This window comes from Pseudoduganella sp. GW821-FHT12E03 (assembly GCF_058807115.1).
The window spans coordinates 122,359-180,029 of record NZ_JBXAQJ010000013.1; the positions used below are offsets into that span (position 1 = coordinate 122,359).

The following is a 57,671-nucleotide window of genomic DNA, read 5'->3' on the forward strand; positions in this document are numbered from 1 at the left end:
GGCGGAATTGGTAGACGCGCATGGTTCAGGTCCATGTGCCGCGAGGTGTGGGGGTTCGAGTCCCTCCGTGGGCACCACAGAATTCCGCAAAGAACGCCGCAAACTTGTGAAAGTTTGCGGCGTTTTGCATTTGACGATTGTCGCTTCCCCCGCCCTCCTCATTTGCAAGTGTGTTGTTACCGCACAGCACCTTGTACTACACTGGGCTAACTCACCGTTCCCCGGATTCCCCCTCAATGGCGTTGACCCAGCCGCAAACCATCTTGATCGTTTCAGGCGCCGCCTACGATATCGCGGCGCTGGAGGCAGCGCTGGCCGAATACGGTTTCCGCGTCCAGGTCGTCAACCGGGGGGATTCCGCCCTGGCCGCCGTGCGCGAGGGCGGCATTTCCCTGGTACTGGTGGAAGCGGCATTGGCCGGCAGCGCCAGCTTTGAACTGGTGCAACGCCTGCTGGCCGGCGCCGACCAAGGCAAGCTCCCGGTATTGATGATGTCGCCGTCACTGTCCGACGATGAACACAAGCGCGCGCTCGAAGCGGGCGCCAGCGGCTATCTGCAATTGCCGCAATCGGTCGACGAAGTGGTGGAACAAGTGCTGGTGGAATTGACGGTGCGCCACGCCTGGCCGACCCGTCCCGGTTCCTCCAAGCTCGATGCCGAAGCGCTGGAAGTCAATTATTTCTCGATGATGCTGTCCACGCCGGACAGCGTCATGCTATTCGACGCGGAACACGGCCACCCGGTCGCCATCAACGCCAGCGCCGAACGCATGCTGGGCCGCACCAGCACGGAATTGCGCGCACTGCGGCTGGAAGACCTGTGCCCCTTACTACAGCCGGACGGCACGCCATCCGACCAGGCCGTCCAGGATTTGATCCGCCGCGTGCTGGCCGGTGAAGTCCGGGTGTTCCAGGTCACGTTCCAGCACAGCAGCGGGCGCCGCATCGATTGCGACCTGCGCCTGGTGATGCTGAACAAGGATGGCCGGCGCCTGTACCATATGCGCATGGTCGATGTGACGGGCCACAAGCTGGCCGAGGCGCTGCGCTTTGGCCAGAATAAATTGCTGGAAATGATCGCGCGCGGCGCGCCCCTGCAGCAAACGCTGGACAGCCTGATGCTCTTGATCGAATCGCAATCGCCCGGCGTGATGTGCTCGACCCTGCTGCTCGATCCCGATGGCCAGACCATGCACATCGGTTCCGCACCCAGCCTGCCGCCGGAATACATGGCGGCAATCGAAGGCGTCAAGATCGGCCCGGGCGTCGGGTCCTGCGGCACCGCGATGTTCCGCAAGGAAGGCGTGATCGTCAGCGACATCGCCACCGATCCGCTGTGGCAGCCCTACGCCGCGCTGGCGCAGCAGTTCGGCCTGCGGGCCTGCTGGTCGATGCCGATCCTGCTGGACCAGGACACGGTACTGGGCACGTTCGCCATGTATTACCGTGAACCGCGCAGCCCCGGTCCGGACGATTTGCGCCTGACGGGTGTCGCGACCCACCTGGCCGGCATTGCGATTGCCCGCACCCGCCATGAAAATGAATTGCTGCGGCACCGGGGCCACCTGGAAGAACTGGTGGAAGCCCGCACGGCGGACATGCGGCGCGCGATGGATGCGGCGGAACAGGCCAACCAGGAATTGCAAAAGGCACTGGAAAACCTGCGCATGACGCAGGATGAACTGGTGCGGCGCGACAAGCTGGCCGCGCTGGGCGCCCTGGTGTCCGGCGTGGCCCATGAATTGAACACGCCGATCGGCAATAGCCTGATGGTGGCCAGCACCATGGTCGAGCGCACCCGCGCCCTGCGCACCAGCACGGAAACCGGCACGCTGCGGCGCTCCGCGCTGGACGCGTACCTGCTGCAAGCGCAGGAAGCCGACGACATCGTGGTGCGCAACCTGCGCCGCGCCGCCAACCTGGTGCAGAGTTTCAAGCAAATCGCGGTCGATACCGACAGTGCGCAGCGCCGCCGCTTTTTCCTCGATAACTTCATTTCCGAGCTGGTGCTGCCGCTGCATGCCATGGTCAAGCACACGCAAGTCCAGGTGCAACAGGACATCCCGTACCATTTCGACATGGACAGCTATCCCGGCCAGCTGGGCCAAGTGATCCAGGTGCTGTTTGAAAACAGTATCACGCACGGATTTGCCGGCCGCAGCGGCGGGCACATCAAAATTGCCGCGCACCGGCTGGAAGACAACACCGCGCAACTGACGTTTGAAGACGATGGCGGCGGCATCCTGCAAGAACATGTGAGCCGCATTTTCGACCCGTTCTTCACCACGCGCCTGGGCGCCGGCGGTTCCGGCCTGGGCTTGCACGTGGCGCACAATATCGTCACCGGCGTGTTGGGTGGACGCATCGACGTGCACAGCACGCCGGGCGTGGGCACCCGCTTTACCCTGTTGCTGCCGTCGTCCGCCCCGCTATAATCATTCCATGAAAATCCTGCTTGCCCTCCTCCTGTCCGGCGCCTGTGCGCTGCTGGCGGCCGAACCGGCCCCGTGGTACTGGTGGGTCAGCAAGCTCGATGGCGCCCGGGTCTGTTCGCAAACGCCGCTGGGTCCCGGCTGGGACCGGATACCCCGTCCTTATAAAGATAGCCGTTGCGAAAAATTAGCAATTGCCAAATAATGGGTTCACCACAAGACTTTGCAGCAAGTTCCAACCCTGATATGTGGATGCCCGGCCTGAAGGCCTGGCACCCATAGTCTACATAACATGAGGAGAGCCAATGTTTACGAGTCCTGAGCAATTCGCCGCCACCACCAAGGCCCTGTTTGAATTCCAGCTGGAGACCTTCAATACACTGGCCAGCAAAACCGTGCAGGGCGTCGAGCAAGTGGTGGCATTGAACATGGCCACCGCGAAATCCAGCCTGGAAGACCAGCTGGCCGCCGGCAAAGACTTGAGCCTGGCGCGCGATCCCAAAGCGGTGCTGGCCGTGGCCGCCTCGAAAGTCCAGCCCGGCATGACCAATGCCCGCGAATACCACGAGCAACTGGGCGGCATCATTACTGACATCCGCGATGAATTCAACCGCGCGGCCGACGCCCACATGACGGAAGCCAAAACCACCCTGTCCGCGCTGATCCATGACGTGACAAAAAACGTCCGCCCCGGCTCGGATAACGCCGTGCAAATCGTGAAAACCGCGATTGATCACGCATTTGCCGGCTATGAACAGGTGACCACGGCGGCCCGCCAGGCCGTCACCACCGTGGAAGCACAAATCGCCAAAGCGTCCGCGCAAGTCACCGATCCTCAATAATTTCCCCGGGGGCGGCCCGCGCCGCCCCTCTCCCCGCTGTTCAACCAGTCCCATCCGCGCTACACTACTGTATAAAAATACAGCTGGCGGCGCGCATCGATGGTCAAGGTACTGGAAAACCCGTTTTATTATCTGGATAACTTCCAGCAAGTCTTGCAGTGGATTGCCACCCGCTATGACGACTTGCTCGATGTGGCCGAGCGTTCCTTCCTGGCGCAATTTGCCACCCTGCCCCAGCCATCGCGCGCACTGTTTGTCCGGATGGCCATGCGCAAGGGCGTGCTGTTCCGCGCGTCCAAACTGGACTACCCGGAAATCGGCGACACCGCCACGGCGTGCGCGCCACTGGCGGCGCTGGGCTGGATCGATACCGCACCGCTGCTGACGCTCGATGAGGTGTTTGCTGTCTTGCAAAAACCGGAACTGGCGCAACTGTTTGCCTTCAGAGGGGCGGACAAATCCGCGCGCAAGGCCGACCAGCTGGAAGCGCTGCGCGAGCGCTATCCCGATGCGCTGCCGCTGGCCGGCTGGGCTGCCCTGACCACGGGCGCGGCGCCAGCGGACGTGATTTACCACATGCTGATGCAACCGCTGTGCGACCGCCTGCGGCTGGTCTTCTTTGGCAACTTCCACCAGGACTGGTCGGAATTCGTCCTGTCCGACCTTGGCATTTACCAGTACGAACAAGTCGACTTCCCGCCCTCGGCCCGGGGTTTCCGCAGCCGCGCCGATATCGATGCGTATCTGGCCCTGCATGCGTGCCGCGAACGCTTTGCCAATGGCGAGCCGGCGCAGGGCGTGCTGCGCGACCTGCCGCCGGCCGGCGACAATGAATGGCTGGCCAGCCGCCGCCACCGGCTGCAATTCCACATGGCGCAGCATCTGGAAAAACAGCGGGACTGGCCGGGCGCGCTGGCGCTGTACCGCGATTGCCCGTATCCCGGCGCGCGCGCCCGCGCCATCCGCGTGCTGGAAAAAAGCGACGCGGCCGGGGAAGCGTTTGCGCTGCTGCGCCTGGCCATGGCGGCGCCGGAAAGCGACGCCGAACGCCAGCAATTGCTGCGCATGGCGCCACGGTTGCGGCGCAAGCTGGGCCATCCGAAGGAAGCCGCCGTTCCGGCCGCGCCGGTGGTGCGGCTGGACTTGGCGCTGCCCATGCCCGCCGAAGACTGGTGGGTCGAAGGCGTGGTGCGCGACCACCTGGCCGAAGACGTGTCGCCGGTGTATTACGTGGAAAACGCGCTGGCCAATTCGCTGTTCGGCCTGCTGTGCTGGGACGCGATCTTCACGCCGATTCCCGGCGCCTTCTTCCACCCGTTCCACCACGGCCCGGCGGATTTGCATGCCGCCGATTTCCATGCGCGCCGCGCCAGCCAGTTTGCCGCCTGCCTGGCGCAGCTCGACGATAGCGATGGCCGGTACCGCGACACCATTCGCCGCAATTTTGCCGCCAAGTTCAACATCCAGTCGCCGTTCGTGTATTGGAGCGCGCTCGACGCCACCTTGCTGGAACTGGCGCTGGCCTGCATCCCTGCCGCGCATTTGAAACTGTGGTGTGAACGCATCCTGGCCGATGTGCAGGCCAACCGCAGCGGTTTTCCGGACCTGATCCAGTTCTGGCCTGAAGAGCGCCGCTACCACATGATCGAAGTGAAAGGCCCCGGCGACCGGCTGCAGGATAACCAGTTGCGCTGGATCGCCTATTGCGCCGAGCACGCAATGCCAATCACGGTCTGTTACCTGCAATGGGCTGCATGACTTATCACGTTGCCGTACGGGCGCTGTGCGAATTCACCGCCAAGGCCGGCGACCTGGATTTGCGCTTCACGCCCGCGCCGACCGCGCAAGAAGGCATTGCCGGCCATGCGGTGGTTGCCTCGCGCCGTGATGATGGCTATGAAAAGGAAGTCAGTCTGGCGGGCGAATATGGTCCGCTGCGCGTGCGCGGCCGCGCCGACGGCTATGACCCGGCCGCCAACCGGCTGGAAGAAATCAAAACCTACCGGGGCGACCTGGCACGCATGCCGGACAACCACCGCGCACTGCACTGGGCACAACTGAAGGTCTATGGCCATTTGCTGTGCGCCGCGCGTGGCCTGGCTCGTGTGCGGCTGGCGCTGGTGTATTTCGATATCGGCAGCCAGAAGGAAACCCTGGTCACAGAAGACGCCGAGGCGCCGGCATTGCAGGCGTTTTATGAACAGCAGTGCCGCGCCTTCCTGGCCTGGGCCGAACAGGAAATCGCGCACCGCGCCGCGCGCGACGCGGCGCTGAAAACCATGCGCTTCCCCCATGCCGGCTTCCGCCCCGGCCAGCGCCAGCTGGCCGAAGCCATGTACAAGGCCAGCACGCGCGGCTGCGGCTTGCTGGCGCAGGCGCCAACCGGGATCGGCAAGACCGTGGGCAGCCTGTTTCCCTTGCTGAAAGCCACGGCGGAACATGGCCTCGACAAGATTTTCTTTTTGGCCGCGAAAACCTCGGGCCGCGCCATGGCGCTCGACGCGGCGGCCACCCTGACGGGCATCGGCCGCTCGGCCCCCGTGAAAACCATCCCGATCGTCCCGCTGCGCACGCTGGAACTGGTGGCGCGCGATAAAGCCTGCGAACACCCGGATAAAGCGTGCCATGGCGAATCGTGCCCGCTGGCGCAGGGGTTTTATGACCGCCTGCCGGCCGCCCGTGCGGCGGCGCTTCGGGCCCACGCCATGCCGCCCAATGATCCAGGCACGGATGCGGCAGGGATTGCCGTCGCCGCGGCCTCGGACGCCGCCCCCCGTTACGCCGCCATGCTGGACCGCGACGCCGTGCGGGCCGTCGCGCTGGATCACCAGGTCTGCCCGTATTACCTGGCCAGCGAACTGGCGCGCTGGGCCGACGTGATCGTCGGCGACTATAACTATTACTTTGACGTCAGCGCCATGCTGTACAGCCTGACCGTGCAAAACAACTGGAAAGTCAGCGTGCTGGCCGACGAGGCCCACAACATGGTGTCGCGCACGCGCAAGATGTATTCGGCGGAACTGGAACACGCGCAACTGCGCCTGTTGCGCAAGACCGCTCCGGAATCGCTGAAAAAGGCGCTGGACCGCGTACACCGGCAATGGAACGCGCTGGAAAAGGAACAGCTGGCAAGCGGCCAGCCCGACTACCAGGTCTATAAAGAATTACCGGAAAAACTCACGGGCGCGCTGCAAACGGCCATCACCGCCATCGGCGAGTTTTATGCCGAGCACCCGGCCCATGCGGACAACGATTTACAGCATTTTTATTTTTACGGGATGGCCTTCATGCGGCTGGCGGAAAGCCATGGCGACCATTCGCTGTTCGACATGACCGTGGACGGCGCCGGGACGCGCGCCAATTCCACCCTGTGCCTGCGCAATATCGTGCCGGCCCCGTTCCTGAAGGCCCGTTTCGATGCGGCCCATACCACGGCGCTGTTTTCCGCCACCCTGAGTCCGTGGAACTACTACTGCGACACGCTGGGCATGCCGCCCGGGACCGCGTGGGTCGACGTGGAGTCGCCCTTCATCGCCGACCAGCTGGCGGTGCGCGTGGCCAGCCGCATCTCCACCCGCTACCAGCACCGCGACCGTTCACTGGCGCCGATCGCGGACTTGATGGGCGAACACTATGCGCGCCAGCCAGGCAATTACCTGGCCTTCTTCAGCAGCTTCGATTACATGGACAAGGCGGCGCGCGCCTTCAGCGAGCGCTATCCGGCCATCCCCGTGTGGCTGCAGGAGCGGCGCATGGATGAAGCGGCGCGCGACGCGTTTATTGCGCGTTTTACGGAAGACGGTTGCGGCATCGGCTTTGCCGTGCTGGGCGGCGCCTTTGGCGAGGGGGTGGATTTGCCGGGCGCGCGGCTGATCGGCGCGTTTATCGCCACCCTGGGACTGCCGCAACTGAATCCCGTCAACGAGCAGATCCGGCAGCGCATGGACACCATCTTTGGTTCCGGCTACGACTATACGTATTTGTATCCGGGCATGCAAAAGGTGGTGCAGGCGGCCGGGCGAGTGATCCGCACCGAGACCGACAAGGGCACGGTGTACCTGATCGATGACCGCTTTGCGCGGCCGGAAGTGAAGGCGCTGCTACCGGCGTGGTGGCACGTCGATGTCACCTAACACTTCACGTTCCAGGCGGTTAATTCGCGTCCCCGCTTACGCACCGTGACCCGCGCCTCCGAAGCCCGCTCGCTGAGATAGGTCAGCAACAGCATGCCGTCCTTGTCCCGGTCCAGCCCCACCAGCTTGAACGGCAACGCCCGGATCGGCGCGCACTGCGTATTCCCGGCAAACAGCAGCCGCGCCCCCTGCAGTACGGCGGCCTGCCCTTCCAGCACGGTCACGATATCGCGGTCCGCCAGCTCGTGGGACAACAGCACCCGCTGCGGCGAGACACCGCAATCGCTGGCCCGGTCCAGCCATGCATAGCGCCGCGTGGCGCCGGTTGCCCGCCACGCCCTGCCGTCATAAGCGTGGCCATGGCGCTGCGCGAAGCACAGCGACCATGCCGCGCGCTGCGGCTTGTCTTCGGTCCATGCCTCGATGCTCCAGCCTTGCACCGCCCCGCCACGCCGCAATTCGAACGCGGGACGCGCCACGCTGCCGGCCGGCGCCTGGTAATACGCGGCAAACGATTGCAGCTCGCCCTCATTGGGGGCGCGGGTCTCCTGCCCGGTGGCCATAGTGGCCGTGGCTGCGCAGGCCAGCGCCAGCGCCAATAAGCACATCTTCTTCATTGGATTACGCTACGCACTTTCTGATATCCGCTGCGGCTGATCGGCAACTTGCCGCCATCCTTCAAAATCGCCACGTGACTGTCCTTGCCCGCCTGTTCGATGCGCGCCAGGCATTCCAGGTTCAACAGGTACGAACGGTGGATGCGCAAGAACTTGTCGGCATCGAGCTGGCTTTCCAGGTCGGACAGGCGCTGGTTTTTCAGGTAGGACTTGCCCTCCGTATGGATTTGCACGTAATCGTCCTGGGCTTCGATGTAATCGATTTTCTCGCTGGCGATCACGTGGACTTTGGCGCCATCGCGGATCACGACCCGGACCAGCGGCTTGCCGCGCGCGGTGGCCGCGCGCGCCGCGTCGCGTACCACGTCTTGCGTCGCATCCTGCTGCGCCTTCGACGCATCGGCCTGCCCCAGGCTGGCGCGCACGTGATCGATGGCTTGGTCAAAGCGCTCCTGGCTGAAAGGTTTCAGCAAATAATCCAGCGCGCGGTATTCAAACGCCTTGATCGCATATTGGTCAAAGGCCGTGGCAAACATGATGCGGCATTTGCCCGCCACCAGTTCCGCCACTTCGAATCCATCGAGCTTGGGCATCTGGATGTCGAGGATGGCGAGGTCCGGTCCCAGTTCGGTAATGGCTTTCACGGCTTCAAAGCCGTTGGCGCATTCCGCCACCACTTCCACATCCGGGTGCGACTCCAGGTATTCGCGGACCACGCCGCGCGCCAGCATTTCGTCGTCCACTATGATGATGCGCATGTCACTCGTTTTCTCCACTGCTGCCCGCCGTCTGTGCCGGCAAGATCATTTCCACCACGAATACGCCATCGCGTGCGCCCCAGTGCACCGATGCTTCCGAGCCATAACTGCCCGCCAGGCGCTGGCGCACATTGGCCAATCCGATGCCGCTGCCTTCGCGCGGCGCCGGCATCTCGTCATCCATCGCATTATCCACCACGATGCGCAATTGTGAACCAGTATGGCGCGCGGCGACACGGATTTTTCCGCCCTCCGGCAAGCCCGCAATGCCATGCTTGACCGCGTTTTCCACCAGCGGCTGGATGATCATGGGCGGCACCATGCAGCTTTCGGCTGCGGGTTCGATCGATTCTTCCAGCTGCAGGCGTTCGCCGAAACGTACTTTTTCCACCGCCAGGAAATGCCGTATCAGCTGCATTTCCTGCGCCAGCGGGATCGCGGTGTGCTCCGCCACGCCCAGGCTGAGGCGAAAAAAACCCGCCAGCTGCAAAGTCATTTCGCGCGCGCCTTTCGGGTTTTGCGACGTCAGTGCGCTGATGGAGTTGAGGCTGTTGAACAGGAAGTGCGGATCGATCTGGGTGCGCAGCATGCGCAGTTCCGCTTCCCTGGCGGCGAGCCGCGATTGCAGTTCGCGCTGCTGGGCGCTGGCGGCCCGTTCGGATTCCGTGGCCAGGTAATTGACCGCTGCCAGTAAACCGTACAGCAGCACGCCCAGGCCGAACAACACCGCCCGCATGGGCGGCGTGTACGCGATACCTGCCCATGGCGCATCAAGCCACAGGCACAGCGCATTCCAGCCGCCCAGCAGCGCGCTCCACAACAGCGCCGACACCACGGCGGAAGCGCCCAGCGCCGTCACCACACCGGCCAGGCTGCGCTGGGCCAGCGGGTAGGCCCGGCACAAATAGTACGCGGAAAAACCGGCGCCGACCCCGTACATCATGGTGGCGGGGACGGCGAAGATCATGGCGTTGAGCCACGGCGCCTCGAAGGCCGCCGCGATGGCGCCGCCGATCGCAATGCCCAGCAACAGCCAGGCCAGCAGGTACAGGGCGGCGCTGCGGCGGTTACCGGTGGGGGACAGCATCAGTACCGGACATCAGTTGCGCACATCGACGCCGCCCATCAGCGCCACGCCGCGGATGATCAGGCGCTTGCTGTTATCGCGCGGCGCGCCGGTCTTCTCGCTGAAACCGCCCAGCAGCGGCGTCCCTTCCAGGCTGACGGTCCAGTCATCCGGCACCTTGATTTCAATCCCGCCCCACATGGTAAATACGTTCAACACGGCTTCCCCCTGCATCGACGCCTGGCGCAAGTCCAACTGGCAGCCGCCCATGATGGCGGTAATTTCGCCGCCACGGAAGTCCGGCGTATACACGCGGCGCTCGATACCACCGAGCAGCGCGGTCAGGCGCACAAAGCTGTCCTGGCCGGCATCCTTGTCCGACAAGCCACCGGCGGTTTCCTTGCGTTCGCGGGTCGATTTGAAAACCACCAGCAAGCCTGCGGCGATCATCAGCAGGGGCGCCAGCACGCGCCAGCTGACATAGATAAAGCCCAGTCCTTTGAGCAGTAAAACCGCCCCCAGCGCGATAAAAATGCCGCCCGCCGCGCGGCCGCCGCTGGACGTGCTCTGCATGAATTTCAGCACACCGGCCAGGATGAAAATCACTGGCCACAACTGGAACGCATAATCGAATTCGACGATGCCCAGGTTATCGAGCAAGAACAGCATGCCGACGGCGATGACGCCGAGGCCGACCACCATTTGCCCCGTGGCGCTGCCGCCGCTTTTACCGCATTGATTGTTGTCCATATCGTTCTCCCTTATTCCTGATGACCCAGGCGTTTTTCCAGCACCGGCTTCAGCGCCACTTGGACACCCCACATGATGATCAGGATCGGCCAGCTGTTGTGGAAGCCCATGCCCCACAGGTGCTCGATCGACACATAAAACCAGGCGGCGAAGCCGATGCACGACAAGCCGCTCAACACCAGCTTCGGCGTGGTGGGCGGCACCAGGTTCGACAAGCCTGCAATCACCAGGAATACCGGCCAGTAGTGCCACAGGTGGCCGATGTCCAGCTGGCCGGTGCGGTCCAGCAGGAACACCACGCCGGTGGCGATGATCACGCCGCCCCAGACCATTTGATTGCGCCAGTTTTGCGTCGCTGCCTGTTTCATGTTGATCTCCTTGATGTGCGGGTTCGGTATGGACGTAACAATACCGGGCCGCCCCGGCCGGCGAAACAGGGAATCGGTGAATGGCGGAAGACGACCGGTGAATGGCGAAGTTTTCAGCGAACGGCGGAACGGCGCCAATGAATGCGGGGAAGAGGCCGCCGCCACAAACAGCGAGGGCCCGGGCTGGAACAGCGCGGGCCCTCGGGGGCGGGAGAGTTGTGCTTGGGACTGGCGCTCAGGAGCGGCCGCCGTTCATTTTTTGATCGAACGCCATCAAGCCCCAGCCCAACTGGCGGCGGATTTCTTCCGGTGTGGGTGGCGGTTTGACTTCCTGCGAGCGGCGTTCCAGGTACTCTCGTACGACATACTTCGATGGGTGGTTAGTCTGTGCCATGATAGCCTCCGTTTTTTTATTCGACCCTGGCTGGCTGGCGCTTTGCGCCTGGCCTGCCCCCAGCAGTGAGATTGGTGCCGGTCCTCGAGGCGGCCGGCAAGCCTGCGGATTGGAAGCTGCGCTGCGCTGACTGTTTATTGACCGCTGCGCTATTCATCAATCACGCAAGGCCAGTGTATTCCCGGGGTCATGACGGGACCGTACGGTGCCGCACACTGTACGTGGCGGTTGCTGCGAAAACGTAAAAAATGGTGTAGGAATAGATCCTGTCGTATTGCGTGACCTTTCTTACAGCAGCAATGACAGCGGCAATTACAGCTTCTGCTGCAGGAACTCCAGGAAGCAGGAAATGCGGCGCGCCAACTGGGTGTTGCGGTAGTAGACCGCGTGGATTTGCTGGCGATACCCGGTCGAACAATCTTCCAGCAAGGGCACCAGGCGGCCCGCCGCGATATCGCCGCGCGTCATGAAATCGGCCAGGCACGCGATGCCCTGACCGGCCAGCGCCAGTTGGCGCAAGGTCTCGCCGCTCGACGCCGCCAGCGCGGGCATGATGTGCAGCGTGTTGCCGGCGGCATGGCGCAGCGGCCACTGGTTGCCGGCGTCATATTGAACAAAGCCGAGCAGGCTGTGCTGTGACAGGGCTTCCGGCGTGGCGGGAGCGCCGTGCCGCGCCAGGTAGCCGGGACTGGCCAGCACATGCAGCGGGCTGGCGGACAGCCGCCGCGCATGCAAGGTCGAATCCGCCAACGCGCCGATGCGGATGGCGATATCCGTGCGATGCTCGATCAAGTCGGCAATCTGGTCGTTGCTGGTCAACTCGAGACGGATGCCTGGATACAGGGCGCGAAATTCCGCCACGTGGGGCACCACACAATGCAGCATGAACGGCGACGCGGCGTCGACACACAGGCGGCCCGCTGGTTGCTGGCGGCGCATGCGGATGGTTTCTTCCGCCGCCGCCATGCCGGCCAGGATGGCGCGCGCATGCTGCAGCAATAACTGCCCCTCTTCCGTCAAATCCATGCGCCGGGTGGTGCGCGTCAGCAGGCTGGCGCCCAGTTTTTCTTCAAGACGGCCCAGCGCGCGGCTGACACCGGACGTGGTTTGGCCCAGGTGGGCCGCGGCGGCGCTCAGCGAACCGCTGTCGATGACGGCGACAAATGTTTTCAGGTCGTCTGAATGCAGGTCCACGGGTTGGGTCGGATGGCGGCAAGGATGATGGAGGCAACGATTATATAGAGGTTCAGCGGCCGCCTTTGCCGTTACAAGCCATGGATGAAAATTCCAACCTTGGCCACACGCTGCATTGCAACACATTTCATTAATGAAGTAAAGCAGACTCAGCCTTATGATATATTGCCAATGTTGGTAGATAGGAAAACTTGCTGAATAGACAAAACTGTGATGGGGATTGCAGTTTTCCGTCTGCCGGCAATGTTTGATTATCCAGAAGGGGTATCACAATGAAGAAAGTCATCTTCAGCACGGCGACCGCCCTGCTGTTGTCCGCCGGCATGCTTGCAACGCCGGTGACAATGGCGGATGTGCTGGTTTTCGACGGAGCGGGCAATGCCACCTACGGCGTCTCACACGCCGACCCGGGCGCCTATTCCGACGAATTCCTGTTCAAGGTCGCCACTGAGAGCCAGGGTTGGGCCAGCGGCACTGCCATTGCAGGCAAGACGCTTGCTGGACTCAGCCGTCTCTTCAACTACGGCATCACCGGAGTGGAGTTTTTCCGCATGAATGCCGACAGTTCCCGCAGCATCCTGGGTACTGGCACTACTACCGGCAATTCGGTCGAGTTTTTCCCGGCCGACACGCTGACTGCAGGAAACTATGGCTTTGTCATTCATGGCCAGACTTCGCTCGATGGTTTGGGCGGTTCTTATGCAGGCAACTTGAACCTGGTTACCGCACCGGTACCGGAACCAGCAAGCTACGGCATGCTGGCAGCCGGCCTGGGCATGCTGGCGTTCACGGCCCGCCGCAGCAAGAGCCACAAGCTGCATTGAATTCCTGCTTGCGCATCTGGTGGCGGCCACGGTTTTCCGTGGCCGCTCACTGGTTTTTCCCGGACTTCCCCGGATTTTCCAATCTCTGATACGCCTTTATTTCCCGGATTTCCGAGTATCAGACAGCTTTGTCGCATTTTAATATGTTCGGTTTTTTCCTTATTTCTTCAGCATGCATTGTTTGCTACTATCGCGGCTCAATTCGCCCAAAAGGAGGAAACAATGTTTCAACATAAGACAGCCCGTTTGATGGCTGCAGTAATCGGCACGGTTATCTTTGCCACCGCGCAGGCGCAGGAAGCGTCCACGCAAAAACTCGCCAATGTCGCCATCCTGGCCACCGGCGGCACCATTGCCGGCAGCGGCGCCACGTCCACCACCACCGTCGGCTACACCGCCGCCACGGTCGGCGTCCAGCAATTGATCAATGCCGTGCCGGAACTGAAAAGCGCCGCCAATGTTACCGGCGAACAAGTGTTCCAGATCGCCAGCGAAAGCATGACCAATGACCACTGGCTGAAACTGGGCAAGCGCGTCAACGAATTGCTCACGCAAAACAATGTAGATGGCATTGTCATCACCCACGGTACCGATACACTGGAAGAAACCGCTTATTTCCTGAACCTGGTGGTCAAGAGCCGCAAGCCGGTGGTGCTGGTCGGGGCCATGCGCCCATCGACCGCCCTCTCGGCGGACGGTCCGATCAACCTGTATAACGCGGTGTTGCTGGCCGCCAACCCAGAATCCAACGGCAAGGGTGTGCTGGTATCGCTGGGCGACCAGATCCATGGCGCCCGTGACGTGACCAAGGCCAACACGTCGACGCCGGACGCGTTCCGCACGCCGGAACTGGGCATGCTCGGTTACATGCAAGGCAACAAGCCTTACTTCTATCACGTGTCCACCCGCAAGCATACGACGGACACGGAATTCGATATCAGCAAGCTGGAATCGCTGCCGCAAGTCGATATCGTGTACGGTTATGCCAACATGAATACCGTGGCACTGGATGCCTTTATTGCCGCAGGCGCCAAAGGCATTATCCATGCCGGCACCGGTGATGGCAGTGTCGCGGCCAAGGTCAAACCAGGCCTGACCGACGCCCGTAAAAAAGGCACGTTGATTGTGCGCTCGGCGCGCGTGGGTAACGGTATTGTTGCGCGCAACGGCGAAGCCAATGACGATCAATTGGACTTCGTGGTGTCGGATACGCTGAGCCCGCAAAAAGCCCGTATTTTGCTGATGCTGGCGCTGACCAAAACCAATAGCACCAAAGAAATTCAACGCATGTATTACGCTTATTAATAGCGATGCGATCATAAAAAAACCGGGCTCAGCCCGGTTTTTTTACATCTGGCGTTTGGCAATATCCTTGCATGCCTTCGGCGCGTCGGCCGGACGGAACTGGCAATCGAGCGGCAGGAAAAAATCCCGTGTGGTGCCAAATTCGCGCTGATAGCGTTCGATAATCTGGTCGATTTCTCCGGATGCATAGAGTGCCGCCACGCCGCGCTCAAAGGCATCGCGCTGGGCCTCCGAACGGAATGACAGCCAATAAAAATTCCCAGGGCCCAAGACATCGTGGAATGCCAATTCCCCTTCCCGGCTGCGCGCCTGCGGCATTTGCTGGCTCAGGTAATACAGGAAAATATCACGCTGGGAAATCAAGACATCGGTCCGGTTCAACAATAATCCGGCGGAAGGCATGGTCAAAGATTCACGATACTGCGGATTCTTGGCCATCGCGGCGTCATATTCGCGCCCCATGACTTTGCGCGCATTACCAAACCCGGTGACCCGGTATTTCCTTAATTCATCAATATGGCTTAATACTGGAATGCGGCTGCGCAGGGTAATCGCCATATTATGGAAATGCGTGACGGGCCAATGGCTCAGATAACCTGGCTGCTTATACTCGGGCTTCGCCAACGTGCTGACATCAACTTTTCCTTCGCGCAATTGCTGCTCGAACCGGACGTTGGGCAAATAGATAAAATCCGTGGCAATGTGCTGGGTTGCAAAGGCGGCGCGTAATACGTCGACCAGCAAGCCCGTTTGCTGGCCCGGCATGACAAAGGGCGCAATCACGCTTTGCAAACCGATTTTCAAGGTGGCCGGCGATGCGCCCTCTTCGGCACTGGCACTGCCCGCCAATATGGCCAAGGCACATGCCGCCAGCGTAGTTCGGTACCCGATAGGCCTCATTGGACTCCCCGCAGGAATGTTGACCAATTCTAACCTTTTATACCAATTACCGGCACGATCAAGCTGGAATTTGGCATAAAATGGCTGAAAAACTACGCAAACCAGCGCGAATCATTAAAAAACAGGGGGAGTTCAGCAGTATGGGGAATGGCCTGCCCAGCAGGAATCGAACCTGCGACCCTCGGCTTAGAAGGCCGATGCTCTATCCAACTGAGCTATGGGCAGACGGGGTAAATAATCCGGAAGCAGATTATTTAAGAAAAAGTTAAGAGGTGGGGCGAAAAAAAACGGGTGGTCTTTCGACGAACCCGTTTCTTTAAGTATTTGGTCGGAGTACAAGGATTCGAACCTTGGACCCTCTGGTCCCAAACCAGATGCGCTACCGGGCTGCGCTACACTCCGATGACGCCATTATATCCGCAGCCGGCATCCGGCGTCAATCCGGATGCCGCCGAAATTCCATTACGCGGCCAAACGGGCTTCGACTTTATCGGCAATACGGCGCGCATAGGCCGCGGCCGCCTCCGGATCGCGCGCTTCCACCATCACACGGATCAGCGGTTCCGTACCGGAAGCACGGATCAATACGCGGCCCGTATCCCCCAGTTCACGTTCCACGGCTTCTTTTTCCGCCACCACGTCAGGATTCGATTGCCAATTAAATCCGGATTGCACGCGCACATTAATCAACGTTTGCGGGAACAATACCAGCTCCGCCGCGCATTGCTCCAGTGATTGTCCGCTGCGCTTCAGTGCCGACAATACTTGCAATGCGGAGATAATACCGTCGCCAGTCGTATGCTTATCGGTTGCCAATAAGTGGCCGGAACCTTCGCCACCCAAAATCCAGCCTTTTTCCTGCATGACTTCCAGCACATAACGGTCGCCGACTTTAGCGCGGGCAAAACCGATGCCTTTTTCTTTAAAGGCCACTTCCAGTGCCATATTCGTCATTAATGTACCCACCGCACCCGCCACCGGGCCCGTTGCGCAGCGATCCATCACCATGACATACAGTAATTCATCGCCATTATATAAACGGCCTTTGGCATCGCACATAATCAGACGGTCGGCATCGCCATCCAGTGCGATCCCCAAATCAGCGCCCTTTTCCACCACGGTGGCGGCCAAGGCGGCCGGGGCGGTCGCGCCAAATCCGGCATTGATATTAAAACCGTCCGGTTTATTGCCGATCGCAATGACTTCGGCGCCCAATTCATGGAACACGTGCGGCGCAATGTTATAAGCGGCGCCATGGGCGCAATCGACCACGATTTTCAAGCCGCGCAAATCCAGCGCGCTCGGGAAGGTGCTCTTGCAGAATTCAATATACCGGCCTTGTGCATCTTCCAGCCGCTTGGCGCGGCCCAGCTTGCTCGATTCCACGCAATCCATTGGCAAATCCAGCTGTGCCTCGATATCGAGTTCGACGGAATCCGGCAATTTCGTGCCGTGTTCGGAAAAGAATTTAATGCCGTTATCTTCGTAAGGATTATGCGAAGCGGAAATCACAACACCGGCTTGCAAGCGCAAGGCACGGGTCAAATAAGCAATGGCCGGTGTCGGCATCGGGCCGGCCAGCATCACATCCACGCCGGCGGCGGCAAACCCCGCTTCCAGCGCGGCTTCCAGCATATAGCCGGAAATACGGGTGTCTTTACCAATCAGCACGGTCGAGCGTGCCGCGCCGCCCAGGTTCTTGACCAGCACTTTGCCAGCCGCATAGCCAAGGCGCATCACGAAATCCGGGGTAATCGGCGAAACACCCACCAGGCCGCGTACGCCATCGGTGCCAAAATATTTACGTGCCATGTCTGTTCTCTAATGTTCTATGAATTCGATGAATTCGATGGTTAATGTGATGCCTGCCAAACCTTCAGTGCATCGACTGTCTCTGCCACGTCATGCACCCGGACGATCCTGGCGCCCTGCGCAACGGCCGCCAGGGCGCCGCCCAAGCTGCCTGCCATGCGTTGTTCCACCGGCTTGCCGGTCACCGCGCCAACCATCGACTTGCGCGACAGGCCGGCCAGCAACGGCACCCCGAGTTCTTCCACCAAACGGCGCGTGGACTTAATCAAAGCATAATTATGCTCGACCGTCTTGCCAAAGCCAAATCCGGGATCGATCCACAGGCGCTCACGGGCAATGCCGGCGTCTGTCAGTGCTGCAATGCGTTCTCGCAGGAAATTAATGACTTCCTGCACGACATCGGTGTACTCCGGCTGCTGCTGCATCGTGGCAGGTTCGCCGCGCATGTGCATGATACACAACGCGCAATCACTGTCGCGCACGGCTTCAATCGCGCCCTCGGCGCGGAAGCCGTTGATGTCGTTGATCATGTCGACCCCGGCGATCACGGCTTCGCGCATGACTGCCGGCTTATAGGTATCGACGGAAATCGCCGCACCACAGTCGCGCAGCGCATAGACCACCGGCATCACCCGCCGCAACTCTTCCGCCAGCGGCACCGCCGGCGAACCCGGGCGGGTGGATTCACCGCCAATGTCGATGATGTCCACGCCCTGCTCCATCATGAGCTCGGCATGGGCGATGGCGCCTTCCAGTGCGGCATGCTGGCCGCCATCGGAAAACGAATCCGGTGTGACGTTCAGGATGCCCATCACCAGGGCGCCCGCCGGATGCACGGGCAAGTTGAAACGGCCGAAGGGAATAGTTTTCATATATGGAAGATGCCCGGCCTAAAGGCCCGGCACCTGTTGCTAAAACTGAAGATGCCCGGCCTGAAGGCCCGGCACCCATTGCGGAAATTAAAAAAAGGGCGGGGATCACTCCCCGCCCTCGTCAATGCTTTATCAATAAATTATGCCGGGGCTGCCGCGTTGGGCGAGACGCCAGGGCCGTCGCCACTGTTGGGCTGCTTGCGCAAAGTCACGCCGGCTTTCGGTGGGCGCGGCTCGATGCCGGCCATGATGTCGTTGATCTGGTCCGCATCGATGGTTTCCCATTCCAGCAAGGCCTTGGTCATGACTTCCACCTTGTCGCGGTTTTCTTCCAGCAACTTACGGGCCAGCGCATACTGCGAATCCAGGATGTTGCGGATTTCCGCATCGACTTTTTGCTGCGTCGCTTCGGAAATGGTCTTGTTGGTGCCGCCCAGGAAACCTTCGTTCTGCGTATCTTCGTACACCATGACACCCAGCGCATCCGACATGCCGAAGCGGGTCACCATCGAGCGGGCCAGCTTGGTGGCGCGCGAAAAGTCATTCGAGGCGCCGGTCGACATCTGGCCGACGAAGATTTCTTCCGCAATACGGCCACCGAACAGGATGGAAATCTCTTCCAGCATCTTGTCCTTGTAACCCGAGATATTGTCGTGTTCAGGCAATTGCCAGGTCAGGCCCAATGCCCAGCCGCGCGGCATGATGGTGACTTTGTGCACCGGATCGGCCTTCGGCAACAGCTTCGCCACCACCGCGTGGCCCGATTCGTGGTACGCGGTGTTGCGGCGCTCTTCTTCGCGGATCACCATGGACTTGCGTTCAGGGCCCATGAAGATCTTGTCTTTCGCATCTTCGAAGTCTTGCATGTCCACCAGGCGCTTGGAACGGCGCGCGGCAAACAGGGCGGCTTCGTTGACCAGGTTGGCCAGGTCCGCACCGGAGAAGCCCGGCGTGCCACGGGCCAGGATATCGGCCTTGACGTCGGTGCCGATCGGCACTTTGCGCATGTGCACATTCAGGATTTGCTCGCGGCCACGGATGTCCGGCAAGCCAACCGAGACCTGGCGGTCGAAGCGGCCCGGACGCAGCAGCGCCTTGTCCAGCACGTCGGCGCGGTTGGTGGCGGCAATCACGATCACGCCGGACGAGGCTTCAAAGCCGTCCATTTCCACCAGCAACTGGTTCAGGGTCTGTTCACGCTCATCATTGCCGCCGCCCATGCCGGCGCCGCGATGGCGGCCGACCGCGTCGATCTCGTCGATGAAGATGATGCACGGCGAATGCTTCTTGGCGTTTTCAAACATGTCACGCACGCGGGATGCGCCCACGCCGACAAACATTTCCACGAAATCCGAACCGGAAATCGAGAAGAACGGCACTTTGGCTTCGCCGGCAATGGCGCGGGCCAGCAAGGTTTTACCGGTGCCCGGCGGGCCCACCATCAGCACGCCACGCGGGATGCGGCCGCCCAGTTTCTGGAATTTCGTCGGATCGCGCAGGAAGTCGACGATTTCCGTCACTTCTTCTTTCGCTTCATCGCAACCGGCCACGTCGGCGAAAGTCACGGTATTGTTGGTTTCATCGAGCATGCGCGCCTTCGACTTGCCGAAGGAGAATGCGCCGCCCTTGCCGCCACCCTGCATCTGGCGCATGAAGAAAATCCACACGCCGATCAACAGCAGCATCGGGAACCACGACACGAACACCTGTTGCAGGAACGATGGCTCTTCCGGCGGTTTCACGTCGAAATGAATGCCATTCTCGCGCAGGTCGCCAATCAGGCCACGGTCGAGGTAAGTGGTATTGGCGCGGACTTTGGAGCCGTCTTCCTTGGTGGCGGTCAGCGTGCTGCCTTCAATGACGACGTCCTTGATGCGTTTGGATTTGACTTCGTCCAGCAAATCGGAATAAGCAATGGTCTTGGAACCGCCCGCCACGCCATGATTCTCGAATTGCTTAAACAACATGAACAATAGCAGGGCAACGACGACCCAAATGGCTGATTTGGAAAACATGTTATTCACAAAAACTCCTTCAATGCTGTCCGCGTATAACAGACCAATAGCTGGACTTCCGATTTTACTCGCAATAAGCCTGCCTTGCCATAAACAGCGCCCAAGTGTGCCGTTATGGTCGGGATTCATCGCGATCGCACCCGGAACAATGACTTTTATGCCAGTCCGTGCGGCAAAAACCGATCCCGGAATGGTCCGGGAGAGCCCTCTCCGGGCCGATGTGTGGCCCTTTTATCAAATATCAAGGGGCCGGATGCTTCAATCCGCGTCCCAGCAAAAATATTTCTGACGATTTGTCGCGGCTGGCCTTGGGTTTCTTTTGCGTGACGGTCTTGAATTCAGCGCGGAATTTCTCAACGATCTGGGAAAAACCCATGTCCTTGAAACATTTCACCAGCAGCGCCCCGCCCGGCTTCATGTGCAATTGCGCGAATTCCAGCGCGATATCAATCAAGTCTTCCATGCGCGCCGCGTCGGCGGTGGCGATGCCGGACAGGTTCGGCGCCATATCGGACAGGACCACGTCGGCTTTGCGCCCCTGCAGCACTTCCGCCAGCCGGTCCAGCACTTCCTGTTCACGGAAGTCGCCCTGAATGTAATGCATATCGGCAATCGGCTCCATCGGCAGGATGTCAAGGCCGATGATGGTGCCGTTGATGCCGTTGCCGGCCGCCAACTTGCGCCGCGTGTACTGCCCCCAGCTGCCGGGCGTGCAGCCCAGGTCGACAATGATCTGGCCCGGTTTGATCAATTTCTCATCTTCGTCAATCTCTTTGAGCTTGTAGGCCGCACGGGCACGGTAGCCATCTTTCTGGGCCGCTTTCACGTATGGATCGTTAATATGGTCATGCAACCAGTTTTTGTTTAATTTGTTCTTAGCCATTCGCGTAGAATACTGCCTTTAGAGAACTACCGAAAAAAACATTATGATCAATCTCACACCCGTTGAACGCGCCGCGCTGCGCGCCGAAGCCCATGGGCTGAAGCCTGTCGTCATGATCGGCGAATCGGGCCTGACCCCGGCCGTCATGAAAGAAATCGAGCTGGGCCTGGACTCGCACGGCCTGATCAAGGTACGCGTGTTCGGCGACGACCGCGAAGCCCGCGCTGGCATGTACGACACCATTTGCGCCGAGCTCGATGCCGCGCCCGTACAGCACATCGGCAAGCTGCTGGTCCTGTACCGTCCAAAGAAAGAAGCGGAAAAAGAACGCTCCGGCAAAGCCGGCAAAGGCATGCGCATGGTCACCATCGTCAAACCTTCCGCCAGCGGCACCAAAAAGCCATCCGTCAGCAAGGTTTTGTTGAAAGGCAATGAGCGCGTCACCGAAGGCGGCACCATCAAGCGCGCCAAAGTGCGTCAAAAGAGTACGAAAAAAGCATCGCTGGCGTGAGCCCAGTAACGAAACCGGGGCATGCCCCGGTTTTTTTATACCTGCGCTGTTAAACCTGCCGGATCACCAGCCACCCCGCCAGCACGCTCTGCACCAGGTAAATCACGCTGGAGATGCCGTGCAGCATGCCAAAGCGGCTTTTTGCCGCGGATTCCATCACGCCGCCCGGCCCGGCCGCGACTTTTAATTCCGCCATCATCGGCTGCAGGCCAAAGTGGCTGACCACCGTGCACAGCGCCATGCCTGCCACCAGCGCCAGCACCGTGCGCCGGCGCGCCGGCGTCCAGTCCGGGGTCGCGCGCCACAACAGCAAGACCATGGCCAGTGCACAGCCCAGCGACAGCATGGCCATGGAATGGAACATGCTGCCGGCAATCGACCCGGCCAGCACCCGGTCAGACAGCGTGGCAAACAGGGTCGGCGCCACCAGGTAGCCGACTGCCCACAGGCTGCCGGCCCACAGGGCAGCCACCAGCAGGCGGGTCTTGGCCAGGATGGCCGGCATCAAATGTAGCGTACTTCCAGGATTTCATATTCGCGCGGGCCGGACGGGGCCTGCACTTCCACCACGTCGCCGGCGTATTTGCCGATCAGGGCGCGGGCAATCGGCGACGTCACGGAAACTTTGCTCAGTTTCAAGTCCGCTTCGTCGAGGCCGACGATTTGATAGCTGACTTTCTGGCCGTTTTCCAGGTCTTCCAGGTCCACGGTCGAGGCGAACACCACGCGGCCTTCCGCGTCGAGGGTGGTCGGGTCGATAATTTGTGCTGCGCTCAGCTTGCCTTCCAGTTCCGCGATACGGCCTTCCACGAATGCCTGGCGTTCCTTGGCGGCATCATACTCGGCGTTTTCCGACAAGTCGCCGTGCGAACGCGCTTCGGCAATCGCGTCAATGACAATGCGGCGCTCCTTGGTCTTCAACTGGTGCAACTCCTCCTTCAGGAGTTCGGCGCCGAATTTAGTCAGTGGAACTGAGGTCATATTTGTCTCTCTAGAATACAAAAAAGCACAGAGCCCGCGCCAAGCAACAGCGCGGGCTCCGTCATGTGTGCGGCGCGTCCTGCTGCGCCGCCGAAAGTCTTAGTTTAAAGACTTATGCAGACCTTGTAAATCGTACACACGCAACTCATCCAGGTGACGGATACCGGCAACCGCCGCTTCCGCACCCGCGATCGTGGTGTAGGTGGTCACGCGGGCCGCCAGCGACGAGGTACGGATGTTGCGGGAGTCGGTAATCGCCGAACGCTTTTCTTCCACCGTGTTGATCACCAGGGCGATCTCGTGGTTTTTGATCATGTCGACAATGTGCGGACGGCCTTCGGACATCTTGTTGACCGCGGTAACCGGGATGCCGGCAGCGGAAATCACCGCCGCAGTACCCTTGGTCGCCACCAGCGAGAAGCCGGCATCGACCAGGTCGCGCGCCACTTTCACGGCGCGCGGCTTGTCGGAGGCTTTCACGGACAGGAACACCTTGCCGGTCTTCGGCAGTTTCACGCCGGCGCCCAGCTGCGACTTGACGAACGCTTCCGCGAAGGTAACGCCCACGCCCATCACTTCACCGGTCGATTTCATTTCAGGGCCCAGGATGGTGTCCACGCCCGGGAATTTCACGAACGGGAACACGGCTTCCTTGACGCTGTAATACGGCGGCACGACTTCCTTGGTGATGCCCTGCTGCGCCAGCGTCTGGCCGGCCATGCAGCGCGCGGCGATCTTCGCCAGTTGCAGGCCGGTGGCTTTCGACACGAATGGCACGGTGCGCGATGCGCGCGGATTCACTTCCAGCACGTAGACGACATCCTTGCCATCGACCTTCTGGATCGCGAACTGCACGTTCATCAGGCCCACCACGTTCAGGCCCTTGGCCATCAGCGCGGTCTGGCGCTTCAGTTCATCGATGGTTTCCTGCGACAGCGAATACGGCGGCAGCGAGCAGGCCGAATCGCCCGAGTGCACGCCGGCCTGTTCGATGTGTTCCATCACGCCGCCGATGAAGGTGGCTTCGCCGTCCGAGATGCAGTCCACGTCGCACTCGATGGCGTCGTTCAGGAAGCGGTCCAGCAGCACCGGCGAATCGTGCGATACCTTGACGGCTTCGCGCATGTAGCGTTCCAGGTCGCGCTGCTCGTGCACGATTTCCATCGCGCGGCCGCCCAATACGTACGAAGGACGCACCACCAGCGGGTAGCCGATTTCCTGCGCCAGGCGCAGGGCTTCTTCTTCGGTGCGCGCGGTGCGGTTCGGCGGCTGGCGCAGGTCCAGGTCTTGCAGCAGTTTCTGGAAGCGCTCGCGGTCTTCCGCGGCATCGATCATGTCCGGCGAGGTGCCGATGATCGGCACGCCGTTCGCTTCCAGGTCCAGCGCGAGTTTCAACGGGGTCTGGCCGCCGTACTGCACGATCACGCCGACCGGTTTTTCCAGTTCAACGATTTCCAGCACGTCTTCCAGCGTCAAGGACTCGAAATACAGGCGGTCCGAGGTATCGTAGTCGGTCGACACGGTTTCCGGGTTGCAGTTGACCATGATGGTCTCGTAGCCGTCTTCGCGCATCGCCAGCGCGGCATGCACGCAGCAATAGTCGAATTCGATACCCTGGCCGATACGGTTCGGGCCACCGCCCAGCACCATGATTTTCTTCTTGTCGGTCGGGTTCGATTCGCACTCTTCGTCGTACGTCGAGTACATGTACGCGGTGTTGGTCGAGAACTCGGCGGCGCAGGTATCGACGCGCTTGTATACCGGGCGGATGCCCAGTTCGCGGCGCTTGTTGCGGATTTCCGTGTCGGTGGTTTGCAGCAGGTAGCCCAGGCGGCGGTCCGAGAAACCCTTTTGCTTCAGCTTGTACAGGGTGTTCTTGTCCAGGTTGTCCAGCTTCTGGGTGTCGAGCCACAGTTCCAGGTCGACGATCTCCTTGATCTGGATCAGGAACCATGGGTCGATGTGGGTCAGCGCGTGCACTTCTTCCAGCGTGAAGCCCTGGGCGAACGCGTCGCCCACGTACCAGATCCGCTCGGGACCCGGCTCGCCCAGTTCCACTTCCAGCGTTTCGCGGTCGATGGTTTTCTGGTTCAAGCCGTCAACGCCGACTTCCAGGCCGCGCAGGGCTTTCTGGAACGATTCCTGGAACGTGCGGCCCATGGCCATCACTTCGCCGACGGATTTCATCTGCGTGGTCAGGCGGTTGTCGGCGGTCGGGAATTTCTCGAACGCGAAACGCGGCACCTTGGTAACCACATAGTCGATCGATGGTTCAAACGACGCAGGGGTCGCGCCGCCGGTGATTTCGTTGCGCAGCTCGTCCAGGGTGAAGCCGACCGCCAGTTTCGCGGCGACCTTGGCGATCGGGAAGCCGGTGGCTTTCGACGCCAGCGCCGACGAACGGGACACGCGCGGGTTCATTTCAATGACGATCATGCGGCCGTCGGCCGGGTTGATCGAGAACTGCACGTTGGAGCCGCCGGTGTCGACACCGATCTCGCGCAAGACCGCCAGACTGGCGTTGCGCATGATCTGGTATTCCTTGTCGGTCAGCGTCTGCGCCGGCGCCACGGTGATCGAGTCGCCGGTGTGCACGCCCATCGGGTCCAGGTTTTCAATCGAGCACACGATGATGCAGTTGTCCGCCTTGTCGCGCACCACTTCCATCTCGTACTCTTTCCAGCCGATCAGCGATTCTTCGATCAGCAGTTCCGAGGTCGGCGACGCTTCCAGGCCGCGTTTGCAGATGGTTTCGAATTCTTCTTCGTTGTACGCGATACCGCCGCCGGTGCCACCCATCGTAAACGATGGACGGATAATCATCGGGAAGCCGATTTCGCGCTGCACGCCCCACGCTTCATCCATGGTGTGGGCCACGCCGGAACGGGCCGAACCCAGGCCGATCTTGGTCATCGCATCCTTGAACTTGGAGCGGTCCTCGGCCTTGTCGATGGCTTCCGGCGTGGCGCCGATCAGTTCCACCTTGTACTTGTCCAGCACGCCGTGGCGGTGCAGGTCGAGCGCGCAGTTCAGCGCGGTCTGGCCGCCCATGGTCGGCAGGATCGCGTCCGGCTTTTCCTTGTCGATGATGCGCTCGACGACTTGCCAGGTGATCGGCTCGATGTAGGTGACATCGGCCATTTCCGGGTCGGTCATGATGGTCGCCGGGTTCGAGTTGACCAGGATGACCTTGTACCCCTCTTCGCGCAGGGCTTTGCAGGCCTGGGCGCCGGAGTAGTCGAATTCGCACGCCTGGCCGATAACAATCGGGCCGGCGCCAATGATCAGGATACTTTTAATGTCTGTACGTTTTGGCATTTATTTCTTCTCCGCTGCTTCCATCGACGTGATGAAGCGGTCAAACAGGTAGGCGACGTCGGTCGGGCCGGGCGAGGCTTCAGGGTGGCCCTGGAAGCAGAACGCCGGGGTGTCGGTGCGGGCAAAGCCCTGCAGCGAGCCATCGAACAGCGATACGTGGGTTACACGGCAGTTGGCCGGCAGGGTCTCGACGTCCACCGCGAAACCGTGGTTTTGCGACGTGATCATGACTTTCTTGCTATCCAGGTCTTGCACCGGGTGGTTGGCGCCGTGGTGGCCGAATTTCATTTTCAGGGTCTTCGCGCCGGACGCCAGCGCCAGGATCTGGTGGCCCAGGCAAATGCCGAACACCGGCAGTTTTTTCGCCAGGAACACTTTGGTGGCGGCAATCGCGTAATCGCACGGCTCCGGATCGCCGGGACCGTTCGACAGGAACACGCCGTCCGGGTTCAGGGCCAGCACTTCCTCGGCGGTGGTTTGCGCCGGCACCACGGTGACTTTGCAGCCGCGCTCGGCCAGCATGCGCAAGATGTTGCGCTTGACGCCGAAATCGTAGGCGACCACGTGGAATTTAGGGTCAACCACTTTGCCATAGCCTTCGCCCAGCTTCCACTCGGACTCGGTCCATTCGTAAGCGGCTTTGGTGGTCACGACTTTGGCCAGGTCCATGCCGGTCAGGCCGGGAAACGAACGGGCCAGTTCCAGCGCCTGCGCCACGGATGGCTCATTGCCCTGGGTGCCGGTCACCACGGCGCCGGACTGGGCGCCCTTCTCGCGCAGGATACGGGTCAGCTTGCGGGTGTCGATACCGGCGATGGCGACGATGTTTTCGGCCTTCAGGTAATCCGACAGCGACTGGGTGGAACGGAAGTTCGAGGCCAGCAGCGGCAAATCACGAATGATCAGGCCGGCGGCGTGGACTTTGGTGGATTCGACATCTTCAGGGTTGATGCCGTAGTTGCCGATATGGGGATACGTCAGGGTGACGATCTGGCGGCTGTAGCTTGGATCGGTAAGGATTTCCTGGTAACCGGTGATCGACGTATTGAAAACTACTTCACCCGTCGTATGACCGGCGGCGCCGATGGAAAAACCTTTGAAAATAGTTCCGTCAGCAAGAGCCAGAATGGCTGGGACGGCTGGGCCAGAAAAAAATGGCGGCAAGGGCAACTCCTGAAAAAGTTACCGTAGCGGCGCCACGTCAGACGACCTGCATTTACCCCGGCGTAATCGAATACAACCGCGGGCTTGCGGATCAGATGAGAATGGGTGTGTGAGGTAGGCGCTACGGTCGATGTGTAATTGGCTAAACCTTTGAATTATAACCCAAAGCAAGCCTGCCGGCAATGGCGGAGACCCCGTCGAAGCGGGTCGTGATAGCCTGCGCCAGCGCTGCGCCGGCCATACCCGTTACAAATGCAATAATATTAGCCAGGAACCAGCGTATTCTATGAGATGCAGAAGCCTGCCCACACGTCGCAGGCAGGCCACTCCTGCCGTTGCAGGATGCCCCTTTTGAATAATCCCACCCCTCCCGGCACCTCGCTTGCCATGCCAGCCCTGGTGGCCGATCCAGTGACCGCGCTCTATACCGTGCATGCGGAGGAAATCGCCTCCCTGCGCGGCACGATCGACGAGCTGTTGCTACTGGCGCGCCAGCAAGACCTGGAAAAGCAGCAGTTGCTCGATGCACTGGCGAAGCAACTGCCGCGCCTGCGCGAAGCCAACGAACACCTGGTGCTGTCCACCTTCGGCGCGCAAGACTTGCTGGCGGAAGCCCAGAGCGCCAGCCGCAGGCAATCCGAATTCATGTCGATGCTGGCGCATGAGCTGCGCGCGCCGTTGCAGCCGGTGACGATCGCCAACGGCATGATCGGACTGCTGGGTGACATCCATCCCGAGCTGCCGCGCCTGACAGCCGTGATCCAGCGCCAGCTGCGCCACATGGCGCGGCTGGTCGACGACCTGCTCGACATCGGCCGCATCCGGACCGGCAAAATGACGGTCGACCCGTGCCACACCACGCTGGCGGAAATCCTGGACAATGCGCTGGAAACCACCCGCCCCCTGTTCGACCAGCGCAGCCAGTCGCTCCACACCACACTGCCGGCCGCGCCGGTCGCCATGATGGGCGACGTGGTGCGCCTGGTCCAGGCCCTCACCAATCTGCTCGTCAACGCCAGCAAATTTACCCCGGACGGTGGCGCGGTGACCATCAGCGCCGAACTGCGCGGGGCGATGGTCGACATCCACGTGGCGGACAACGGCGCCGGCATCGCGCCGGCCCAGCAAGCCCACGTGTTCGACCTGTTCGCCCAGGGCGACGCGCCACAGGCGTCCCGACTGAGCGGACTGGGGATCGGACTGGCGCTGGTGCGCGCCATTGCCGAGATCCACGGCGGCACCGCCAGTGTCGAGAGCGCCGGCGTCGGCCAGGGCAGCCGGTTCACCATCAGCCTGCCGTTCCTGGCGGAGCCAACCTGCTGACGGAAAGCCGGTCGATGATGGTGCTATACTCGCGCCTCGCCGCCCCCCTCCCGCAGCTGGACTGCAGAGAAAAGTAATCATGGTCACCAGCACAGAACAGCGGCACCAATTGATCGCCAGGGCCATCTTGCCTGGCCCGGCTGACGCCGGCGTGGCCGCCATCAGCGCGCAACGCTGGCACCAACTGGCCGGGCAATTGTGCCCGATCATCGGCGACGGCGGCTTCATGGCGCTCTACCTGCGCAGCCTGCACGTCGCACGCAACCACTACACCTGGCTGCCACAGCACGACACCATACCAGCCAGCGCGGCCTTCGCGGCGCTCGACCAGGCGTTGCGGGAATGCCCCGCCGACGCCGGCAGCGCCAGCACGGCCCTGCTGTGCACCTTTATCGACACCCTTATCTTACTCATAGGCGAACTCTTAACCACCAGCATCCTGCGCGAAGCCTGGGGCGATGACGTTGAGAACCATGCTGGAACGGAGCTTCCTTAATGAACAAAGTACACATACAGCGCCTGCCGACCGGCGTACCAGGGCTGGACAACCTGCTGGGCGGCGGCGTGCCCGAATTCTCGTTCAACCTGCTGGCCGGCACCCCGGGCAGCGGCAAGACCACGCTGGCCCACCAGATCATGTTTTCGCTGGCCACGCCGCAGCGCCGCGCCCTGTTCTTCACCGTGCTGGGCGAGCCGCCACTGAAAATGCTGCGCTACCAGCAACAGTTCCCATTCTTCGACATCGCCAAGCTGAACCAGTCAGTCAAATTCGTCAACCTGGCGGCAGACTTGCTGGAAGGCGATTTCGAGCGCGTGCTGGCGCGTATCGCCGCTGAAGTGGCGGCATTCGAGCCGGGCCTGGTGTTTGTCGACTCGTTCCGCTCGGTGGCCCAGTCGGCCCGGGCCATGGACAGCGGCACCGCCGGCCTGCAACACTTTGTGCAGCAGCTCGGCATGCAAATGACCAGTTGGCTGGCGACCACGTTCCTGATCGGCGAATACCTGACCCCCGAGGCGGAATCGAGCCCCATCTTCACCGTGGCCGATGGCATCCTGTGGCTGTCGCAGCAAGTCCAGCGCGACGCCATGGTGCGTAAGATCCAGGTGGTCAAAATGCGCGGGCAGGCGCAGTCGCTGGGCGTGCACACCTTCCGCATCAGCGGCCAGGGCGTGGAAATCTTCCCGCGCGCGGTCTTGCAGGTCGACAGCGCGCAGTGCATCTCCATCAGCGACGGTGCCCGCCTGTCGACCGGGGTGCCGGTGCTGGACCAGATGCTGGGCGGCGGCCTGCCTTCCGCCTATTCCATGCTGCTGGTGGGGCCATCCGGTTCCGGCAAGACCGTGCTGGCCACGCAATTTCTGGCCGATGGCGCACGCAACGGGGAGCCGGGCGTGATCGCCGCGTTTGAAAAGAGTCCCAACCAGTTGCTCAGCCGCCAACTGAACGAACTGGTCGCCAACGGTCTGGTCGGTGTGGTCAATACCCGCACGCTGGACCTGTCGATCGATGAAATCCTGCATGACCTGGTGGCGATGATCACCCGCATGCAAGCCAAACGGCTGGTGATCGATTCACTGTCCGGATTTGAACTGTCGCTGGCGCCGATCTTCCGCGACGACTTCCGCGAATCGCTGTACCGCCTGATCGCGGTCCTGACCGGCATGGGCGTGACCGTGCTGATGACGGCCGAGCTGGAAGACCGCTACACGGCGCTCAGCTTCAGCTCCCACGGCAACGCCTTCCTGGCGGACGCCATCGTGATGCAGCGCTACGTGGAACTCGATGGCTGCCTGCGGCGCGTGATCGCCGTGGTAAAAGTACGCGCCAGCGAGCACAGCAAGGAAATCCGCCTGTTCGAGATCGACAGCAACGGACTGAGCATTGGCCCGGCGCTGGCCGGCTACCAGGGTATCCTGGCAGGCCAGCCGACCCGCGGCGCGGGACCGGGCCGGCCGGACGCCGTGTTTTAAACGCCCAGGGCCGCGATGCCGGCCTTGGCGATTTGCGCATCTTCGTTCGATTTCACGCCCGACACACCCACCGCGCCCACCACGTGGCCATCGACGATGATCGGCACGCCGCCTTCGAGCATGCCTTCGACGCCCGGGGCCGACAGGAACGACACGCGGCCATTGTTGATCATCTCTTCGTAGATGCGCGATTCGCGGCGGCCCAGGGCTGCCGTGCGCGCCTTGGAAGGGGCAATCACCGACGACATGGGCGCCGCGCCATCCAGGCGCTGGAACCACAGCGGATGGCCGCCGTCATCGACGATGGAAAACGCGACCGCCCACTTGTTGGCCACCGCTTCGGCTTCGGCGGCAGCGGCGATTTTCTTCACATCTTCGAGGGTCAGCATTGGTTTGGTTTGCATGGCAGTTCCTGTGCGTTGTAATGGTTGGATGCGGACGGCAACCGCCCCTGCGGTTACCGCGAACTAGCGAAAGCAGGCTTACTGCCTTCGTAGTGCTATGAGCTTGGACGACAGTCCGGCTTTACTGCTCGCGCAGCGCCTTCAGCTTGGACTTTATCTGCGCCATCACCGCATTGGTGGCGCGCTCACCGGCCAGAATGGCCTTACTGCGATTGCCGAAATCATTGCCCGCCATCTTGCCCAACGGCGGCTGGATCACGATATCGGCTTCCTTCAATTCATACTGGTTGATGCGCTGGCCCATGATGGCAAACGTCTGCATGATCACTTCGAGCGAACTGATCGCCGCCTGCGCCTCGGTCTGGGTTGAAATATTGACGGCGATGATGAAGTCGGCGCCCATGTCGCGCGTGAACTTCACCGGCACCGGCGCCACCAGGCCGCCATCGACATAGGTATGGCTGCCGATCACGACTGGCTGGAACACGCCCGGCACCGACGAACTCGCACGCACCGCCATCCCGGTATTGCCACGCTGAAACAGGATCGGCTGGCCGTTCTTTAAGTCCGTCGCGACGGCGCCAAAGGAAATCTTGAGTTTTTCAATCGGGCGGAAATTGACGGTCTTGTTGACGTAGGTTTGCAGCGCTTCGCCTTTCAGCACGCCGGACGATTTGCCGAACAGCGGCATGGCCCAGTCGGAAATCGCCGCCTCGTCCATGTCATGCGCGATTTTTTGCAGGCTGGCGGCCGAATGGCCGGCCGCGTACAGGGCGCCCACCACACTGCCGGCGGACGTGCCGACCACGATGTCGGGCACGATGCCCTGCGCTTCGAGCGCCTTGATCACGCCGATGTGGGCAAAGCCACGGGCGGCGCCACCGCCCAGCGCGAGGCCGATCTTGATTTTACGGGGAATGGGCGCCACCGCGACCGGCGCGCCAGGGTCAACCGTGGCGGCATTGGGGGCGCCGGGATTGGCGACCGGCGTGGTGACGGCCGGGGTGCCGCTGCCCGCGGGCGTCGCTGGTGGCGACGTGTGCGGGCCGGTTGTGGCACAGCCGCCCAGCGCCAGAGCGGCCAGGACGGCAATTAACTTGTGTTTCAGGGACATAGGACAATCATCGCGGGGTTGAGCCGCGAGATTGTAGCGCAATAGAACAACGCTGGCTTAAAAATGCCTTACAGCAAACAGGCGAGAAACCCCGTATACCAACTATATTGCGTTGAATATAGTTATACCGGTACGTTCGGCAAACTCACGGTAAAACTGCTGCCCTTGCCCGACTCCGAGGTGATTGACAGGTTGCCGCCATGGCGCAACAGCACGTGCTTGACGATGGCCAATCCCAGCCCGGTGCCCTGGGTTTCGCGCGAGCGGCTCTTGTCGACCCGATAGAAGCGTTCGGTCAGGCGCGAAATGTGTTCGGGGCTGATGCCGATCCCCGTGTCCTCGACCACGAACCGGGCCCCGCGCGGCGACGCCTGCCATTTCAAGTGGATTTCACCGCCGGCCGGCGTATAGCGCACCGCGTTGGACGCCAGGTTGCCGAAAGCGCTGTGCAATTCGTCGCGGCTGCCCTGCACATCGGGACCATCGACTTCCAGTGAAATCGTATGCTTGCCCGCCGACAGCGCGCGCGCATCGCTCAACACGCGCTCCAGCAGGTTTTTCACATCCACCCGTTCCGAGCGCAGCGGGTGATCGACCGACTCCAGGCGTGACAGGGTCAGCATGTCTTCAATCAAATGCTGCATGCGGTTGCCCTGCTCCATCATCAGCTTCAGGTGCGCCAGGCGGGTCGCCGGGTCCAGTTCTTCCGACAGCGCGATTTCCAGGAAGCCGACTATCACCGTCAGCGGCGTGCGCAATTCATGCGATGCATTGGCAATAAAATCACGCCGCATCAATTCATTGCGCTCCGATTCCGTCACGTCGTGCGTGACCAGGATCTGGCGCCGGTTTTCAAACGGGATGATATGAACGATCAGCTTGCGTTCGCGGAACGTCAACGTCAGCGGCTGGTCATAGCGGCCCAGGATGATGTAATCCATGAATTCCGGGCTGCGGATCAAATTCGTCACACGCATGCCCTTGTCGCGGTCATGGCGCAGGCCCAGGTGAGCTTCGGCGGCCGGATTGCACCATTCGAGGAACAGCACGTCATCCATGATGACGACACCGTCCGGCAACAGGTGCATGGCCTGGCGGAAGCGCGCCAGCCATTCGGTCAATTCCGCCTGATTTTTCTCGTCATCGCGCCGCATCCGGTACAGCCGCGAAAACACCGTGGTCCATTCGCCCCAGCCATCGGGCAGGCGCACGCTCTGCGGGTCATCCATCCAGGCCGACAATTGCGACAGGTAGCGCAACTGGACCACGATGATGGCCGCCAGCGCCAGTAACGACACCACCATCGCCGGCACCATGCCGAACATCCACCACAGCACGCCGGCGCCGGCCACCATGGCCGCCATGCGGATGCCGACCGGCACCCAGAACAGCAGGCTCGGGTTCATGCTTTCTCGGACAGCATGTAGCCAACGCTGCGCACGGTCTTGATCAAGTGTTCCGCATCTTTCAGCGCCTTGCGCAGGCGCAGCACATGCACGTCCACCGTCCGCTCTTCAATCACCACGTGGTCGCCCCACACTTTATCGAGCAGCTGCGAGCGGGAAAACACACGCTCCGGGTGGGCCATGAAGAACTTCAGCAACTTGTATTCCGCGTGGCCGATATCGATTTTCTGGTTGTGCATCGAGACCGTGCAACTGACCGGGTCCAGGGTGACCACCCCGGCCGACATCTGCGTTTGCGCGTGTTCCGGGCTCTTGCGCCGCATCAGCGCCTTCGAGCGCGCCAGCAATTCGCGCGGGGAAAACGGCTTGGTGATGTAATCGTCGGCGCCGCTGTTCAGGCCGGACAACTTGTCCTCTTCCATGCTTTTCGCCGTCAGCATGATGATCGGGATGTCCTGGAACTGGCGGTCGGAGCGGATGCGCGACAACAGGCGCAGGCCCGACTGGTCCGGCAGCATCCAGTCCAGCAATATCAGTTGCGGCGTGCGCTTGGTGATGAAATCCCACGCATCCTGGACCGTGGATACGGAACAGACATTCCACCCCGCGTCGCGCAGGGAAAAGGTGACCAGCTCGATAATCGCCGGTTCATCTTCCACAATCAGTACAGTCGTCTTATCAGATGCCATTGTTTTACCAGCTACTCAGTCAAGCCTGTTATTGGGGTGCGTCGTCCTGCACTTGTGGCGCCGGACGGGTGTGGCGGATATCCCTGCCTTCGACCACGTAAATCACGTATTCCGCGATGTTTTTCGCATGGTCGCCAATGCGCTCGATGGCCTTGGCCACCCACAGCGTATCGAGCGCGGCCGAGATTGTACGCGGATCCTCCATCATAAACGTAATCAGGTTGCGCATGATGGAACGGAATTCGTGGTCAATCACGGCATCCTGGGCAATCAGCTGCAATGCCTGCTGGCCGTCGCTGCGCGCAAACGCGTCCAGCGCATCGTGCAGCATGTCGCTGGTGGCATTGGCGATGCCGCGCACCATTTCATAATGGTTGATGCCGGCCGAGCCGCGCGCGTGCAACGATTTCGCGACACGGGCGATCTTGGTGGATTCGTCGCCGATACGCTCCAGGTCCGTAATCACTTTAATCGTCGCCATCACGGTGCGCAAATCATTGGCGGTCGGCTGGCGGCGCACGATCAGGTGGCTGCACGCGTCATCGAGCTGCACTTCGAGCTGGTTGACCGTATCGTCTTCGCGGATCACGCGCTCGGCGCGCTCCAGGTTGCCGATGCGGAAGCACGTCATGGCATCCAGGAACTGGGTTTCCACGATGCCGCCCATCAGCAGCACCTTGGACCGGATCGACTCCAGTTCCTCGTCGTATTTCTTGGAAGAATGTTCACCCATCATATTGTTCTCTCTTTATTAACCGAAGCGGCCGGTGATGTAGTCCTGGGTTTCCTTGCGGGCCGGATTCATGAAGATCTGGTCCGTCTCGCCGAACTCCACCAGTTCGCCCAGGTACATGTACGCCGTGTAATCCGAGCAGCGTGCCGCCTGCTGCATGTTGTGGGTCACGATGGCAATCGTGTAATCCTGTTTCAGTTCGCTGATCAGTTCTTCGACCTTGGAAGTCGAGATCGGATCCAGCGCGGAGGTCGGCTCATCGAGCAACAGCACGTCCGGTTTCACCGCCACGCCGCGCGCGATGCACAGGCGCTGTTGCTGGCCACCGGACAGCGACAGGCCGCTCTTGTTCAGCTTGTCTTTGACTTCGGTCCACAGCGCGGCCTTTTTCAGCGCCCACTCCACGCGCTCATCCATCTCGCCTTTCGACAAGTCTTCGTACAGGCGCACGCCGAACGCGATGTTGTCGTAGATCGACATCGGGAACGGGGTCGGCTTCTGGAACACCATGCCCACTTTCGCGCGCAGCATGTTCACGTCCTGGCCCGGCTCGAGGATGTTGGTGTTGCGGTACATGATCGTGCCTTCCGCGCGCTGGCCCGGGTACAGGTCGTACATGCGGTTTAGCGTGCGCAGCAGGGTCGATTTGCCGCAGCCCGACGGGCCGATGAAAGCGGTCACCTGTTTTTCATGAATGTCCAGGTTCACGTTGTGCAAGCTCTGGGTCTTGCCGTAGAAGAAGTTCAGGCCCGAAATCTCGATGGTTTTACGCTTGGCAGTCATGGTCGGGGTCGCAGCGGTGTTCAGTTGAGTAGTCATCATGTGTAATTATTTCGGCGCCTTCTGGGCAAACAGGGTACGCGACAGGATATTCAGGCCCAGCACGCTGAACGTCACCAGCAGTGCACCGCCCCATGCCAGCGAGCGCCAGTTGTCGTAAGGGCTCATGGCGAACTGGTAAATCACGGATGGCAGGTTGGCCATCGGCTTGTTCATGTCGGCATTGAAGAACTGGTTATTGAGCGCGGTGAACAGCAGCGGCGCGGTTTCGCCGGAAATACGGGCCACCGCCAGCAGCACACCGGTGATGACGCCAGCCTTGACGGCGCGCAGGCGTACTGTCATCGCGACTTTCCAGCGCGGCGCGCCCAGCGCGAAGGCCGCTTCCAGCAAGCCGTTCGGCACCAGTTTCAGCATGTTGTCGGTGGTGCGCACCACCACCGGCACGGCGATCAGCGACAGCGCCAGGGAACCGGCATAACCCGAGAAGTGCTTGACGTTGGCCACATACAGCGCATACACGAACAGGCCGATCACGATCGATGGCGCGGACAGCATGATGTCGGTGACAAACCGGGTCAGCTGGGCCAGCTTGCTTTGCTCGCCGTACTCGGCCAGGTAAATACCGGCCAGGATGCCGATCGGCGTCGACACGATGGTCGACAGCCCCACCATCATCAGGCTGCCGGCGATCGCATTCCACAAGCCGCCGCCCTCGCTGCCGGGCGCTGGCGTGGTCTGCGTGAACATATTGACCGACAGCGCGGAGAAACCGTTGATCAGCAGGGTCGCGAGGATCCACAGCAGGAAAATCAGGCCGGCCGACATGGCCGCCACGGACATCGCGATGCCAACCCGGTGCGCCAGCAGGCGCTTGCGGTAGACAGGATTCATGACAGTAGTGTTATTCATTATTTGACGCCTTCCTTGCGGGACATGCCCAGCAACATCAGCTTGGCGGACGACAGGACAATCAGGGTGATGACAAACAGGATCAGCGCCAGCGCATACAGCGACGACACATGCAGCTTGGACTCCGCTTCCGCGAATTCGTTGGCCAGCACGGACGCGATACTGTTACCGGCGGCGAACATCGACCACGACAGCTTGTTGGCGTTACCAATCACAAACGTGACCGCCATGGTTTCACCCAGCGCGCGGCCCAGGCCCAGCATCACCCCGCCGACCACGCCGTTCTTGGTGTACGGCAGCACCACCTTGCGCACCACTTCCCAGCGGGTGCAGCCGAGGCCGTAGGCGGACTCTTTCAGCACGGCCGGTACGATTTCAAACACATCGCGCATCACCGACGAGATGAACGGGATGATCATCACGGCCAGGATCACGCCGGCGGTCAAGATGCCGATGCCCATGGTCGGGCCGCTGAACAGCGCGCCGATGAACGGCACCTGGCCCAGCGTGGCTTTCAGGAACGGTTGCACGTAATCGGCAAACAAGGGCGCGAACACGAACAGGCCCCACATGCCGTAAATGATCGATGGCACGCCGGCCAGCAATTCAATCGCCGTGCCCAGCGGGCGGCGCAGCCAGACCGGGCAAATCTCGGTCAGGAACAGGGCGATACCGAAGCTGACCGGGAACGCGATCAGCAGCGCGATGCCGGCCGTGGACAGGGTGCCGACGATGGCGATCAGGGCGCCGAATTCATCGTTGACGGGATCCCACTCGACCGTGGTGATGAAGGCGGGGCCGAAGTGCTGGAACGCCGGGACGGCGCCCAGCACCAGCGAAATGATGATGCCGACCAGGACCAGCAAAACCGAGAGGGCGAACGCCATCGTGACCTTGTGGAAGATGGCGTCCTGGATGCGCTGCTTGCGCATGGTGGACAGCATGGCCTGGTGCGAGACGGTACTCGCGGAACTTGCGGTGCTCATGGTGCTGTTGGCGGAATCCGGCATGGAGGAAATGGTCGCTGAGGAGAGTTCTGCGCTCATGGTGGTTTTCTTGTCGTTTTGGGCTGCTGGCCGGGGCTGGCCGGGACTGCCGCGGTTGCAGCAGTCCTGGATAGCCTCAGGGAGGCTGGTGGATCGGCGCGCCGCGCAGGATCCACCTGGTTGCTGATTAGTACACTGCCTTGCCCGACGCGTCTTTCAGGTTGGTTTTCCACGATTCCTGCACCAGCTTGACCACATTGGCCGGCATTGGCACGTAGTCCAGGTCAGCGGCGGCGGCGCCACCATTCTTGAAGGCCCAGTCGAAGAACTTGATGACTTCCTTGCCTTTGGCCGCGTCAGCCTGGGTCTTGTGCATCAGGATGAACGACACGCCGGTGATCGGCCACGAGGTTTTGCCTGGCTGGTCGGTCAGCACCACGCCAAAGCCCGGGGTCTTGGCCCAATCGGCGTTCGACGCGGCAGCCTTGAAGTTGTCGTCGTCCGGCTGCACGAACTGGCCATCCTTGTTTTTCAGGGCGGTGTGCGACATTTTGTTTTTCTTGGCGTATGCCCATTCCACGTAGCCAATCGCGCCTTTGACACGCTGCACGTTGGCGGCCACGCCTTCATTGCCCTTGCCGCCCACACCCAGCACCCACTTCACGGCGGTACCGGCGCCGACTTTGGTCTTGAATTCAGGGGAGGTTTTCGACAGGTAGTCGGTGAACAGGAACGAGGTGCCGGAGCCGTCCGCGCGGTGCACGACCACGATGTCTTCGGCTGGCAGTTTCAGGCCGGCGTTCAGCGCTGCGATTTCAGGAGCATTCCATTTGGTGATCTTGCCCAGGTAAATGTCGGCGATGACCGGGCCGGTCAGTTTCAGCGCGCCTGGCGCGATGCCGTCGAGGTTCACCACGGTCACCACGCCACCCATGATGGCCGGGAACTGGGTCAGGCCTTCCGCATCCAGGTCTTCCGCTTTCAGCGGGCTGTCCGATGCGCCGAAGTCGACGGTCTTGGCTTTGATTTGCTTGATCCCGGCGGACGAGCCAACGGATTGATAGTTCAGGCCGTTACCGGTTGCTGCTTTGTACGCTTCCGCCCACTTTGCGTAGATCGGATAAGGGAACGTTGCGCCCGCACCCGTCATATCGGCGGCGGTTGCGGTGGAGAAAGCCACGGCAGCCGAAGCGCCTACGACCAGGGAGGTGAACAACTGTTTCATGCGCATATCTAGTCCTTTGAGGGTTGTGACGTGGGGTTGTTACTTGGTTCAGATGCTGCGCAGTCTATCGGCCAAATATGACACCTTTATGACATGACTGAAATTTAAGGAACCAGCGGTCCCATAGAGGGAAAACAGGGGCATGTCACACGATTTATGACATGTCATATTTCAGCGGAGTCATGGAATTGTCATGAAGCTGTCACAATTGACAATTAATCTACGGCAAGACGCGATTTCACGGAAATCGGCGATAGAATCAATCATCTGCAAGATAGTGTGAACACCATGAAGCCTGATCTGCGTGCGGAAACCAACAAGCACGGGATCTTCCTGGACCGCGAGCTGTCACAACTGGCGTTCAACCGCCGCGTGATGGCCCAGGCCGAAGATCCCGCCATCCCCCTTCTCGAGCGTTTGCGCTATTTATGCATCGTCAGCAGCAATCTCGACGAGTTCTTCGAAGTGCGGGTCGCCAGTTTGCTGGCCGCCGCCAGCGTGGATGGCACCCTGGACGACCATCCGGCGCTGGCCGCCAACCTGAGACGGATCTGCGATGAATGCCATGAGCTGGTGAAACAGCAATATGACATCCTGAATGCCGAAGTCTTACCGCAATTACAGGCAGCAGGCGTCCACCTCCTGCGCCACACCCAGCGCAACGAACAGCAGCGCGCCTGGGTCAGGGATTATTTCGAACGCGAAGTCCGCCCCCTCCTCACCCCGATCGGCCTCGACCCGGCCCACCCGTTCCCGCAAGTCGTCAACAAGAGCTTGAATTTCATCGTGCAGCTGAGCGGCAAGGATGCGTTCGGCCGCGGCACGGCGATCGCCATCGTCAAGGCGCCCCGCGTGCTGCCGCGCGTGGTCCGGCTGCCGGACGAACTGAACACGGAGGGCGGCGTTGCGTTCTGCCTGCTGTCCTCGATCATTCACGCCCACATCGCCGACTTGTTTGCCGGCCGCGATGTGACGGCGTATTCGCAATTCCGGGTCACGCGCGATTCCGACCTGTGGGTCGATGAAGATGAAGTCAAAAACCTGCGCCAGGCGCTCAAGGGGGAGTTGCAGGGGCGCCAGTTCGGCACCTCGGTGCGGCTGGAAGTGGCGAAGAATTGCCCACCCGAGCTGTCGCAATTCCTGCTCGACCAGTTCAACCTGGACCAGTCCCGCTTGTACCGCGTCGATGGCCCGGTCAACATGGTGCGCCTGACGGAAATCATCAACCACGTGCAAATGCCGGAATTGCGCTTCCCGCCTTACCTGCCGGGTTCCGTCTCGAAAGCCGCCAATATCGATGTGTTCGCCTCGCTGCGCGAACAGGATATCTTGCTGCACCATCCATTCCAGTCGTTCCAGACCGTGATTGATTTCATCCGCGCGGCCGCCCATGATCCAAACGTGGTCGCCATCAAGCAGACCGTGTACCGCACCGGCATGGACTCGGATTTGATGGAATCGCTGATCGTGGCGGCCCACGCCGGCAAGGAAGTCACGGTGGTGGTGGAATTGATGGCGCGTTTCGACGAGGAAGCCAACATCAACTGGGCCGACAAGCTGGAGCAGGCTGGCGCCCAGGTGGTGTACGGCGTGGTGGGCCTGAAAACCCACGCCAAGATCGCGCTGGTGCTGCGCCGCGAAGATGGCGGCCTGCGCTATTACGCCCACCTGGGCACCGGCAATTACCACCCGACCACGACCAAGCTGTACACCGACTTCGGCGTGTTGACCAGCAACCCGGACCTGGGCCGCGACGTCAATGAAGTGTTCATGCACCTGACCAGCCTGGCCAAGCCGCAAAAGCTGACCCATTTGTGGCTGGCGCCATTCGCGCTGCAAAATGAAATCATCAAGGCCATCCGCAATGAAGCGAAGATTGCGCGCGCCGGCCGTCCGGCCCGCATCATTGGCAAGATGAATGCGCTGGTCGATGAATCCGTGATCCGCGCGCTGTATGCGGCCTCCAAGGATGGCGTCAAGATCGACTTGATCGTGCGCGGCGCATGTACCCTGAAACCCGGCGTGCCAGGCTTATCGGACAACATCAAGGTGCGCTCCATCATCGGCCGCTTCCTGGAACACAGCCGGATTTATTACTTCCGCAACGACCTGGCGCACGATGTGTACCTGGCCAGCGCCGACTGGATGAGCCGCAACCTGTTCCGCCGGGTCGAAGTCGCATTCCCGGTACTGGACAAGGCGCTGAAGCGGCGCGTGATCGCGGAAGGCTTGAATCCTTATTTGAAGGACAACACCAATGCCTGGGACCTGGAGCCGACCGGCCACTATGGCCGCCGCAAGGCGCGCGGCAAGCAAGCGCAGTACAGCGCGCAAGCCCACCTGATGCACTTGCTGGGCACGCCGGATACCGGATCCGCGTGAGGCTGCGGACATGAAGGGGAAGAAAATGGACTTGATCTTGTGGCGTCACGCCGAAGCCGAAGAGGCGGCGCCCGGCCAATCCGACCTGGAACGGGCGCTGACTGCCAAGGGCCAGAAACAGGCGCGGCGCATGGGCCAGTGGCTCGACTCGCAATTGCCGGACAGTTGCCGCATCTTGTCCAGCCCCGCCCTGCGCACGGTCCAGACCGCCGATGGCCTGGGCCGCAAATACAAGATCCATCCGGACCTGGCGCCGGACGCCGATCCGGACGCGATCCTGAAAGCCGCCAACTGGCCGGCCGCAAAGGAAAGCGTGCTGATCATCGGCCACCAGCCGACCCTGGGCCAGGCGGCGGCCCTGCTGATGACCGGCGACGCGCGCGCATGGGATATCAAGAAAGCCAGTGCCTGGTGGTTTTCCCAGCGCGAGCCTGGCGACCCGGACAGCCTGTATCTAAAGGCGGTGATGGCGGCGGACCTGGTGGTGAAGTGACTAATCAAAAAACGTACGGGTATTTGCGCAACAGCCGGGTTGCTGCATCTTGAAAAGTCACCGTTGCCTGCTAAAGTTTAGTTGTATCAACTCTAGGGAGCGGCCGCTGCTAACAGCGGTTGACACATCATGTTCACCCTGCTCACCATCGGTATCTTTGGCGCGATGATTGGTTTGATCGCTTTTGAAATCGTCCAGGAATCCCGAGGGAGTCACAACAAGCTGACTGACCGCTATCACGAATAGCTGCACGCTTCTCCGGAAGCGCCGGCGCCTGCAACGCACCATTATCGGGTGCGGGTAGCAGGCGTTTTAATTTTCAGGCCATGAAATCAAACAGCGAGCGCGGCCCGGTATAACCCGGCAGCCCGTCGCTTGCAGCGGACTGTTCCTGCGCCGCATACAGCCTGGCCAGCGCATTGGCTTGTGCGGTCATGGCCTTGGCCATCTCCGTCTTCTTGCCATTCAGCGCCGTCAATTCCTTGTTGACTTGCTGGCTTTCGCGCTGGATCGCGCCGCTCTTGCCCGTCAACGCGTCGATCCTGGCGTCAAACTGGTCCGCCAGGCCTTTACCCTCGTTGGTAAACAGCTTGCCGACCGCGTCCGGATCGGCGGCAATCGCGCTTTTCAACTGCTTCTCATCGACTTGCAGGCGACCGTCGCCATTGACGGCAACCCCAACCTTGGCCAGCTCGCTGGCCGAGACGGGACCGGCGCGTAACAGCCCCGCCAGGTCGCGGCTGGCCTGGCCCAGCGCCTGGTCGGACTTCAGGGCGCCTTTTTCCAGCACCGCCAGCTTGGCCTGCAGCCCGTTGTAGGCTTCGATAAACCCCGTCACATTGCGCGCCACTTCGCTGCTGTCCTGCTTGACCGTGACGTCGGCCTTGCCAATGCCTTTCAGGGTCAGCGCCAGGCCGCCGCTGTCCACGGTATTGGTGGCGCTCTTGCTGTCCTTGCCATCGATGGTCACCAGCGCATCGCGCGCGGCCGCGGTTTGCGTCATGCCCTTCCCCGCCAATAAATCCTTGATGGCGGCGTCGCCGCTGACGCTGATGCGCAGGCTGTTGGCTTCGCCGGACGCGCTTTTCACGGACAGCGCAACGCCATTTCCGCTTTTCACCACGGCGGCATCGATGCCGGCCGCCTTGAAGGCCGCGGCAATGCCATCCAGTGTATTGTTGGATGGATCGATGGTGATGGTTGTGGCGGCCTGTTTGCCGGGCGTGAACGTGCCGGCGCCGGTCACGCCGGTTTCGATTTTCACGATGGCGGGCGCGCCCGTGCCGATTTTTGCATTCGCGGCGGCTTGCGCGCTGCTGGTCAGCACTTGCGCTTGCGCCAGTTGCCTGACCTCGATGGCGTGCGTCCCTGCTTTGACGCCGTCTTGGGCACTGCCATTGGCGGTGGCGGCAACGATGTTCGGCGCCGAACTGCTGGCCGAGGTCGACAAGCCGGCGCCGGCCAGGCGCTCGGCCACGGCCTGGAAATCCGCCAGCGCGCTGTGCAATTGGCCCAGCCCGGAGAGTTTGGCCTGGTCGCGGCTGATATTCTGGTTGAGTTTTGACACGGCGCCGGATTGCCCGGCCAGTGTTTTTTCCACTTTCGCCAGCACCGCAGCCGATGGCGACGCCAGGCCGCCATACGCATCGAGTCCCGCCAGGCGGCCGGTCATATTGGAATTGGCCATATAAATCCCTCCCGCCGGCGCCGCCCCTGCATCAGCGCTTGAAATCAGCGCATGAATTTAGTAATGGCGGCCATCGCGGCCTGCTCCGGATTAACGAATTGAAAGCCGACTTTCACATCGTCGCCGCTGAAAATGCAATAACTGACTTTCGCGCGGCAAGTAATAATTTGCGGCTTCCCATCAATAAACATTTCAAACGATACACTGCCAGCCGTGCCGGCCTGCACCATATGTCCCATCGTCAGCGATAAACCAGACTGGGAAATATCCAGCGTACGGGCCGGCGTCGGAGCGGCGCCATCGAGCACCACCATGGCTTTGGCCCGCAAAATCTTGCGTGAAACGTGCCTTTGATCGACTAACACTCTTGTTCCTATTAATTAGCAATTTAAACCGCAGTCATAAACAGTATTACCTGACAAGAGCGCAACATTAAATGTGCACGCCGGCCGGCGCATATTGTACTGCGGTTGCTAATTTAATGCAGGGCAACAGAGTGAGTGATTTTAATCCATTTTATTGCAATTCACGCAACCGGGTAAAAGCGTCATCGATGCGCTCCACGCCAATCAAGGTCATGCCATCGATCGGCTGTTTCGGGACATTCGCTTTCGGAATCATCGCAATGGAAAAGCCCAGCTTGGCCGCTTCCCGCAACCGTTCCTGGCCGCGCGGCGCGGGGCGGATTTCGCCGGCCAGGCCCACTTCGCCAAACACCACGAAGCCGCGCGGCAAGGGCTTGTTGCGCATCGAGGAATTAATCGCCAACAGCACAGCAAGGTCGGCCGCCGGTTCCGTGATCTTGACCCCGCCCACCGCATTGATAAAGACATCCTGGTCGAACGCGGCAATGCCCGCGTGGCGGTGCAGCACGGCCAGCAGCATGGCCAGGCGGTTTTGCTCCAGGCCGACCGACAGCCGGCGCGCATTCGGCAAGTGGCTGGCGTCAACCAGCGCCTGGATTTCCACCAGCAGCGGACGGGTGCCTTCCTGCGTCACCATCACGCACGACCCCGGCACCTGGTTGTCATGCTGCGACAGGAACAGCGCGGACGGATTCGAGACGCCCTTTAAGCCCTTTTCCGTCATGGCAAACACGCCCAGTTCATTGACGGCGCCAAAACGGTTCTTGATCGCGCGCACCAGGCGGAAACTGGAATGGTTGTCGCCTTCGAAATACAGCACGGTGTCGACGATGTGTTCCAGCACCCGGGGACCGGCCAGCGCGCCCTCTTTCGTCACGTGGCCCACCAGGATGATGGTGACGCCGGTTTGCTTGGCCATGCGCGTCAGTTGCGCCGCGCATTCGCGCACCTGCGCCACCGAACCCGGGGCGGAACTCAGGGCATCCGAATACAGGGTCTGGATCGAATCGATCACGGCCACTTGCGGCTTCAGGTCCGCCAGGGTGCCGAGGATTTTCTCCAGCTGGATTTCCGCCTGCAGTTTCAAGTCCTTCGCGTCGATGGCGAGGCGCTTGGCGCGCAGCGCGATTTGCGCGCCGGATTCCTCACCCGACACGTACAGCACTTTTTTCACGTGCGACAGGTGCGCCAGCGCCTGCAGCAGCAGGGTCGATTTGCCGATGCCGGGGTCGCCGCCGATCAGCACCACGCCGCCCGCCACCAGCCCGCCGCCCAGCACCCGGTCAAATTCCTCAATGCCGGTCGGGAAACGGGGCACATCAAGCGCGTCGATTTCATCGAGCGACAGGACCGGCGCGGTCTGCGCCAGCGCCATGTGCTGCGGGTTCGAGTAGCGGTTATTGCCGCCGCCCGATTCGATGACGGTTTCCACCATCGTGTTCCATTGCTGGCAGGCGGCGCACTGGCCGGTCCATTTGCTGCTGGTGCCGCCGCATTCGGTGCACGTGTAATTGGTCTTGGCCTTCGCCATATCTCAGCTTCCCTGTCAGCCTTCCACAACCCGCACGCGCTGGGCCAGCGCGCACATCAATTCATAGCCGATGGTGCCCGATGCTTCCGCCACCTCGTCGACCGGCATGCCTTCGCCCCACAGCACCACGCGGCTGCCCACCTGCGCGCCTGGCACATTCGTCAAATCCACCGTCAGCATATCCATCGACACGCGGCCCACCAGGCGGGTGCGCACGCCATCGACCAGTACCGGTGTATCTTGCGGCGCATGGCGCGGATAACCGTCGGCATAACCGCATGCCACCACGCCGATGCGCATCGGGCCATCGGCCTGGAAGCGGCTGCCATAACCAACACAGTCGCCCGCATCGATGTCCTGGATGCCGATGATCTCGCTGGCCAGGGTCATGGCGGGTTTCAGGCCGAAGGCTTGCGCCGTCTGGCCGCCCGGCGTGCCGCCGTACAGCATGATACCGGGACGGATCCAGTTGCTGGCCAGCTCGTCGCCCAGTTCCGGCATCTGGAAGGTGCCGGCGGAATTGGCCAGGCTGACCGGCCCCGGCAAACCCCGGCTGCCGTCGCGGAAGCGGCGCACCTGTTCATGGATCGACAGGCGCGGATGGGCCGCCTCGTCGGCATTGGCAAAGTGCGTCATCAGGGTGATTTCCGCCACGTGCGGCAAGGCCCGCAAGCGCGCATGGGCGGCGGCGAAATCCCGCGGCATGAAGCCCAGGCGGTTCATGCCGGTATTCATTTTCAAATGCACATTCAGCGGACGCGCCGGGTGGGCCGCTTCCAGCAGCGCCAGTTGCGCTTCGCAGTGGATCGCGCCGTTCACATCGTGCTGCGCCATCATGGCGATATCGGCCGCATCGAACGGCCCTTCCAGCAGCAACACCGGGCCGGTCCAGCCCAGTTCACGCAAGCGCACCGCATTATCCGGCTCGATCAGCGCCAGGCCGTCGGCCGCGGCAAAACCGCGCATCGCGCGTTCCAGGCCGTGGCCATAGCCATTGGCCTTCAACACCGCCCACACTTTGGCGCCGGGGGCACAGGCCCTGGCGCGGGCCAGGTTATGTTGCATCGCGTCGATATGAATGGTTGCGGTAATTGGCCTTGGCATGGGAATTTTTGGCGGATGAATGGAGCCGGTATTTTACCGGATGGAGGGCATAATTTCCGTGTGGCCGCATGGCAAGGAAGCAAGGCCGGCATCCCGGCTGCCGCCCCCCTTTTTGGGAAATATCAGGTATTCATGGTATAAAGCCTACCGGATCAGTTACGCGGACACACAACAGAATGAATCGTGGTTTTTATACCATCATGGCAGCGCAGTTTTTCTCGTCGCTGGCCGACAATGCGCTGCTGTTCGTCGCGATTGACCTGCTGGTCACGATGAAATCGCCGGCGTGGATCATTCCGCTGCTGAAGCTGTCGTTTGTGCTGTTCTATGTGTTGCTGGCCCCCTATGTGGGCGCGTTTGCCGATTCCCTGCTCAAGGGCCGGGTCATGTTCATTGCCAACATGATCAAAATCCTCGGCTGCGCCCTGATGTTCTTTTACCTGAATGTGCATCCACTGCTGGCGTACACCGTGGTGGGCTTTGGCGCGGCCGTGTATTCGCCCGCCAAGTACGGCATCCTGACGGAATTGCTGCCGCCTGAAAAACTGGTGGCCGCCAATGGCTGGATCGAAGGCTTGACCGTAACGTCGATCATCCTGGGCACCGTGATGGGCGGCGCGCTGGTGACCGGCCAGTTCTCGTCCCTGCTGCTCGGCATTGATTTCCCCGTGTTCGACACCGGGGTCGATACCCGCTCGGAAGCGGCGCTGTGCGTCCTGATCGGCGTGTACCTGCTGGCCGCCCTGTTCAACTTGCGCATCCCGGACACGGGCGCGCGCTACCCGCACCAGGAACATCATCCGGTCAAGCTGGTGGTCGATTTCGCCAATTGCTTCACCTTGCTGTGGAAAGACAAGCTGGGCCAGATTTCCCTGGCCGTCACCACGCTGTTCTGGGGCGCCGGCGCGACCTTGCAACTGATCGTGCTGGAATGGGCGCAAAAATCGCTGAACATGCGCTATGACCAGGCCACCAGCCTGGTGGGCATGGTGGCGATCGGCATGGCGCTGGGCGCGGTCCTGTCGGCCCGTTACATCACCTTGCGCAAGTCGCTGTCCGTGATCCCGCTGGGCATCCTGATGGGCCTGATCGTGATGGGCATGGTGCTGGTGAATTCGAAACTCATCGCGTATCCGCTGCTGGTGATCATCGGCGCGATAGCCGGTTTCTTCGTGGTGCCGATGAATGCACTGCTGCAGCACCGGGGTCACGTGCTGATGAGCGCGGGCCACTCGATCGCGGTCCAGAACTTCAATGAGAACCTGTCCATCCTGACCATGCTGGCGATGTATTCGCTGATGATCCGCCTGCACCTGGGCTTGAATACCACCATCGTGCTGTTTGGCCTGTTCATGGCCGGCGTGATGTTCTTCATTATGCGCCTGCATAAATTCAACCAGGGCCAGCATGATTCGCTGGGGCTGATTGGCGAGGCCAAGCACTAGGTCTCGGGCCGGCATGGCGGCTTTGCCTTCGGCAAAACCGCCATGCACATTCATTTCCCTCGCCTGCTCATAATGCCTAAGGCAACGCGCCTTGCGCGCGGCGCGCGGCGGCCCGCTCGTGCCAGTCATCCGGCGCGATAAACCCCCGCGCCACTTCGACCAGCCAGCCATCGCGCTCTTCGACCGTGGCCGCCATCACCGGTGACATTTCCAGCGCGAAGCGCTCCAGCACGGCCGCATGCAAGCCCGCCGCGGCCAATGGCGCCGCCTTGTCCACGGCGGCAATCGACGCCGGCTGGAACGGCGCCTGGTCCGGCGTGGCGGCGCGCACCTTCAGCGGCGCCAGCCATTGCAGGCGCGGCATCACGACATAACGGCGGTCCGCATCCAGCGCGGGTCCGGCCAGGAAGTCTTCCAGTGTCATCCACGAACCCCGGCAATGATCCGGCGAGACGCCTTCCAGTGCCCGCTCCGGCCCCGGCGGATGGAACAGCCAGCCTTTGATCAGCGCCTGCGCCGCATCGACCGGCTGCGGCAGGACGTGCTGCGCGGCCGGGTGGTGACACAGCGCCAGCTGGTGTGTAAAGGTTTTGCGGATTTTCTTGCCCAGCGTATCGGCCAGGTTGGGGCCGACCAGATGATGGAACGACGCGGCATCGGCCCGCTCGTCCACCAGGTAAAACTTGGAAGCGAATTCCCAGTGCAGCAGCCGGGGGCCGTCGCGCAGCAGGAAATCAAATTCCCCCACGGTCTGGTTGCGCTCCGTGCGCACCTGCAAGCCATGCGCCGCCAGCACACCCTGCCGCGCCAGGTAAAACGCCATCAGCTTTTCCGCATACAGGCCGAGGCGCGAATAAAACTTCGGGCCGAGCGCGGTATCGAGCGGTGACGGATCGTGTTCCAGCGCCGCCAGCCACTGCGCCACCGGCGGCGTGACCGGGCCCAGCGTGGCGACGCGGCCTTGCCAGTGCGGCGATGCCGGGTCCAGCAAGTCGGGCGACTCCAGCAGCCAGGCCAGCGCCCGCACGTGCGGGCGCGTCAAATGGCGCCAGCGCTGTTCAAACGCTTGCTGGTAGGTCGGCGCCATGGGGTTCAGGCGCGGCCGTCAAAGGCCGAACGCGCCAGGCACAGGTCGGCCCAGGCCCGGGCCTTGTCTTCCGGCTTGCGCAGCAAATCCGCCGGATGGTACGTCGCCACCACGGGAATCTGTTCCAGCCGCAGCACCTTGCCGCGCGCGGCCGCGCCCAGCAAGCCTTTGGCGGCGGTGTGGCCCAGCGTGATCACCGCGCGGCTGCCGGCCAGCGCCAGCTCCCGGTCCAGGTAAGGACGGCAAGCCGCCACTTCCTCGGCGCTCGGCGCACGGTCGCCTTGTGGACGGCATTTCACCAGCGTGGTGACATAGGCTTCCGTCTCCGGCGCCACCTTGATGGCTTTCAGCATATTGTCCAGCAACTGGCCCGGTGCGCCTGCCAGTGGCCGCCCCTGTGCTTCGTCCTCGCCATTCGGCGCGGTCCCCAGCACCAGCCATGGCGCACCGTCGGCCCCACGGCCCGGCACGGCGGCGCTGCGCTCCTGGCACAGCGTGCAGCGCGTACACGATTGCACGGCAGCCTGCAGCGCGGCCCTGTCCATGCGCGCGATGGCGGCGTCCGACACACCGGCATCGGATTGCGCTTCGCCATACGGGTCGTCGAAGCCGCCATCGAACGATGGCAGCGGTGCATCATCGAACCATGGTATGCCGTCGTCCGGCATGGCCTGGGATGCGGACGCCGCCGATGGCGCGGGTTGCCCCTGCCGCGTTGGAGCGGCCGGCCGGCCCGGATGGGCCGCCGCACCGGCGGAGGCGGCAGCGCGCCATGGCGCTTCATCTTCGGCGTCCGGTTCGGGCGCAGCCTTGCGCACAGGTTTGGCGATCGGCGTGGCCGGGACATCGTCAAACCACGCATAGGATTCGCCACCCGATTCACCACCCGCCTCCGGCTTGGCGGCGGCAGGCGCGGGCCGCGCCGGCGGCGGCGCCTTGGCCGGCGGCGGGGATTTCAATGCCGGACGCGTGGACGGTGCGGCCGGCGCATCATCGAACCAGGACGTGTCTTCACCGCCCGCTGGCGCCGCCCGGGGCGCGGAAGGCGCGGAGGCAGGATAGGCCGCCCCGGGCGCTGAACCATGCGGTGCCGCAGCAGCGGCCTGGCTTACGGCCCCAGGTGCAGCGGCATACTCCGCGGCCGTGCGGTTTTCCGCTGTTGCCGCAGCGCCTGCGGCATCGGCAACCGGTGAAACCGCCGGCGCTTCGGCCCGCGCGGCATGGGCCGCTTGCGCCATGGCGTTGTCCGCAGCTGCTTCCGCTACCGCGCCGGCCACATCGTCCGCCACGTCGTCCGCCACATCCGCGATCACAGCGCCATCGCCATCCATCACGGCAGGCGCATGCCGCAGCCGCCACTGCGGCCCCAGTCCCATCGCATCGAGGAATACGTGGTTGCGGTTCATAGCGCGATCCGCATCACAATCGCGTCTTCACGCTGGCCATTGCCGGCCGGGTAATACCCTTTGCGGCGGCCAATCTGCTTGAAGCCATAGCGCTGGTAAATCTCCAGCGCCCGCGTGTTCGACGGGCGCACTTCCAGCAGCATGGCGTCCATCCCCAGGCCGCGCGCGCGCGCCACCGACTGGTTCAGCAGGAAACGGCCCAGGCCCTGGCCCTGCCAGTCCGCCGCCACCGCCACATTGAGCAAATGCGCTTCATCGACCACCTGCATGATGAGGAAGTAACCCATCAACGCACCGTTCTGGCCACGCAGCACCCAGGCGTCATAGCCGGACGCCAGCGAATCGGCAAAGTTGGCGCGGGTCCACGGATGGGGATAAACGCTTTGCTCCAGCGCCAGCACCTCGTCGATATCGGCCGGCTGCATCGGCTGGTAATTGAGCCGGGCCAGGTCCCAGGCGGGCTGCATGCCCGGCGTCGCGCCCTGCATCATGCGCCTGCCTTTGCCGCGCCGGCGTTGGCGTTCATTTCACGCCGTTCCGCACTGGTGTAGGCGATCTTGTTGCGCAGGTACAGCGGCTGCGCTTGCGCCGCCGTCACGCCCTGCCCCGCTTCCAAGGCGATGCGGCCCAGCTGCGCGATCTGCGCCGCGTGCGGCATCACGTCGCCATGCGCGCCCATGGCAAACGGCTGGCCGGCGAAGGCGTCGGCATAGGCCGGAAAACCATTGCCGCACGCCGTCACGCCACCCTGCGGCGCGACGCTTTCCGGCGCGGTCAGCACGGGCGCCTGCACGATCTCCGGCAAGACCACGCCTTGCGCATCGCCGGCATAGCGGTACTGCGCCCAGTACACTTCACCCATGCGGGCGTCAAGCACGGCCAGGATCTCCGTGCTGCCATATTGCTGGCGGCACGCCAGCGCCATCGCATCGAGCGTCACCACCGGCACCAGCGGCAGTTCCGCGCCAAATCCCAGGCCCTGGGCCACGCCGCAGGCAGTCCGCACGCCGGTGAAGGAACCGGGACCGGCGCCATAGGCAATCGCATCGACATCGGCCAGCGCGATGCCGGCGTCAAGCAGCAATTCCTGGATCATGGGCAGCACGGCGGCGGAATGGGTCCGCACGCCGGACGATGCACGGCTGATGACGGCATCGCCGCGCAGCAGTGCGCACGACGCCATTTCGGAAGAAGTTTCAATGGCAAGTATGGTAGACATGGCGCTATTTTAACCTGCCGCCCGCGCTCTGACCCAGCCTGACCGGCATGCCCGGCCTGCACTTGGTACAATATTGTCCTATGCACAGCACGACTTTACAAACCGACAACCGCGCCGACGTGGCGGCCGCCCTCGCGCAAGACCGCTGGATCGTGGCCTGCCTGTGCGCGGCCTGGTGCGGCACCTGCGCCAGCTACCGCGCCACCTTTGAAGCCCTGGCGGCGCGCCATCCGGATAAATACTTCCTGTGGGTCGATATCGAAGACCATGCGGACGTGGTGGGCGACCTGGACGTGGAAAACTTCCCGACCCTGCTGATCCAGCGCCATGAACACGTGGCGTTCTTTGGCACCATGCTGCCGGACGCCAACGTGGCGCACCGGCTGGTGCTGGCGCAATCGGCGATGTCGGATGCGGAACTGGCGGCCTATGCGGACAGTACGGAAGAGCGCCGCGCGTGGCAGGAAAACTGTAATTTGCGCACGCTGCTGCGGGCCGGATAACCGGTTCAGGCCAACATCAGGGGCAAACTGCGCAGCCGCTGCCCGGTCAACTTGAACACGGCATTGGCCACCGCCGGCGCCACCGGCGGCACGGCCGGTTCGCCCATGCCTTGCGGCGGCTGGGCCGACAGCATGATGATGGTCTCGACTTTCGGCGCCTGGTTCATGCGCAGCACCGGATAATCGCCGAAATTGCCCTGCACGACCTTGCCGCCGTCGATGGTGATTTCCCCCATCAGCGCGGCCGACAAGCCAAACACCACGCTCGATTCGACCTGCTGCGCGATGATGCCCGGATTGACGGCAATGCCGCAATCGACCGCGCACACCACGCGGTGCACGGTGATGTCCTTGCCGGTCACCGACACTTCCGCCACCTGCGCCACGATCGAGCCGAATGACTGGTGCAGCGCCACGCCATGGGCGCGCCCCGGCGGCGGCGGCCCCGCCTTGTCCACGGCGGCATTCAACACGGCCAGGTGGCGCGGATGCCGGTGCAGCAAACTACGCCGGAAAGCCGCCGGGTCCTGCCCCGCCGCGTGGGCCATTTCGTCAATAAAACTTTCCTTGAAAAACGCATTGTGCGAATGGCCGACCGAGCGCCAGTAACCGACCGGCGCCACGCTCTCGACATTGACGTGGCGGATGCGCTGGTGCGGCACTTCATACGGCATGTCGTATTCGCCTTCGGCGGAATTCTTGTCCGGCCCGGCGCCCGGCACGCCCAGATTGCGCGTCAAGAATTGGTGGCCAATGGCGGCGCCGGCCGAATGGTTGTCCCACGCCAGCAAATTGCCCGCGCCATCGAGGCCCGCAGCAAAGCGCGCCAGCGCCACCGGGCGGTACACGTCGTGGCGCGTATCGTCTTCGCGGGTCCAGATCACCTGCACCGGCAAGCCGCCGCATTGCTTCGCAATGGCCACCGCCTGCGCAATGAAGTCCACGTCGAGGCGCCGGCCAAAGCCACCGCCCAGCAGCTTGATGTCGAGTTCCACATCGTCCGGCTTCACGCCAGCCACCTTGGCCGCCACGTTGACGGCAAAGGTGGGCGACTGGGTCGAGACCCACAGCCGCACCTTGCCGTCCGCCACCTGCGCCGTGCAATTAATCGGTTCCATGGCGGCATGCGCCAGGTATGGCGCGCGGTATTCCGCGCGCACGGTTTTCGCCGCGCCATCGAGCTGGCCGATGTCCCCGGTTTCATGGAAGGTGTGTCCGCTATCGCTGTCGAGCCGCTGCGCCAGTTCGCGCGCGATGGCGCTTGACGCCAGCGCCGCGTGCGGTCCGTCGTGCCATTGGATGGCCAGCGCATCGGCGGCCTGGCGCGCCTGCCAATAATGCTGCGCCACCACGGCCAGCCCGGCACGGGCGCCGGTCTGGCCTTCCAGCGCGGCGGAATAATCGACGACTTGCCGGACACCCGGCATTTTCAGCACGGCTTGCGGATCAAACGACGCCACCGTCCCGCCGATCACGGGCGCCATGCGCACCGCCGCATACAGCATGCCGGGCGGCCGCGCGTCGATGCCGAACACCGCGCTGCCATTGGATTTCGCGGCCGTGTCGCGGCGCGGCGCGCTGGCGCCGATCAGGCGGAATTGTCCCGGGGTTTTCAGGCGCACGTTGGCGGGCGGCGTCATGCCGGCGGCCAGCTGCGCCAGGTCGCCATATGGCGCCTTCTTGCCGCTGGCGTGCAGCACATGGCCGTCTTCCGTGCGGCATTCCGCTGGCGGCACATTCCAGTTGCGCGCCGCCGCTTCGATCAGCAGCGCGCGCGCCGTGGCGCCCGCTTCGCGCATCGGCAGCCACAAATCCTTGATGCTCGACGAGCCGCCCGTGATATTGATGCCCAGTTCCCGCGCCACCTTGGTAATCACGCGCTCCACGCCATGGCGCACGCGGCCCTCGTCATCGGGGTGGAATGGCAAGCCGTCCGCGATCAGCGCCACGTTGCCATAGATTTTATCGAACGGCGCCTGTACCAGCCGGACCCGCTCCAGTGGCACGTCGAGCTCTTCGGCCACCAGCATCGGCAGCGCCGTCAGCACGCCCTGGCCCATTTCACTGCGCGCCATCGCCACCGTCACGGTATTGTCCGGCGCCACGGCCACCCAGCCATTGAGCGTCACCGCGCCGTTACTGACCGGCAGCGCCGCCTTGCCCCGGATGCGCTGGCGCGGCGGCAGCGCGCCCCAGCCCACCAGCACGGCGCCGGCAGCCGCCAGCCCGGACAACAGGAAGGTGCGCCGCTTCATTGGTTGACCGCCTCGACTTCCCGCCAGCGCGCCAGCAAGTCATCGGCCAGCACCGGCTTGCTGTAGTAATAACCCTGCGCATGGTTACAGCCATGGCGCAGCAGGAAGGCGGCCTGTTCATCGGTTTCCACGCCTTCCGCGATGACCGACAAGTTCATGCTCTTGCCCAGCTGGATAATCGCAATGGCAATCGCTTCATCGTTCACGTCGGTCGAAATGTCCTTGATGAACGAACGGTCGATCTTCAGGGTCTGCACCGGCATCTGCTTCAGGTAGGCCAGCGACGAATAACCGGTACCAAAATCGTCAATCGCCAGGCCGACGCCGATCGCATGCAGGTCATTGATGTACGCCAGCGCATCGCCGGTGTTCATGATCACCGATTCCGTCACTTCCAGCTGCAGCCGGTGCGGCTCCAGCCCGGTTTCACGCAGGATGTCGCCCACCAGGCTGGCGATGCTGCCGCGGTCGAACTGCTTGGCCGACAGGTTGACCGCCATCTTCGGCACGTGCAGGCCGGCCTGGTCCCAGCGGATCATCTGGCGGCACGCCTGTTCCAGCACCCACTGGCCGAGCGGGTTGATAAAGCCGGTGTCTTCGGCCAGCGGAATAAAGCGGATCGGCGGCACCAGGCCCAGTTCGGGGTGGTTCCAGCGCACCAGCGCTTCCACGCCCGTCAGGCGGCCGGTATCGATTTCCACCTGCGGCTGGAAGTTGAGGAACATTTCATCTTTTTCCAGCGAGCGACGCAGGAAGGTTTCCAGACGCAGGCGCTCGACGCCCTCGCCCGACATCGACGGCGCATACAGGCGGTAGCCATTGCGTCCACGCGCCTTGGCCTGGTACATGGCAACGTCGGCGTTACGGATCAGCATATTCAAGTCGGTCGCATCTTCCGGGAACAGCGAAATGCCGACCGAACCGGTGACGAACAATTCGTGGTCCGCCACCATGAACGGACGCTCGAACATGGCCACAAGTTTTTCCGCCACGTGCGCCGCGCCGAACTGGCCATCGACGTTTTCCAGCAAGACGATGAATTCATCGCCGCCGAGGCGCGCCAGGGTATCGCCTTCGCGCAACTTGTCCTGCAGCGCGCGCGCCACCTGTTTCAGCAATTCGTCGCCAATGTGGTGGCCCAGCGTATCGTTGACGTTCTTGAAACGGTCCAGGTCAATGAACAGCACCGCCAGCTGTTCCTGCTCGCGCGTGGCGCGCTGCAGCGCATGGTGCAGGCGGTCGTGGAACAGCAAGCGGTTCGGCAGCGCCGTCAGCGGGTCGTGGTGCGCCAGGTGGTCCAGCTTTTCTTGCGCTTCCTTGACCAGGGTGATGTCGCTGAACACGCCCACATAGTGGGTGGTGACGCCCTTGTTGTCGCGCACGGCGGACATGGTCAGCCATTCCAGGTACAGTTCGCCGTTCTTGCGCAAGTTCCAGATTTCGCCGCGCCAGAAACCGGTCGCCACCAGTTCCGTCCACAGTTCCTGGTAGAACGCGTCGTCGTGGCGTTCGGAACGGGTCAGGGTGCGGTCGCGGCCGAGCGCTTCGGCTTCGGTGTAGCCGGTGATTTGCGTGAAGGCGGGATTGACCGCCACGATGGTGCCCTGGGCGTCAATCACCATCACACCATCGGCGATGTGCTCCAGCACGGTGGCCGACAGGCGCAGTTTTTCTTCGGCTTCCTTGCGCGCGGTGATATCGGCATAGACCCAGATGCTGCCTTCATTGGCGCGGGTCGAATCGATCGCGCAGCCGGACACCAGGCACCAGAACAGCGTACCGTCCTGGCGGCGGTACTGGCGCTCTTCGCTGAAGTCGGCGCCATCTTCCAGCGCCGGATACTGGCGCTCGCCCGCTTCCTGGTATTCCTCTTCGGTCGGGAACACCAGCGCGGTGGATTCGCCCACCATGACACCCGGCTCGTAGCCAAACAATTCTTCGCAGCGGCGGTTGACGGACACGATGCTGCGGTTACGCACGAACATCACGCCAAACATCACATTGTCGAGAATCGCGCTTTGTTCCGCCAGCAGCGCTTCGATGCGCATTTCATTGTGCTTGCGCTGGCTGATGTCGGAAATAATGCCATCCACCCACGGCGCATCGGCGCCGCGCTCGCCCGGCTGCGGCTGGCCGTTTTCCGCCACCCACCGTTCGGTGCCGGAGGCGTCGATGATGCGGTACTCGATTTCATACGGCTTGCCGTCGCGGATCGCCTGCGCCAGCGCGCGGCGGTGCACGCGGCGGTCTTCCGGACAAATCAGGTTGGCCCACGAATGGGTGGTGGAACGCATGAATTGCGCGGCCGGGTAGCCGGAAATATCTTCGATCGCGTCCGACACGAAATCAATCGGACCGTCCGGGCGGAAGCGGAACACCGCGCCCGGCACTTGCGTCACGATGGTGCGGAACCGTTCTTCGCGCTGGCCGATGTCTTCAAACAAATGCTTGATCGCGACCCGCATCTGTTCCAGCTGGCCGGACAGGCGGCCCAATTCATCGCGGCCGGTCAATTCCAGCCGGGTTTCAAAGTCGCCATGGGACAGGCGGTCGGAAAACCGCATCAGCTTGCGCAGCGGCGTAATCAGGCGTTTATTCAGGAACAGCACAATCAGCAGCAGCGAGACCGTCAGCTGCGCCGCCAGCACGAACACATAGGACAGTTGTTTTTCCCGCAATTCCTGCTGGCTGCGGGCATCGTCCATTTCCACCATGATGCGGCCGATGCGCTCGCCCCGCACCAGGATTTCACGTTCGGCGCGGAACACGTGGCCCACCACGCGGCGCGGCGATTTCACGTTCATGAACTGGGTGTCGGCCTGCCCCGTCACCTGCACTTGCAGCACGGCGCGGTCGCGCATGACCGATTCGACCAGCGAATGGGCCGATTCCGCGTTCATGTTCCACAGCGATTCCTGCATGCCCAGCGCCAGGATATCGGCATTGCGCTGCAGCGATTCATTGAGCGCGGTGCGCGCCGATTGCTGTTCATGAACGCCGATCAGCAGGTAGCTGCCGATCATCGCGGGAATCACCAGGCCGCCAAAGACCACCAGCAGCAGAGCGCCGTAGATTGACAGGCCGTACAACGCGCTCAGCCGCGAGCGCAGTCTTCTATATAAATTGCTAATCATGCACGGGCTGGGGACACTTGCCGGACTTGCGGCGAAAGGAATTTTTCAGTAGCAACAATTATGCACGCAAACAAGCCGATAAGTCACGACTATAGCGATACCGCGCGAGCCACGGCGTCCAGCACAAAGATGACAAGCTTGCTATCATCGCCACTCGCCAATCACTGGCTTTTCAAGGAACCGTTATGACTTCTCCCATGTACACCGCGTCCATCCCCGTGTTCCGCCAACTGCTGAACAGCCTGCTGGCTATCCTGGACAAAGCCGAAGCCCACGTCAGCGACAAGAAAATCGACGCCAACGCACTGTTGCAATTCCGTCTCTTCCCGGACATGCTGCCGTTTACGCGCCAGATCCAGATTGCCGCCGACTTTGCCA

At 62.0% G+C, this 57,671-nt stretch carries 51 protein-coding genes and 3 tRNA genes (1 of these 54 running past the window's edge); 17 read left to right on the plus strand and 37 right to left on the minus strand.

All coding sequences use genetic code 11. The features are described from left to right. From AC1RRC_RS28040 to AC1RRC_RS28065, 6 genes are all read left to right on the plus strand, one after another. Positions 1-77: transfer RNA gene (locus AC1RRC_RS28040), tRNA-Leu, on the plus strand. 159 nt (positions 78-236) lie between these two features. After that, a complete protein-coding gene (locus AC1RRC_RS28045) occupies positions 237-2,435 on the plus strand; it encodes an ATP-binding protein (protein ID WP_493058926.1) in 2,199 nt (732 codons plus the stop codon). A 7-nt stretch (positions 2,436-2,442) separates the two neighbouring features. Beyond that, complete coding sequence (locus AC1RRC_RS28050) at positions 2,443-2,637, plus strand: hypothetical protein (RefSeq protein ID WP_493058928.1); 195 nt, start codon at positions 2,443-2,445, stop codon at positions 2,635-2,637. Positions 2,638-2,737: 100 nt separating this feature from the next. Next, entirely contained in the window at positions 2,738-3,274 is a 537-nt protein-coding gene (locus AC1RRC_RS28055; protein ID WP_493058929.1) for a phasin family protein, read from the plus strand. 99 nt (positions 3,275-3,373) lie between these two features. Next, positions 3,374-5,032, plus strand: coding sequence for a VRR-NUC domain-containing protein (locus AC1RRC_RS28060; RefSeq protein ID WP_493058930.1), 1,659 nt, complete (start codon positions 3,374-3,376; stop codon positions 5,030-5,032). Continuing rightward, entirely contained in the window at positions 5,029-7,407 is a 2,379-nt protein-coding gene (locus AC1RRC_RS28065; RefSeq protein ID WP_493058931.1) for an ATP-dependent DNA helicase, read from the plus strand. The genes AC1RRC_RS28060 and AC1RRC_RS28065 overlap by 4 nt, the downstream gene beginning before the upstream one ends. Here AC1RRC_RS28065 and AC1RRC_RS28070 read toward each other — a convergent pair. The 7 genes from AC1RRC_RS28070 to AC1RRC_RS28100 form a co-directional block, all read right to left on the minus strand. Further along, positions 7,404-8,024: a hypothetical protein gene (locus AC1RRC_RS28070; RefSeq protein WP_493058932.1), complete on the minus strand. Its 621-nt coding sequence runs from the start codon at positions 8,022-8,024 to the stop codon at positions 7,404-7,406. The two genes, AC1RRC_RS28065 and AC1RRC_RS28070, sit on opposite strands and share 4 nt — an antisense overlap. Then, entirely contained in the window at positions 8,021-8,782 is a 762-nt protein-coding gene (locus AC1RRC_RS28075) for a LytR/AlgR family response regulator transcription factor (protein WP_493058933.1), read from the minus strand. Before AC1RRC_RS28075 ends, AC1RRC_RS28070 begins: the two co-directional genes overlap by 4 nt. Before the next feature lies 1 nt (position 8,783). Continuing rightward, positions 8,784-9,869, minus strand: coding sequence for a sensor histidine kinase (locus AC1RRC_RS28080; RefSeq protein ID WP_493058935.1), 1,086 nt, complete (start codon positions 9,867-9,869; stop codon positions 8,784-8,786). 12 nt (positions 9,870-9,881) lie between these two features. Beyond that, positions 9,882-10,598 carry a LiaF transmembrane domain-containing protein gene (locus AC1RRC_RS28085; protein WP_493058936.1) on the minus strand — a complete coding sequence of 239 codons (717 nt, stop codon included), beginning with the start codon at positions 10,596-10,598 and terminating at the stop codon, positions 9,882-9,884. Positions 10,599-10,609: 11 nt separating this feature from the next. Then, positions 10,610-10,966 carry a LiaI-LiaF-like domain-containing protein gene (locus tag AC1RRC_RS28090; protein WP_493058938.1) on the minus strand — a complete coding sequence of 119 codons (357 nt, stop codon included), beginning with the start codon at positions 10,964-10,966 and terminating at the stop codon, positions 10,610-10,612. 235 nt (positions 10,967-11,201) lie between these two features. Beyond that, on the minus strand, positions 11,202-11,360 hold the full coding sequence (locus AC1RRC_RS28095) for a hypothetical protein (RefSeq protein ID WP_493058939.1): 159 nt from the start codon (positions 11,358-11,360) through the stop codon (positions 11,202-11,204). Between the two features lie 312 nt (positions 11,361-11,672). Then, a complete protein-coding gene (locus tag AC1RRC_RS28100; RefSeq protein ID WP_493058940.1) occupies positions 11,673-12,554 on the minus strand; it encodes a LysR substrate-binding domain-containing protein in 882 nt (293 codons plus the stop codon). A 272-nt stretch (positions 12,555-12,826) separates the two neighbouring features. On the opposite strand from AC1RRC_RS28100, the gene AC1RRC_RS28105 reads away from it, so the two are divergent. Both AC1RRC_RS28105 and AC1RRC_RS28110 read left to right on the plus strand, forming a co-directional pair. Beyond that, entirely contained in the window at positions 12,827-13,378 is a 552-nt protein-coding gene (locus tag AC1RRC_RS28105) for an FxDxF family PEP-CTERM protein (RefSeq protein ID WP_493058941.1), read from the plus strand. 249 nt (positions 13,379-13,627) lie between these two features. Beyond that, positions 13,628-14,683, plus strand: a complete 1,056-nt coding sequence (locus AC1RRC_RS28110) for a type II asparaginase (RefSeq protein ID WP_493058943.1) — start codon at positions 13,628-13,630, stop codon at positions 14,681-14,683. Between the two features lie 42 nt (positions 14,684-14,725). Here AC1RRC_RS28110 and AC1RRC_RS28115 read toward each other — a convergent pair whose 3' ends face one another. The 7 genes from AC1RRC_RS28115 to AC1RRC_RS28145 all read right to left on the minus strand — a co-directional run bounded on the left by AC1RRC_RS28115 (position 14,726) and on the right by AC1RRC_RS28145 (position 21,165). Further along, on the minus strand, positions 14,726-15,541 hold the full coding sequence (locus AC1RRC_RS28115; RefSeq protein ID WP_493058946.1) for a substrate-binding periplasmic protein: 816 nt from the start codon (positions 15,539-15,541) through the stop codon (positions 14,726-14,728). Positions 15,542-15,731: 190 nt separating this feature from the next. After that, positions 15,732-15,808 (minus strand) — tRNA-Arg (locus AC1RRC_RS28120). Positions 15,809-15,908: 100 nt separating this feature from the next. Continuing rightward, positions 15,909-15,985 (minus strand) — tRNA-Pro (locus tag AC1RRC_RS28125). A gap of 60 nt (positions 15,986-16,045) precedes the next feature. After that, entirely contained in the window at positions 16,046-17,395 is a 1,350-nt protein-coding gene (gene glmM / locus AC1RRC_RS28130) for a phosphoglucosamine mutase (RefSeq protein WP_493058948.1), read from the minus strand. Between the two features lie 41 nt (positions 17,396-17,436). Continuing rightward, the gene (folP, locus tag AC1RRC_RS28135; protein WP_493058949.1) at positions 17,437-18,267 is read right to left on the minus strand and encodes a dihydropteroate synthase; all 831 of its coding nucleotides are present in this window, start codon (positions 18,265-18,267) and stop codon (positions 17,437-17,439) included. A 140-nt stretch (positions 18,268-18,407) separates the two neighbouring features. Next, positions 18,408-20,291, minus strand: a complete 1,884-nt coding sequence (gene ftsH / locus AC1RRC_RS28140) for an ATP-dependent zinc metalloprotease FtsH (protein WP_493058950.1) — start codon at positions 20,289-20,291, stop codon at positions 18,408-18,410. 232 nt (positions 20,292-20,523) lie between these two features. After that, positions 20,524-21,165 (minus strand): RlmE family RNA methyltransferase, encoded by a 642-nt coding sequence (locus AC1RRC_RS28145; RefSeq protein WP_493058951.1) that lies wholly within the window; start codon positions 21,163-21,165, stop codon positions 20,524-20,526. A gap of 43 nt (positions 21,166-21,208) precedes the next feature. Between AC1RRC_RS28145 and AC1RRC_RS28150 the strand changes: the two genes are divergently transcribed. Continuing rightward, positions 21,209-21,676: a YhbY family RNA-binding protein gene (locus AC1RRC_RS28150; RefSeq protein ID WP_493058952.1), complete on the plus strand. Its 468-nt coding sequence runs from the start codon at positions 21,209-21,211 to the stop codon at positions 21,674-21,676. A 49-nt stretch (positions 21,677-21,725) separates the two neighbouring features. On the opposite strand, the gene AC1RRC_RS28155 is transcribed toward AC1RRC_RS28150, so the two are convergent. The 4 genes from AC1RRC_RS28155 to carA form a co-directional block, all read right to left on the minus strand. Continuing rightward, positions 21,726-22,181 carry a DUF4149 domain-containing protein gene (locus AC1RRC_RS28155; RefSeq protein WP_493058954.1) on the minus strand — a complete coding sequence of 152 codons (456 nt, stop codon included), beginning with the start codon at positions 22,179-22,181 and terminating at the stop codon, positions 21,726-21,728. Then, positions 22,181-22,657 (minus strand): transcription elongation factor GreA, encoded by a 477-nt coding sequence (gene greA / locus AC1RRC_RS28160; protein WP_493058955.1) that lies wholly within the window; start codon positions 22,655-22,657, stop codon positions 22,181-22,183. Before greA ends, AC1RRC_RS28155 begins: the two co-directional genes overlap by 1 nt. Before the next feature lie 99 nt (positions 22,658-22,756). Next, positions 22,757-25,975 (minus strand): carbamoyl-phosphate synthase large subunit, encoded by a 3,219-nt coding sequence (carB, locus tag AC1RRC_RS28165; protein ID WP_493058956.1) that lies wholly within the window; start codon positions 25,973-25,975, stop codon positions 22,757-22,759. Beyond that, positions 25,976-27,139 carry a glutamine-hydrolyzing carbamoyl-phosphate synthase small subunit gene (gene carA, locus AC1RRC_RS28170; RefSeq protein ID WP_493058957.1) on the minus strand — a complete coding sequence of 388 codons (1,164 nt, stop codon included), beginning with the start codon at positions 27,137-27,139 and terminating at the stop codon, positions 25,976-25,978. A 351-nt stretch (positions 27,140-27,490) separates the two neighbouring features. Between carA and AC1RRC_RS28175 the strand changes: the two genes are divergently transcribed. From AC1RRC_RS28175 to AC1RRC_RS28185, 3 genes are all read left to right on the plus strand, one after another. Beyond that, entirely contained in the window at positions 27,491-28,462 is a 972-nt protein-coding gene (locus AC1RRC_RS28175; RefSeq protein WP_493058958.1) for a sensor histidine kinase, read from the plus strand. Positions 28,463-28,541: 79 nt separating this feature from the next. Further along, positions 28,542-28,958 carry a hypothetical protein gene (locus AC1RRC_RS28180; RefSeq protein WP_493058959.1) on the plus strand — a complete coding sequence of 139 codons (417 nt, stop codon included), beginning with the start codon at positions 28,542-28,544 and terminating at the stop codon, positions 28,956-28,958. Further along, positions 28,958-30,433 (plus strand): ATPase domain-containing protein, encoded by a 1,476-nt coding sequence (locus AC1RRC_RS28185; RefSeq protein ID WP_493058960.1) that lies wholly within the window; start codon positions 28,958-28,960, stop codon positions 30,431-30,433. Before AC1RRC_RS28180 ends, AC1RRC_RS28185 begins: the two co-directional genes overlap by 1 nt. Here AC1RRC_RS28185 and AC1RRC_RS28190 read toward each other — a convergent pair. The 9 genes from AC1RRC_RS28190 to pstS form a co-directional block, all read right to left on the minus strand. Beyond that, entirely contained in the window at positions 30,430-30,837 is a 408-nt protein-coding gene (locus AC1RRC_RS28190) for a GlcG/HbpS family heme-binding protein (RefSeq protein WP_154376995.1), read from the minus strand. The two genes, AC1RRC_RS28185 and AC1RRC_RS28190, sit on opposite strands and share 4 nt — an antisense overlap. A gap of 121 nt (positions 30,838-30,958) precedes the next feature. After that, complete coding sequence (locus AC1RRC_RS28195; RefSeq protein ID WP_493058962.1) at positions 30,959-31,951, minus strand: patatin-like phospholipase family protein; 993 nt, start codon at positions 31,949-31,951, stop codon at positions 30,959-30,961. Between the two features lie 122 nt (positions 31,952-32,073). After that, positions 32,074-33,357: a phosphate regulon sensor histidine kinase PhoR gene (gene phoR / locus AC1RRC_RS28200; protein WP_493058964.1), complete on the minus strand. Its 1,284-nt coding sequence runs from the start codon at positions 33,355-33,357 to the stop codon at positions 32,074-32,076. Further along, positions 33,354-34,046: a phosphate regulon transcriptional regulator PhoB gene (gene phoB, locus AC1RRC_RS28205; protein WP_493058965.1), complete on the minus strand. Its 693-nt coding sequence runs from the start codon at positions 34,044-34,046 to the stop codon at positions 33,354-33,356. The genes phoR and phoB overlap by 4 nt, the downstream gene beginning before the upstream one ends. A 28-nt stretch (positions 34,047-34,074) precedes the next feature. Next, positions 34,075-34,782: a phosphate signaling complex protein PhoU gene (gene phoU, locus AC1RRC_RS28210; protein ID WP_493058966.1), complete on the minus strand. Its 708-nt coding sequence runs from the start codon at positions 34,780-34,782 to the stop codon at positions 34,075-34,077. Between the two features lie 15 nt (positions 34,783-34,797). Continuing rightward, positions 34,798-35,598: a phosphate ABC transporter ATP-binding protein PstB gene (gene pstB / locus AC1RRC_RS28215; RefSeq protein WP_493059025.1), complete on the minus strand. Its 801-nt coding sequence runs from the start codon at positions 35,596-35,598 to the stop codon at positions 34,798-34,800. A 9-nt stretch (positions 35,599-35,607) separates the two neighbouring features. Beyond that, a complete protein-coding gene (gene pstA / locus AC1RRC_RS28220; protein ID WP_493058967.1) occupies positions 35,608-36,471 on the minus strand; it encodes a phosphate ABC transporter permease PstA in 864 nt (287 codons plus the stop codon). Then, complete coding sequence (gene pstC / locus AC1RRC_RS28225) at positions 36,471-37,457, minus strand: phosphate ABC transporter permease subunit PstC (RefSeq protein ID WP_493059027.1); 987 nt, start codon at positions 37,455-37,457, stop codon at positions 36,471-36,473. Before pstC ends, pstA begins: the two co-directional genes overlap by 1 nt. Before the next feature lie 187 nt (positions 37,458-37,644). Beyond that, the gene (gene pstS, locus AC1RRC_RS28230) at positions 37,645-38,682 is read right to left on the minus strand and encodes a phosphate ABC transporter substrate-binding protein PstS (protein ID WP_493058968.1); all 1,038 of its coding nucleotides are present in this window, start codon (positions 38,680-38,682) and stop codon (positions 37,645-37,647) included. A gap of 288 nt (positions 38,683-38,970) precedes the next feature. Here pstS and ppk1 point away from each other — a divergent pair, with 288 nt between their 5' ends. Together ppk1 and sixA are read left to right on the plus strand one after the other, a co-directional pair. Further along, complete coding sequence (gene ppk1, locus AC1RRC_RS28235) at positions 38,971-41,064, plus strand: polyphosphate kinase 1 (protein WP_493058970.1); 2,094 nt, start codon at positions 38,971-38,973, stop codon at positions 41,062-41,064. Between the two features lie 25 nt (positions 41,065-41,089). Beyond that, positions 41,090-41,557 carry a phosphohistidine phosphatase SixA gene (sixA, locus tag AC1RRC_RS28240; protein WP_493058971.1) on the plus strand — a complete coding sequence of 156 codons (468 nt, stop codon included), beginning with the start codon at positions 41,090-41,092 and terminating at the stop codon, positions 41,555-41,557. A gap of 319 nt (positions 41,558-41,876) precedes the next feature. Here sixA and fliD read toward each other — a convergent pair whose 3' ends face one another. From fliD to alr, 4 genes are all read right to left on the minus strand, one after another. Continuing rightward, entirely contained in the window at positions 41,877-43,244 is a 1,368-nt protein-coding gene (gene fliD / locus AC1RRC_RS28245) for a flagellar filament capping protein FliD (RefSeq protein ID WP_493058972.1), read from the minus strand. 44 nt (positions 43,245-43,288) lie between these two features. After that, positions 43,289-43,558, minus strand: a complete 270-nt coding sequence (locus tag AC1RRC_RS28250) for a PilZ domain-containing protein (RefSeq protein ID WP_493058973.1) — start codon at positions 43,556-43,558, stop codon at positions 43,289-43,291. Positions 43,559-43,760: 202 nt separating this feature from the next. Further along, positions 43,761-45,140: a DNA repair protein RadA gene (gene radA / locus AC1RRC_RS28255; RefSeq protein ID WP_493058974.1), complete on the minus strand. Its 1,380-nt coding sequence runs from the start codon at positions 45,138-45,140 to the stop codon at positions 43,761-43,763. Positions 45,141-45,155: 15 nt separating this feature from the next. Beyond that, positions 45,156-46,244, minus strand: a complete 1,089-nt coding sequence (gene alr, locus AC1RRC_RS28260) for an alanine racemase (RefSeq protein WP_493058975.1) — start codon at positions 46,242-46,244, stop codon at positions 45,156-45,158. Positions 46,245-46,420: 176 nt separating this feature from the next. Between alr and lplT the strand changes: the two genes are divergently transcribed. Further along, positions 46,421-47,689 carry a lysophospholipid transporter LplT gene (gene lplT / locus AC1RRC_RS28265; protein WP_493058976.1) on the plus strand — a complete coding sequence of 423 codons (1,269 nt, stop codon included), beginning with the start codon at positions 46,421-46,423 and terminating at the stop codon, positions 47,687-47,689. A 76-nt stretch (positions 47,690-47,765) separates the two neighbouring features. Here lplT and AC1RRC_RS28270 read toward each other — a convergent pair whose 3' ends face one another. Genes AC1RRC_RS28270 through tsaB form a run of 4 tightly spaced genes read right to left on the minus strand, consistent with a single transcriptional unit; the run spans position 47,766 to position 51,401 of the window. Continuing rightward, entirely contained in the window at positions 47,766-48,776 is a 1,011-nt protein-coding gene (locus AC1RRC_RS28270; RefSeq protein ID WP_493058977.1) for a DUF1853 family protein, read from the minus strand. 5 nt (positions 48,777-48,781) lie between these two features. Beyond that, positions 48,782-50,182, minus strand: coding sequence for a uracil-DNA glycosylase (locus AC1RRC_RS28275; protein ID WP_493058978.1), 1,401 nt, complete (start codon positions 50,180-50,182; stop codon positions 48,782-48,784). Then, on the minus strand, positions 50,179-50,649 hold the full coding sequence (gene rimI, locus AC1RRC_RS28280) for a ribosomal protein S18-alanine N-acetyltransferase (RefSeq protein ID WP_493059028.1): 471 nt from the start codon (positions 50,647-50,649) through the stop codon (positions 50,179-50,181). Before rimI ends, AC1RRC_RS28275 begins: the two co-directional genes overlap by 4 nt. Before the next feature lie 20 nt (positions 50,650-50,669). Further along, positions 50,670-51,401: a tRNA (adenosine(37)-N6)-threonylcarbamoyltransferase complex dimerization subunit type 1 TsaB gene (gene tsaB, locus AC1RRC_RS28285; protein ID WP_493058979.1), complete on the minus strand. Its 732-nt coding sequence runs from the start codon at positions 51,399-51,401 to the stop codon at positions 50,670-50,672. A gap of 80 nt (positions 51,402-51,481) precedes the next feature. Between tsaB and AC1RRC_RS28290 the strand changes: the two genes are divergently transcribed. Next, positions 51,482-51,904, plus strand: a complete 423-nt coding sequence (locus AC1RRC_RS28290; RefSeq protein WP_493058980.1) for a thioredoxin family protein — start codon at positions 51,482-51,484, stop codon at positions 51,902-51,904. Positions 51,905-51,909: 5 nt separating this feature from the next. Here AC1RRC_RS28290 and AC1RRC_RS28295 read toward each other — a convergent pair whose 3' ends face one another. After that, positions 51,910-54,159, minus strand: a complete 2,250-nt coding sequence (locus AC1RRC_RS28295) for a xanthine dehydrogenase family protein molybdopterin-binding subunit (protein ID WP_493058981.1) — start codon at positions 54,157-54,159, stop codon at positions 51,910-51,912. Beyond that, positions 54,156-57,293, minus strand: a complete 3,138-nt coding sequence (locus tag AC1RRC_RS28300) for an EAL domain-containing protein (protein ID WP_493058982.1) — start codon at positions 57,291-57,293, stop codon at positions 54,156-54,158. The genes AC1RRC_RS28295 and AC1RRC_RS28300 overlap by 4 nt, the downstream gene beginning before the upstream one ends. 185 nt (positions 57,294-57,478) lie before the next feature. Here AC1RRC_RS28300 and AC1RRC_RS28305 point away from each other — a divergent pair, with 185 nt between their 5' ends. Next, positions 57,479-57,671, plus strand: the beginning of a protein-coding gene (locus AC1RRC_RS28305) for a DUF1993 domain-containing protein (RefSeq protein ID WP_493058983.1). It continues 314 nt past the right edge of the window; 193 of the gene's 507 nt are visible here — the first part of the coding sequence; it begins with the start codon at positions 57,479-57,481; the stop codon falls past the right edge of the window.

Bases quoted from the DNA above. Each gene is read 5' to 3' on its own strand.
- AC1RRC_RS28045 (WP_493058926.1), top strand. From the start codon at position 237: ATGGCGTTGACCCAGCCGCAAACCATCTTGATCGTTTCAGGCGCCGCC.
- AC1RRC_RS28050 (WP_493058928.1), top strand. From the start codon at position 2,443: ATGAAAATCCTGCTTGCCCTCCTCCTGTCCGGCGCCTGTGCGCTGCTG.
- AC1RRC_RS28055 (WP_493058929.1), top strand. From the start codon at position 2,738: ATGTTTACGAGTCCTGAGCAATTCGCCGCCACCACCAAGGCCCTGTTT.
- AC1RRC_RS28060 (WP_493058930.1), top strand. From the start codon at position 3,374: ATGGTCAAGGTACTGGAAAACCCGTTTTATTATCTGGATAACTTCCAG.
- AC1RRC_RS28065 (WP_493058931.1), top strand. From the start codon at position 5,029: ATGACTTATCACGTTGCCGTACGGGCGCTGTGCGAATTCACCGCCAAG.
- AC1RRC_RS28070 (WP_493058932.1), bottom strand. From the start codon at position 8,024: ATGAAGAAGATGTGCTTATTGGCGCTGGCGCTGGCCTGCGCAGCCACG.
- AC1RRC_RS28075 (WP_493058933.1), bottom strand. From the start codon at position 8,782: ATGCGCATCATCATAGTGGACGACGAAATGCTGGCGCGCGGCGTGGTC.
- AC1RRC_RS28080 (WP_493058935.1), bottom strand. From the start codon at position 9,869: ATGCTGTCCCCCACCGGTAACCGCCGCAGCGCCGCCCTGTACCTGCTG.
- AC1RRC_RS28085 (WP_493058936.1), bottom strand. From the start codon at position 10,598: ATGGACAACAATCAATGCGGTAAAAGCGGCGGCAGCGCCACGGGGCAA.
- AC1RRC_RS28090 (WP_493058938.1), bottom strand. From the start codon at position 10,966: ATGAAACAGGCAGCGACGCAAAACTGGCGCAATCAAATGGTCTGGGGC.
- AC1RRC_RS28095 (WP_493058939.1), bottom strand. From the start codon at position 11,360: ATGGCACAGACTAACCACCCATCGAAGTATGTCGTACGAGAGTACCTG.
- AC1RRC_RS28105 (WP_493058941.1), top strand. From the start codon at position 12,827: ATGAAGAAAGTCATCTTCAGCACGGCGACCGCCCTGCTGTTGTCCGCC.
- AC1RRC_RS28110 (WP_493058943.1), top strand. From the start codon at position 13,628: ATGGCTGCAGTAATCGGCACGGTTATCTTTGCCACCGCGCAGGCGCAG.
- glmM (WP_493058948.1), bottom strand. From the start codon at position 17,395: ATGGCACGTAAATATTTTGGCACCGATGGCGTACGCGGCCTGGTGGGT.
- folP (WP_493058949.1), bottom strand. From the start codon at position 18,267: ATGAAAACTATTCCCTTCGGCCGTTTCAACTTGCCCGTGCATCCGGCG.
- AC1RRC_RS28145 (WP_493058951.1), bottom strand. From the start codon at position 21,165: ATGGCTAAGAACAAATTAAACAAAAACTGGTTGCATGACCATATTAAC.
- AC1RRC_RS28150 (WP_493058952.1), top strand. From the start codon at position 21,209: ATGATCAATCTCACACCCGTTGAACGCGCCGCGCTGCGCGCCGAAGCC.
- AC1RRC_RS28155 (WP_493058954.1), bottom strand. From the start codon at position 22,181: ATGCCGGCCATCCTGGCCAAGACCCGCCTGCTGGTGGCTGCCCTGTGG.
- greA (WP_493058955.1), bottom strand. From the start codon at position 22,657: ATGACCTCAGTTCCACTGACTAAATTCGGCGCCGAACTCCTGAAGGAG.
- carB (WP_493058956.1), bottom strand. From the start codon at position 25,975: ATGCCAAAACGTACAGACATTAAAAGTATCCTGATCATTGGCGCCGGC.
- AC1RRC_RS28180 (WP_493058959.1), top strand. From the start codon at position 28,542: ATGGTCACCAGCACAGAACAGCGGCACCAATTGATCGCCAGGGCCATC.
- AC1RRC_RS28185 (WP_493058960.1), top strand. From the start codon at position 28,958: ATGAACAAAGTACACATACAGCGCCTGCCGACCGGCGTACCAGGGCTG.
- AC1RRC_RS28190 (WP_154376995.1), bottom strand. From the start codon at position 30,837: ATGCAAACCAAACCAATGCTGACCCTCGAAGATGTGAAGAAAATCGCC.
- AC1RRC_RS28195 (WP_493058962.1), bottom strand. From the start codon at position 31,951: ATGTCCCTGAAACACAAGTTAATTGCCGTCCTGGCCGCTCTGGCGCTG.
- phoR (WP_493058964.1), bottom strand. From the start codon at position 33,357: ATGAACCCGAGCCTGCTGTTCTGGGTGCCGGTCGGCATCCGCATGGCG.
- phoB (WP_493058965.1), bottom strand. From the start codon at position 34,046: ATGGCATCTGATAAGACGACTGTACTGATTGTGGAAGATGAACCGGCG.
- phoU (WP_493058966.1), bottom strand. From the start codon at position 34,782: ATGATGGGTGAACATTCTTCCAAGAAATACGACGAGGAACTGGAGTCG.
- pstB (WP_493059025.1), bottom strand. From the start codon at position 35,598: ATGACTACTCAACTGAACACCGCTGCGACCCCGACCATGACTGCCAAG.
- pstA (WP_493058967.1), bottom strand. From the start codon at position 36,471: ATGAATAACACTACTGTCATGAATCCTGTCTACCGCAAGCGCCTGCTG.
- pstC (WP_493059027.1), bottom strand. From the start codon at position 37,457: ATGAGCACCGCAAGTTCCGCGAGTACCGTCTCGCACCAGGCCATGCTG.
- pstS (WP_493058968.1), bottom strand. From the start codon at position 38,682: ATGAAACAGTTGTTCACCTCCCTGGTCGTAGGCGCTTCGGCTGCCGTG.
- ppk1 (WP_493058970.1), top strand. From the start codon at position 38,971: ATGAAGCCTGATCTGCGTGCGGAAACCAACAAGCACGGGATCTTCCTG.
- sixA (WP_493058971.1), top strand. From the start codon at position 41,090: ATGGACTTGATCTTGTGGCGTCACGCCGAAGCCGAAGAGGCGGCGCCC.
- fliD (WP_493058972.1), bottom strand. From the start codon at position 43,244: ATGGCCAATTCCAATATGACCGGCCGCCTGGCGGGACTCGATGCGTAT.
- AC1RRC_RS28250 (WP_493058973.1), bottom strand. From the start codon at position 43,558: ATGGTGGTGCTCGATGGCGCCGCTCCGACGCCGGCCCGTACGCTGGAT.
- radA (WP_493058974.1), bottom strand. From the start codon at position 45,140: ATGGCGAAGGCCAAGACCAATTACACGTGCACCGAATGCGGCGGCACC.
- alr (WP_493058975.1), bottom strand. From the start codon at position 46,244: ATGCCAAGGCCAATTACCGCAACCATTCATATCGACGCGATGCAACAT.
- lplT (WP_493058976.1), top strand. From the start codon at position 46,421: ATGAATCGTGGTTTTTATACCATCATGGCAGCGCAGTTTTTCTCGTCG.
- AC1RRC_RS28270 (WP_493058977.1), bottom strand. From the start codon at position 48,776: ATGGCGCCGACCTACCAGCAAGCGTTTGAACAGCGCTGGCGCCATTTG.
- AC1RRC_RS28275 (WP_493058978.1), bottom strand. From the start codon at position 50,182: ATGAACCGCAACCACGTATTCCTCGATGCGATGGGACTGGGGCCGCAG.
- rimI (WP_493059028.1), bottom strand. From the start codon at position 50,649: ATGCAGCCCGCCTGGGACCTGGCCCGGCTCAATTACCAGCCGATGCAG.
- tsaB (WP_493058979.1), bottom strand. From the start codon at position 51,401: ATGTCTACCATACTTGCCATTGAAACTTCTTCCGAAATGGCGTCGTGC.
- AC1RRC_RS28290 (WP_493058980.1), top strand. From the start codon at position 51,482: ATGCACAGCACGACTTTACAAACCGACAACCGCGCCGACGTGGCGGCC.
- AC1RRC_RS28295 (WP_493058981.1), bottom strand. From the start codon at position 54,159: ATGAAGCGGCGCACCTTCCTGTTGTCCGGGCTGGCGGCTGCCGGCGCC.
- AC1RRC_RS28300 (WP_493058982.1), bottom strand. From the start codon at position 57,293: ATGATTAGCAATTTATATAGAAGACTGCGCTCGCGGCTGAGCGCGTTG.